Origin of the sequence: Saccharothrix sp. S26 (assembly GCF_021390395.1) — a bacterium.
In the GTDB taxonomy this organism is placed as follows: domain Bacteria; phylum Actinomycetota; class Actinomycetes; order Mycobacteriales; family Pseudonocardiaceae; genus Actinosynnema.
On the sequence record NZ_JAJUWT010000017.1, the window covers coordinates 55,964 to 113,634 of the forward strand.

45 protein-coding genes and 1 pseudogene are annotated in these 57,671 nt (G+C 72.9%); 27 read left to right on the forward strand and 19 right to left on the reverse strand.

The window, feature by feature from the left end:
• Positions 1-285: 285 nt before the first annotated feature.
• The 3 genes and pseudogenes from LZG04_RS26310 to LZG04_RS26320 form a co-directional block, all read right to left on the reverse strand.
• Positions 286-1,143 carry a geranyl diphosphate 2-C-methyltransferase gene (locus LZG04_RS26310; RefSeq protein WP_233821818.1) on the reverse strand — a complete coding sequence of 286 codons (858 nt, stop codon included), beginning with the start codon at positions 1,141-1,143 and terminating at the stop codon, positions 286-288.
• A 69-nt stretch (positions 1,144-1,212) separates the two neighbouring features.
• Positions 1,213-2,056: pseudogene (locus tag LZG04_RS26315) on the reverse strand (hypothetical protein); the annotation flags it as partial.
• Positions 2,057-2,373: 317 nt separating this feature from the next.
• Entirely contained in the window at positions 2,374-2,877 is a 504-nt protein-coding gene (locus tag LZG04_RS26320) for a carboxymuconolactone decarboxylase family protein (protein ID WP_233821547.1), read from the reverse strand.
• A gap of 73 nt (positions 2,878-2,950) precedes the next feature.
• Here LZG04_RS26320 and LZG04_RS26325 point away from each other — a divergent pair, with 73 nt between their 5' ends.
• Together LZG04_RS26325 and LZG04_RS26330 are read left to right on the forward strand one after the other, a co-directional pair.
• Positions 2,951-3,436: a MarR family winged helix-turn-helix transcriptional regulator gene (locus tag LZG04_RS26325; protein ID WP_233821549.1), complete on the forward strand. Its 486-nt coding sequence runs from the start codon at positions 2,951-2,953 to the stop codon at positions 3,434-3,436.
• A 545-nt stretch (positions 3,437-3,981) separates the two neighbouring features.
• A complete protein-coding gene (locus LZG04_RS26330; protein ID WP_233821551.1) occupies positions 3,982-7,707 on the forward strand; it encodes a putative Ig domain-containing protein in 3,726 nt (1,241 codons plus the stop codon).
• Between the two features lie 73 nt (positions 7,708-7,780).
• Here the strand turns inward: LZG04_RS26330 and LZG04_RS26335 are convergent, their stop codons facing one another.
• Positions 7,781-9,343 carry an RICIN domain-containing protein gene (locus LZG04_RS26335; protein WP_233821553.1) on the reverse strand — a complete coding sequence of 521 codons (1,563 nt, stop codon included), beginning with the start codon at positions 9,341-9,343 and terminating at the stop codon, positions 7,781-7,783.
• Positions 9,344-9,567: 224 nt separating this feature from the next.
• Positions 9,568-11,136, reverse strand: a complete 1,569-nt coding sequence (locus tag LZG04_RS26340) for an MFS transporter (protein ID WP_233821555.1) — start codon at positions 11,134-11,136, stop codon at positions 9,568-9,570.
• Between the two features lie 87 nt (positions 11,137-11,223).
• Between LZG04_RS26340 and LZG04_RS26345 the strand changes: the two genes are divergently transcribed.
• Positions 11,224-11,862 carry a TetR/AcrR family transcriptional regulator gene (locus LZG04_RS26345; RefSeq protein ID WP_233821557.1) on the forward strand — a complete coding sequence of 213 codons (639 nt, stop codon included), beginning with the start codon at positions 11,224-11,226 and terminating at the stop codon, positions 11,860-11,862.
• Between the two features lie 515 nt (positions 11,863-12,377).
• On the opposite strand, the gene uppS is transcribed toward LZG04_RS26345, so the two are convergent.
• Complete coding sequence (uppS, locus tag LZG04_RS26350) at positions 12,378-14,072, reverse strand: polyprenyl diphosphate synthase (RefSeq protein ID WP_233821558.1); 1,695 nt, start codon at positions 14,070-14,072, stop codon at positions 12,378-12,380.
• A gap of 268 nt (positions 14,073-14,340) precedes the next feature.
• Here uppS and LZG04_RS26355 point away from each other — a divergent pair, with 268 nt between their 5' ends.
• Both LZG04_RS26355 and LZG04_RS26360 read left to right on the forward strand, forming a co-directional pair.
• Positions 14,341-16,464: an MMPL family transporter gene (locus LZG04_RS26355; protein ID WP_233821560.1), complete on the forward strand. Its 2,124-nt coding sequence runs from the start codon at positions 14,341-14,343 to the stop codon at positions 16,462-16,464.
• Positions 16,461-17,075, forward strand: a complete 615-nt coding sequence (locus LZG04_RS26360; RefSeq protein WP_233821562.1) for a hypothetical protein — start codon at positions 16,461-16,463, stop codon at positions 17,073-17,075. Before LZG04_RS26355 ends, LZG04_RS26360 begins: the two co-directional genes overlap by 4 nt.
• A gap of 26 nt (positions 17,076-17,101) precedes the next feature.
• Here LZG04_RS26360 and LZG04_RS26365 read toward each other — a convergent pair whose 3' ends face one another.
• Positions 17,102-20,005: a tetratricopeptide repeat protein gene (locus tag LZG04_RS26365; protein ID WP_233821564.1), complete on the reverse strand. Its 2,904-nt coding sequence runs from the start codon at positions 20,003-20,005 to the stop codon at positions 17,102-17,104.
• A 202-nt stretch (positions 20,006-20,207) separates the two neighbouring features.
• Here LZG04_RS26365 and LZG04_RS26370 point away from each other — a divergent pair, with 202 nt between their 5' ends.
• Positions 20,208-20,672, forward strand: a complete 465-nt coding sequence (locus LZG04_RS26370; RefSeq protein ID WP_233821566.1) for a DUF6875 domain-containing protein — start codon at positions 20,208-20,210, stop codon at positions 20,670-20,672.
• A 77-nt stretch (positions 20,673-20,749) separates the two neighbouring features.
• On the opposite strand, the gene LZG04_RS26375 is transcribed toward LZG04_RS26370, so the two are convergent.
• The 3 genes from LZG04_RS26375 to LZG04_RS26385 form a co-directional block, all read right to left on the reverse strand.
• Entirely contained in the window at positions 20,750-22,039 is a 1,290-nt protein-coding gene (locus tag LZG04_RS26375; protein WP_233821568.1) for an RICIN domain-containing protein, read from the reverse strand.
• 37 nt (positions 22,040-22,076) lie between these two features.
• Complete coding sequence (locus LZG04_RS26380) at positions 22,077-23,552, reverse strand: RICIN domain-containing protein (protein WP_233821570.1); 1,476 nt, start codon at positions 23,550-23,552, stop codon at positions 22,077-22,079.
• Positions 23,553-23,817: 265 nt separating this feature from the next.
• A complete protein-coding gene (locus LZG04_RS26385; RefSeq protein ID WP_308199329.1) occupies positions 23,818-26,061 on the reverse strand; it encodes a cellulose binding domain-containing protein in 2,244 nt (747 codons plus the stop codon).
• Between the two features lie 462 nt (positions 26,062-26,523).
• Here LZG04_RS26385 and LZG04_RS26395 point away from each other — a divergent pair, with 462 nt between their 5' ends.
• The 4 genes from LZG04_RS26395 to LZG04_RS26410 all read left to right on the forward strand — a co-directional run bounded on the left by LZG04_RS26395 (position 26,524) and on the right by LZG04_RS26410 (position 32,352).
• Positions 26,524-26,676 carry a hypothetical protein gene (locus tag LZG04_RS26395; protein WP_233821572.1) on the forward strand — a complete coding sequence of 51 codons (153 nt, stop codon included), beginning with the start codon at positions 26,524-26,526 and terminating at the stop codon, positions 26,674-26,676.
• A gap of 352 nt (positions 26,677-27,028) precedes the next feature.
• Entirely contained in the window at positions 27,029-27,529 is a 501-nt protein-coding gene (locus LZG04_RS26400; RefSeq protein ID WP_233821573.1) for a SigE family RNA polymerase sigma factor, read from the forward strand.
• Complete coding sequence (locus LZG04_RS26405; RefSeq protein WP_233821575.1) at positions 27,529-28,602, forward strand: hypothetical protein; 1,074 nt, start codon at positions 27,529-27,531, stop codon at positions 28,600-28,602. Before LZG04_RS26400 ends, LZG04_RS26405 begins: the two co-directional genes overlap by 1 nt.
• A 78-nt stretch (positions 28,603-28,680) precedes the next feature.
• Positions 28,681-32,352 carry a S8 family serine peptidase gene (locus LZG04_RS26410; protein ID WP_233821577.1) on the forward strand — a complete coding sequence of 1,224 codons (3,672 nt, stop codon included), beginning with the start codon at positions 28,681-28,683 and terminating at the stop codon, positions 32,350-32,352.
• Between the two features lie 211 nt (positions 32,353-32,563).
• Here the strand turns inward: LZG04_RS26410 and LZG04_RS26415 are convergent, their stop codons facing one another.
• The 5 genes from LZG04_RS26415 to LZG04_RS26435 all read right to left on the reverse strand — a co-directional run bounded on the left by LZG04_RS26415 (position 32,564) and on the right by LZG04_RS26435 (position 37,172).
• The gene (locus tag LZG04_RS26415; protein WP_233821579.1) at positions 32,564-33,043 is read right to left on the reverse strand and encodes a hypothetical protein; all 480 of its coding nucleotides are present in this window, start codon (positions 33,041-33,043) and stop codon (positions 32,564-32,566) included.
• 134 nt (positions 33,044-33,177) lie between these two features.
• The gene (locus LZG04_RS26420; protein ID WP_233821581.1) at positions 33,178-33,447 is read right to left on the reverse strand and encodes a hypothetical protein; all 270 of its coding nucleotides are present in this window, start codon (positions 33,445-33,447) and stop codon (positions 33,178-33,180) included.
• 472 nt (positions 33,448-33,919) lie between these two features.
• Entirely contained in the window at positions 33,920-35,356 is a 1,437-nt protein-coding gene (locus LZG04_RS26425) for an aminotransferase class V-fold PLP-dependent enzyme (protein WP_233821583.1), read from the reverse strand.
• The gene (locus LZG04_RS26430; protein WP_233821585.1) at positions 35,353-36,681 is read right to left on the reverse strand and encodes an ATP-grasp domain-containing protein; all 1,329 of its coding nucleotides are present in this window, start codon (positions 36,679-36,681) and stop codon (positions 35,353-35,355) included. Before LZG04_RS26430 ends, LZG04_RS26425 begins: the two co-directional genes overlap by 4 nt.
• Complete coding sequence (locus LZG04_RS26435; RefSeq protein ID WP_233821588.1) at positions 36,678-37,172, reverse strand: hypothetical protein; 495 nt, start codon at positions 37,170-37,172, stop codon at positions 36,678-36,680. Before LZG04_RS26435 ends, LZG04_RS26430 begins: the two co-directional genes overlap by 4 nt.
• Before the next feature lie 620 nt (positions 37,173-37,792).
• On the opposite strand from LZG04_RS26435, the gene LZG04_RS26440 reads away from it, so the two are divergent.
• The 6 genes from LZG04_RS26440 (at position 37,793) to LZG04_RS26465 (ending at position 41,858) form a co-directional block, all read left to right on the forward strand.
• Complete coding sequence (locus LZG04_RS26440; RefSeq protein ID WP_233821590.1) at positions 37,793-37,930, forward strand: hypothetical protein; 138 nt, start codon at positions 37,793-37,795, stop codon at positions 37,928-37,930.
• Positions 37,931-38,171: 241 nt separating this feature from the next.
• Positions 38,172-38,996 (forward strand): serine hydrolase, encoded by an 825-nt coding sequence (locus LZG04_RS26445; protein ID WP_233821592.1) that lies wholly within the window; start codon positions 38,172-38,174, stop codon positions 38,994-38,996.
• Positions 38,997-39,044: 48 nt separating this feature from the next.
• On the forward strand, positions 39,045-39,452 hold the full coding sequence (locus LZG04_RS26450; protein WP_233821594.1) for an MmcQ/YjbR family DNA-binding protein: 408 nt from the start codon (positions 39,045-39,047) through the stop codon (positions 39,450-39,452).
• A 223-nt stretch (positions 39,453-39,675) separates the two neighbouring features.
• Positions 39,676-40,119, forward strand: coding sequence for an SgcJ/EcaC family oxidoreductase (locus tag LZG04_RS26455; protein WP_308199330.1), 444 nt, complete (start codon positions 39,676-39,678; stop codon positions 40,117-40,119).
• An 84-nt stretch (positions 40,120-40,203) separates the two neighbouring features.
• On the forward strand, positions 40,204-41,586 hold the full coding sequence (locus LZG04_RS26460; RefSeq protein ID WP_233821598.1) for a hypothetical protein: 1,383 nt from the start codon (positions 40,204-40,206) through the stop codon (positions 41,584-41,586).
• The gene (locus tag LZG04_RS26465) at positions 41,583-41,858 is read left to right on the forward strand and encodes a 2Fe-2S iron-sulfur cluster-binding protein (protein ID WP_233821600.1); all 276 of its coding nucleotides are present in this window, start codon (positions 41,583-41,585) and stop codon (positions 41,856-41,858) included. The genes LZG04_RS26460 and LZG04_RS26465 overlap by 4 nt, the downstream gene beginning before the upstream one ends.
• A 4-nt stretch (positions 41,859-41,862) precedes the next feature.
• On the opposite strand, the gene LZG04_RS26470 is transcribed toward LZG04_RS26465, so the two are convergent.
• From LZG04_RS26470 to LZG04_RS26480, 3 genes are all read right to left on the reverse strand, one after another.
• Positions 41,863-43,953 carry an MMPL family transporter gene (locus LZG04_RS26470; protein WP_233821602.1) on the reverse strand — a complete coding sequence of 697 codons (2,091 nt, stop codon included), beginning with the start codon at positions 43,951-43,953 and terminating at the stop codon, positions 41,863-41,865.
• 146 nt (positions 43,954-44,099) lie between these two features.
• Positions 44,100-45,137, reverse strand: coding sequence for a LacI family DNA-binding transcriptional regulator (locus LZG04_RS26475; protein WP_233821604.1), 1,038 nt, complete (start codon positions 45,135-45,137; stop codon positions 44,100-44,102).
• A 154-nt stretch (positions 45,138-45,291) separates the two neighbouring features.
• Positions 45,292-45,459: a hypothetical protein gene (locus tag LZG04_RS26480; protein ID WP_233821606.1), complete on the reverse strand. Its 168-nt coding sequence runs from the start codon at positions 45,457-45,459 to the stop codon at positions 45,292-45,294.
• On the opposite strand from LZG04_RS26480, the gene LZG04_RS26485 reads away from it, so the two are divergent.
• On the forward strand, positions 45,458-46,858 hold the full coding sequence (locus LZG04_RS26485) for an endo-1,4-beta-xylanase (RefSeq protein ID WP_233821608.1): 1,401 nt from the start codon (positions 45,458-45,460) through the stop codon (positions 46,856-46,858). The two genes, LZG04_RS26480 and LZG04_RS26485, sit on opposite strands and share 2 nt — an antisense overlap.
• A 48-nt stretch (positions 46,859-46,906) precedes the next feature.
• Here the strand turns inward: LZG04_RS26485 and LZG04_RS26490 are convergent, their stop codons facing one another.
• On the reverse strand, positions 46,907-47,932 hold the full coding sequence (locus tag LZG04_RS26490; protein WP_233821609.1) for a hypothetical protein: 1,026 nt from the start codon (positions 47,930-47,932) through the stop codon (positions 46,907-46,909).
• 646 nt (positions 47,933-48,578) lie between these two features.
• Here LZG04_RS26490 and LZG04_RS26495 point away from each other — a divergent pair.
• The 10 genes from LZG04_RS26495 (at position 48,579) to LZG04_RS26540 (ending at position 57,639) form a co-directional block, all read left to right on the forward strand.
• Positions 48,579-50,165, forward strand: coding sequence for an ABC transporter substrate-binding protein (locus LZG04_RS26495; RefSeq protein WP_233821610.1), 1,587 nt, complete (start codon positions 48,579-48,581; stop codon positions 50,163-50,165).
• On the forward strand, positions 50,159-51,175 hold the full coding sequence (locus tag LZG04_RS26500) for an ABC transporter permease (protein WP_233821611.1): 1,017 nt from the start codon (positions 50,159-50,161) through the stop codon (positions 51,173-51,175). Before LZG04_RS26495 ends, LZG04_RS26500 begins: the two co-directional genes overlap by 7 nt.
• Positions 51,172-52,020, forward strand: a complete 849-nt coding sequence (locus LZG04_RS26505; protein WP_233821612.1) for an ABC transporter permease — start codon at positions 51,172-51,174, stop codon at positions 52,018-52,020. Before LZG04_RS26500 ends, LZG04_RS26505 begins: the two co-directional genes overlap by 4 nt.
• Positions 52,017-52,817: an ATP-binding cassette domain-containing protein gene (locus LZG04_RS26510; protein WP_233821614.1), complete on the forward strand. Its 801-nt coding sequence runs from the start codon at positions 52,017-52,019 to the stop codon at positions 52,815-52,817. Before LZG04_RS26505 ends, LZG04_RS26510 begins: the two co-directional genes overlap by 4 nt.
• A complete protein-coding gene (locus tag LZG04_RS26515; protein ID WP_233821616.1) occupies positions 52,814-53,446 on the forward strand; it encodes an ABC transporter ATP-binding protein in 633 nt (210 codons plus the stop codon). The genes LZG04_RS26510 and LZG04_RS26515 overlap by 4 nt, the downstream gene beginning before the upstream one ends.
• Positions 53,447-53,573: 127 nt before the next feature.
• Entirely contained in the window at positions 53,574-54,170 is a 597-nt protein-coding gene (locus LZG04_RS26520; RefSeq protein WP_233821618.1) for a hypothetical protein, read from the forward strand.
• A gap of 31 nt (positions 54,171-54,201) precedes the next feature.
• Positions 54,202-55,017, forward strand: a complete 816-nt coding sequence (locus LZG04_RS26525; protein WP_233821620.1) for an alpha/beta fold hydrolase — start codon at positions 54,202-54,204, stop codon at positions 55,015-55,017.
• Positions 55,017-56,300: a PP2C family protein-serine/threonine phosphatase gene (locus LZG04_RS26530; RefSeq protein ID WP_233821622.1), complete on the forward strand. Its 1,284-nt coding sequence runs from the start codon at positions 55,017-55,019 to the stop codon at positions 56,298-56,300. Before LZG04_RS26525 ends, LZG04_RS26530 begins: the two co-directional genes overlap by 1 nt.
• The gene (locus LZG04_RS26535) at positions 56,288-56,638 is read left to right on the forward strand and encodes an STAS domain-containing protein (protein WP_233821624.1); all 351 of its coding nucleotides are present in this window, start codon (positions 56,288-56,290) and stop codon (positions 56,636-56,638) included. The genes LZG04_RS26530 and LZG04_RS26535 overlap by 13 nt, the downstream gene beginning before the upstream one ends.
• 239 nt (positions 56,639-56,877) lie before the next feature.
• Positions 56,878-57,639: a cellulose binding domain-containing protein gene (locus LZG04_RS26540; protein ID WP_233821626.1), complete on the forward strand. Its 762-nt coding sequence runs from the start codon at positions 56,878-56,880 to the stop codon at positions 57,637-57,639.
• Positions 57,640-57,671 lie beyond the last annotated feature (32 nt).

Genomic DNA, 57,671 nt, shown 5'->3' on the forward strand with positions numbered 1-57,671 from the left:
CCGGGCCAGAGGTGCCCGATCCGATCGTGTCCGGCGCGGTTGTGCCGAGCCCGGCGGTGCCGTGCGGCGATGTGCGGAGCGCGGACGTGCCCGGGCCAGAGGTGCCCGACCCGGTCGTGCCCGGCGCGGAGGTCGTTGTTCCGGACGGGCCCGGTTCGTGCGGGGTTGGTGCCGGTGGGGTTGGTGCCGGCGGGGTGCCCGGTGCCCGGTCGGTCGAGAGCAGGCCCGCCGCCACGCCCGGACCGCGCGGGATCCGGCCGAGCGGGCCCGGGGTCGTCCCGGCGGTCATCGCACCCGGTCCGCGACGATCAGCAGGTAGTGGAAGCTGCCCTCCCGGTAGGCGGTCAGGAACGACTTCTCCACCCCCGTCGCCACCGACGACCGCTCCCGCAGCTCCCAGTACGGGATCGTCCGCGACGTCAGGTCGACCACCTCGATCGGCACGAGGTTGTTGGCGGTGAGCGCCTTGAAGTACTCGCTGCGCGCGTGGACGCTGCACGTGTAGCGCTCGTCGATCTGGCTCACGGCCTTGGACCGCCCGCCCGTCACGTCGTTGTAGCACCCGGTGATGCACACGTACCGACCGCCGTGGCGCAGGAGGCGGGAGAACTCGCCGAACAGCTCGAACAGGTCGACGTACATCGTCGTCTCGTTGGTCCACACGGCCGCGAAGTCGCCGGCCTCGAAGCCGGTGTCGAGCATGTTCTTGAAGTGGAACCGCACCTTGTCCGCCACGCCCCACCGCTCGGCCTGGGCGTTGGCGAACTCGACCTGCTTGTGCGAGATCGTCACGCCGTCCACCCGGCAACCGAACCGCTGGTGCGCCATCAGGCTGGTGCCGCCGCGGCCGGAACCGCCGTCCAGCAGCCGGTCCTGCGGCCGGATCGGGCCGAGGTGGTCCAGCAGCACGTCGGCCTGCGCGCTCTCCAACCGGTGCAGCTCGGCGATCACGCGCTCGTCGCGGGTCTCCTCGGGACCGGACAGCACCGACTCGTCGTACGGCCCCAGCCCGTAGTGGTGGTGGTAGATGCCGTCGACCTCACCCAGCTTGATGTTCACCGGGTCCTGCTCGTTGTTCCAGTACTCCGCGATGGACCGCTGGTAGTCGGTGCGCAGGACGGGGGACGCCGTGGTGGTGCTCATGCGTGCGGTTCTCCTTCGGGGTGTTCGCCCGGGCGGCGGTGCGTCGCGCCGTGCCGGAGCCGTTGTCCAGCGGGTGATCTCGACGTCGTCGAGCACGCCCAGCGCGTCGGGGACGAGCACCGCGACCGAGTGGTACGCGGTGACGCGGTAGGAGGTGATCGCCTTCGCGTCGGTGCCCATGTGCTGCACGGTCAGGCCCGGTTCGCGCTCGTGCGGCAGCCCGGTCCGGCGCAGGCCGATCACGCCTTCGTCGGCCTCGCCGGTGCGCGGCGCTGACGCCGCGCGGGCTGATCGGGATCTTGTCGCACGGCAGGACCGGGACACCGCGCCACGCCACCTGCCGGACCCCGTCGCCGACCTCGACCGTGCCGGGGTCGAGCCCGAGCCGGGTGCACTCGCGGCCGAACGCCGCGATGGTGCGCGGGTGGGCCAGGAACAGGTGCGTCTTGCGCCGGCGGCACAGCAGGTCGCCGTGCTCGCCCGCGCCGAGCCGGTGCGGCCTGCCGCGCACGACCAGGAACACCTGCTCCGCCGGGTTGCCGTACGTGACCAGCACGGCACCCGGCTCGTACTCGTGCCGCTCGGACCGCTCCGCCGGCGCGGCCGGCACGTCCGGCCGGTCGAACCCGCGCAGCGACGGCAGCTCCGCCGGGACCACCGCCGGCGCCGAAGCGGTGTCGGTGAACGCCACCCGGCCGGCACCGACGTCGTGGTCGAGCCTGTGGTTGACCCGGAATCTGCCGCCCACGGCCTCGACCCAGGGCAGCACCCTCAGCAGCCACCGCGAGGAGATGGCACGCACCTGCGGCGCGGACTTGGTCGTCGTGGCGAGGTTGCGGGCGACGGCCGGGTCGAGGCCCAGCCGGGTGGCGGGCCCGTCGGGAACCGACTCGACCGGTTGCGCGAGGGTCACGAGCACCACCCAATCCCGGTCCTGGAGCGATTTCACCGGCACGCGGTCACGGCAGGTCGGGCGCGGCGACATTCATCGCGCGGCGCCTGTTCCGGAATGCGACGGGACCGACGCTAGCAGCGCGGTCCAGGCCGGGGAAGTCACTCGAAAGAGGATTGTAGATAGGGGTAGGGCGATTTGCCGTGCGCGTGAATCACGTACCCGATGAGGTGATGATTGGAGTTCGGATTCACGGTGCGTCGTAATCGATTCTCCACTCGTGTGATCGCTCGCCCTGGGCATTTCGCCGGCGCGATCGGTGATCGCGCAACGGGTCCTCAGGCGCGCACGAGGCGGTTCGCCAGCGTGGACATCGTGTAGGTGCCGATGCCCAGCACCACCTCCAGCGCGTTGCGCGTGGTGAAGCCGGCGTCCAGGAACTCCGCCAGCTCGCCCTCCGGCACCTCGCCCGCCGTGGCGAGCACTCGGAGGGTGAAGCGGCGCAACGCTTCCAGTCGAGGGTCGACCAGTGGTTCGCCGGACCGCAGGGCGGCGATCAGCGCCGGCTCGGCGTCGAGCTGCCGCAGCCGGCCGGTGTGCATGGCGACGCACACCCGGCAGCCGTTGCGGGTGGCGATCGTCATGACCACGACCTCGCGGGCCAGCGGGTCGAGCGTGCTCGCCTCGAACAGGCCGTTCGCGTGCAGGAAGCCGCCGAGCATCTCGGGCGACTCGGCGAGCAGCGCCACGGCGGTCGGCAGGTGGCCGAGGTGCGCGACGGTGGACTCCATGAGCGGGCGCGACGCGGCGGGTGCGGTGTCGAGCGTGTGCTGAGCGAACATGCGAGCTCCGGTAAAGTAGTCAACGTGGTTGTCGAAACCGTAAACCAGGTTGTCGAGTTTGTCGAGCGCCGCCATGGGTGAGCCGCGCGACCGGGGCCCGGCCGACCCGCCCGGCTTCGAGCTGCCGCTGCTGCTGTTCGCCGGCTTCCGGTCGCTGATCGACCAGTTGCACGCCGAGCTGGCCCGGCGCGGGCACCCCGACCTGCGGCCCGCCTACGGGTTCGCGATGCAGGCCATCGGCGTGCGCGGTGCGACCGCCAGCGAGGTCGGACGCCGCCTCGGCGTGTCCAAGCAGGCCGCCGGCAAGACCGTCGACCGGCTCGCGGCGCTGGGCTACGTCGAGCGCGTCGACGACCCCGGTGACGGCCGGCGCAAGCTGATCCGGCTCACCCCCCACGGGATCGACTCGCTGGTCAAGGCGGCGGAGGTGTTCGACCGGCTGCGCGCCCGGTGGGTCGAGCAGCTCGGCGCGGACCGGGTCGCGCAACTGGAATCGTCGCTGCGCGTGGTCGTGCCCGACGCCGGGTTCCCGGTCGACGTGCCCGGCTGGTTCGGTTGATCGGACGCCCTGCCGGGTGACCGGTCGGGATGGCAGCCTCGGGCACGGATCTTCCCGCACCCCGGCCCGCGCGACGCGCGCTCCGGGGCCCATGGGGCCCCCTGGAGGGGACACGGGGGAGCGACCGGCAACGCCGGCTCGGAAGTGGTGACCGCGTTGGCGGCGGCAGGGAAGCCGGTGCGCGCTGGTCCGCAAGCCCGACGCGCCGTGCCGCTGTCGGACGAGGAGACGCGCGCGGACCTCGAAGCCGCCACACCACTGCCGTACGTGGACGCCTTCTTCCGGTTCTCCGTAAACGGAATCCCGGACGTGACCACCGTGACCTCCCGCCCCGCCCGCAGCTTCGAACAGCGGGTCGCGGACGCCTTCCGCGGCCGACCCGCGGCACGGTTCCCGCCGGGACGCGGGTTCACGGGTCGGCTCGCCGATTCCGAACGCCAACGCCGACGTCGAGGTCGCGCCCAGCGAACCACGAGCACGCCGTTCGGCCTGTTGCGGAACGCTTGGGCGTCGTAACGATCAGGCGAGTTGATCGATGCACGGACATGGGCGAGCGCGGGTGGCGGGGGATCGTGTGGGGCGTCGTGGCCTCGGTGGTCGCGGCCGGAGTGGTGGTGGTCGGGTCAGGACCGGTGCAGGCGCGGGCGACGACGTCGGTCTCCTTCGGGGACCGGATGTACACCGCGCTCAGCCCTTCCCGGCTGTTGGACACCCGGTCGGGGCCGGGTGCGCTCGGGGCGCGGTCGTCGTTGGACGTCACCGCGGTCGGGCGTGGCGGGGTGCCGGCGGAGGGGGTCGGCGCGGTCGTGCTCAACCTGACCGGAACGGAGGCGACGGCGGACACGTACGTCACCGCGTTCCCGGCGGGGGAGGCGGTGCCGTTGGCCAGCAACCTGAACCTGACGGCGGGGCGGACCGCGCCGAACCTGGCGATCGTGAAGGTCGGCGCGGGCGGTCGGGTCTCGCTGTACAACCACAACGGCTCGGTGCACCTGGTCGTGGACGTGGCAGGGTGGTTCCCGGTCGGCTCCGACTACCACGGCCTGACACCCGCCCGCGCGCTCGACACCCGGGCCGCCGGCGGCGCGGTGGGTCCCCGGCGGTCGGTGGACGTGCCGGTGACCGGGTTCGCGGGCGTCCCGGCGACCGGGGTGGGCGCGGTCGTGGTGAACCTGACCGGCACGGAGCCGACGGCCGACACCTACGTCAGCGCGTACCCGGCGGGGGAGGCGGTGCCGTTGGCCAGCAACCTGAACCTGACGGCGGGGCAGACCGCGCCGAACCTGGCGATCGTCAAGGTCGGCGCGGGCGGGCGGATCTCGCTCTACAACAACAACGGCGCGACGCACCTCGTGGTGGACGTGCTGGGGTGGATCGCGGCCGGGGCCGATCTCGCGCCGCTGTCACCCTCACGGCTGCTCGACACGCGGTCCGACCGGCCGGTCGGACCGCGCTCGTCGATCGAGGTGCCCGTGCTCGGACGCGGCGGCGTGCCGGCCGAGGGCGTGGCGGCGGTCGTGGTCAACCTGACCGGGACCGAGCCGACGGCCGACACCTACGTCACCGCCCACCCCGGCGGCGAGCCGCTGCCGGTCGCGAGCAACCTGAACCTGACCGCCGGGCAGACCGCGCCCAACCTGGTGATCGTGAAGGTCGGGCCCAACGGCACGGTGTCGCTCTACAACAACAACGGGTCCACGCACCTGGTCGTGGACGTGTTCGGCTGGATCTCCACCGGCGTCACGGCCACCGTGGCCAAGCCCGACACCACGGACGTCGTGCCGCCGCAGCAGGTCGTGTCCGTGACGCCGGACGGCCTGACCATGACCGGTCCCGCGCCGGCGGTCGGCGAGGTCGTCTTCGCCCAGCCCGACGACCGCAACCCCGGCGGGCACCTGGGTCGCGTCACGGCGGTGACCACCTCCGGCGGCAGCACGACCGTGCGCACCACCCCGGTCCGCATCGACGAGGCGTTCCCCTCCGGCTCGGTGCAGGGCAGCGCGGACACCCGCGCGCTGGCGGGCACCGCCGCCGGCGCGCTGGCGGGCAAGGCGGCGCAGGACGGCGCGATCCCGCCGGCCTCGGCCAACGCCGGCGTCGACTGCGGTGGACGGCCGCTGACCGTGTCGGTCGACCTCGCCGTGCAGTCCCGGGTCGTGCTGGACCTCGCGTGGGGCGCGGGAGGGCTGGAGCGGTTCTCGATCACGGCCGAAGCCGAGCTGCGCGGGTCCGTGGGCTTCACCGCGGGCTTCGCCGCCGAGTGCGACTTCCCGGTGGGGCCGACCATCGCGCTGCCGCCGGTGTGGGGGTTCGTGCCGAAGCTGACGCCGGTCGTGCAGGCGAAGTTCGAAGCGGGGATCGGGCTCAGCGCGCAGCTCTCGGCGACGGTGCGGTTCGGCGCGGTGCTCGACGCCGGCCGGCAGGGCGTGCGGTGGATCCGCGAGGCGGACGTGACCGGGTCGATGACCCCGCCCTCCGACGCCGCCTCGGCCACCCTGCGCGTCACCTTCGGGCCACGGGTGCAGCTCGCGTTCGGCGGGGTCGCCGGACCGTCGTTGCTGGCGGGCGCGTTCGTGGAGACGAAGATCAGCCCCACCGCCGACCCGTGGTGGACCGTCGACGCCGGGGCGAGCGCGCAGGCGAGCCTGGACGTGGACTTCTGGTTCCTGCGCGCGAGCTACACCCTGGCCCAGGCCGACTTCCTGCGCTACCGGCTCGCCACGGCCGGTGGCACCTGGCCCGGACCGCGGCTCGCCGGCGGCCGGCTGCCGTCCGGGCAGCGCTCACTGCCGTACTCGACCACCGTCACCGCCCAGAGCGGCACCGCGCCCGTCGTGCTGACCGTGGTCGGCGGGGCGTTGCCGCCGGGCCTGGTGTTCACCGGCGGCACGATCAGCGGCACGCCGACCCAGGCCGGCCAGTCCCAGTTCACCGTGCGGGCTCGTGACGCCCAAGGGCGCACGGCCACCGGCACGTTCACCCTCACCGTGCTGACCCCGGGCGGCGCGGGCACGATCCCGCTGCCCGGCGCGCCCGCCCCGCGCGAGTTCACCCTCACCGACGGCCACGTCGACGACCTGGGACCCAGCGGCGAGACGCTGTACTGCGCCTGGAACCCCACGACGAGGAGCACCGACGCGAGCTACCTGCACCGCGACGGCAGCCGGACGCCCGCCGTGCCGACGCTGTGCCAGGTGACCTCCGCGCCGGGCGCCGCACCGCGCGGCGACCAGCAACGCCGGCTCACCTGGGGCGCGGACGGCTGGTCCTACGCGACCGTGTACGACCCGATCCAGGGCTGGGACGGCACGCAGATCCGGGGCTACGGCCCGGACGGCGCGCAGCGGTGGTCCGCCGCCTACCCGCGCATCCTGTTCGTCCACCTGACCCCCGACGGGTCGCAGCTCGTCGTCCGGTCCGGCAGCTACTTCCACGTCCTCGACCCGGCCACCGGCAACCAGCGGTACGCGATCGACTACCCGGGCATCATCCACGGCGAGTTCCGCTCGGCGACGCCGGACCACTTCGTCCTCGGCCAGCTCGACTTCTTCAACCGCGCCGACGGCAGCTACGCCGACGGGTACCCGTTGTCCGACCACGGCACCGACAGCCAGACCGTCGCGGGCCCGGCGGACTCCGTGCTCAACGCGTACTCGTTCAACCGCATGTCCTCCACACCCGTCGCCTGCGGCACCGAGGTGCGCCGCGGGCAGCGCAGCGGGTTGGTGTGGTCGGTCCGCGTGCCCGCGGCGTACCCGGCGTGCTCGGCGCAGGCGCTCTCGGCGGACGGCGTCGGCGGCGGGTACGTGGTGCAGTACGCCGACCACCAGGCGCGGTTCACCCGCGTCACGCCCACCGGCGCGCTGGCGTGGACCCGGGACGTGAGCGGGGCCCTGGGGCGTTACCACGTGTCCTACAGCGGCGACCGGACGATCGACGCCACTGTGGACCACGTCGTGGACGCCCGCGGCAGGCTCGCCTACTGGGTCGCCCGCGACCAGCCGTGCACCGGCGAGGACGGCGCGCAGGCCACCTGCTCCTCGGTGCAGGTGGTGGTCGTGGACGAGAAGGGCACCGTCCTGCTGGACCGCACCTACTCCCGCTACGGCTGGACGGCACGAGTGCTGCGGGTGGTGGGCGGCTTCGGCCAGCTCTACGTCGGGCTGGAGTGGGAACGCCCCGGTGGCGAGCTGCGCTCCGAGGTCCGCTCGCTGCCGGTCCCGTTCGACGGGGACTGGTCGACGGCCCGTCAACGCCGGGTGCAACCGTGACCGGTGGGGCGGGGTAGCACCCCACCGGTGCACGTCGTCGGCGTGAACGGGCCGTCGTCCGGCCAGGTCGTCATCAGACGGTCGTGCGCGACCACTGCTGGTTCGTGCCGGTGTTGCAGGTGTACTGCTTGAGGACCACGCCGTCCGCGGTCGAGGCGGCCGGCACGTCCACGCACTTGCCGCTGTGCCGCGCCCGCAGCTGGAAGTAGCTGCCGTTGGCGACCATCTGGAACTGCTGGTTGGTCCCGCTGCCGCAGGTGTACTGGACGAGCTCGGCCCCGTCGGCGGTCGAGGCGCTCACCACGTCGAGGCACTTGCCGCTGTGGCGGCTGACGATGCGCCAGTAGCCGCTGCCCGCGTCCTGGAACTGCCACTGCTGCCACGCGTTGCCGCCGTAGGTGTACTGAGCGACACGCGCGCCGTTCTCGGTGTTGGGCTGCTGCACGTCCATGGCCTTGCCGCTGTGCCGCACGGTGAGCCGGTAGAACGTGCCGGTCGGGGGATTGCCGACGGTGTCGCCCCAGGCGTACTTGATCCGGTCCGCGCCGGAGGTGTTGCGGATGGTCAGGTTGAGGTCGGTGCCGCTGCCGCTGAGGGAGTACATCGAGTACCAGTCGTAGCCGATGGTGCCCGGCTTGCCCCCGAGTGCGGGCCAGTACGTGCCGCCCATGTTGTTGTCCCGCATGACCTGCGCGATGGCGCGGATGTAGCGCACGAAGTTGTCGGTGCTGTTCGGGTCGGCGTAGTTCAGGCCGGTGGACATCGGCGCGCCGAACTCCGTCGCGACCGCGCGGGAGGCGCAGTTGCCCAGCCGCGTCTGGATGTGGCTGCGGAACTGGTCGTAGGTCATGTTGCCGTAGAAGAAGGCGTAGTAGTGGAAGGACAGCAGCGTCGAGTTGAACCGGCTGTCGTTGCAGATGTCGCGCAGGTCCTGGCTGAAACCGGTGCCGCCGATCAGCACCCGGCCCGGCACGGCCGAGGTGTGGTAGCTCAGCCAGCTCGCCGCGACGTTGCGCCACTCCGTGGAGGAGTAGCCGTGGGGCTCGTTCATCGGCTCGAAGTAGACGTTGGGGTTCGAGCCGTAGGTGTTGGTGACGCTGGACCACATCGTGTTCCACGCGGCGGTGTTGGTGATCCGGCCGCCCGAGGCCGCGCCGTCCTCCCAGTAGGCCAGGATGACCTTGAACCCGCGCTCGGTGGCGGCGTCGATGGCGCCGCGGTAGGCGTTCCACCAGGTCGTGTTGGCCACGGTGTGGGTGTTGATGGGCAGCCGGACCGTGTTGATGCCCAGGGTGGCAACCATGTCGTCGTACAGGGCGTTGGCCTTGGCCCGCACGGTCGCGTTGCTGTCGGACTGGTTCAGGCCCTGCACGACGAGCGTGCCGGTGCTGAAGTTGTCACCCAGCACGGCCCAGTTCATGCCGCGGAACTGGCTGGTCGCCGCCTGGGCCGGCGCCACCGTGACCACGAGGCCGGCCGCCGCGGTGAACGCGGTCACCGCCAGCGCGACCAGCGACCGGCGCAGGGTTCTCCACGACGGTCCGGACGAGCGACCGGCGGCCGCCGCGGTCGGGGTGGGGTGGTGTCCACTCGCCGGCCGCGGTGGCCGGTTTCGCCGGGTGAGCGAAGAGTTCATCGTCGATCTCCTCATGAGGTGGTACCGGTGTCGCGTGATCTGCGGTACGTCAGGTCCGGCCGTGGGCGGCACCACGTTCGCCAGCCCTCATCGCCCGTGCCCGGCGGCGGGACGAGCGGCTGTCGCCGGCCGATGTTCGCGCAAACATCGCCGCGGCCCCGCCAGTCTGTGAGCTGGGCCGCACGGCTGTCAAGGAGCTGTCCGGTGCCCGCCACCGAGTGTCCTCAATGGACATCCTGTCTCGTTTGGGTGCCTGACGGCGGCTCGGCGGCGGCCGGTGCGGCTCCCGGACCAGCGGTGATTTTCCGGCCGTCCAGCCAGCTCAGCGCGGCGAGCGCCCCGAGGAGGGCGACGACGGCGCACACGGTGGTGCCGACGTTCATCGCGTTCGTGAAGGCCGCGTCGGAGGCGCGGACGAGCGCACCGGCCTGATCGGACGGGAGGGCATCGGCCGTGAGGTGAGCGGAGGTCAGGTCGTCGGGCGCGGTCGGCAGCGAACCGCGCGACTCGGCGCGGTAGGCGGCGGAGACGACGGTGCCGATCACCGCGATGCCGAGCACGCCGCCGAGCTCGCGCGTGACGCTGTTCATGGCGGAGGCCATCGACGCCTTCTCGCGCGGCAGTGCCGCCATGCTCGCGGTGCTCGACGGGGCCATGACCAGGCCCATCCCCGCGCCGATGACGGCCATGACGAGGGCGAGCGGGACGAAGGCCGTGGTGGTGGTCGCGAAAGACATGCACCCCAGGCCGAAAGCCATGACGGCCAGTCCACCGGTGATCGTGCGCCGGACGCCCAAGCGGACGACGACGCGATCACTCGTGCCCGCGGCCAACGCCATCGCCACGGCGAACGGCAGAGCTCCCGACCCGGCCTTGAGCGGGCTGTAGCCGCGCACCAGTTGCAGGTACTGCGTGTAGACGAACAACAGACCGAACAACGCGAAGAACGTGACCGCGAGCAGCACCCCGGCGACGGTGAAGGTGCGTCGCGTGAACATGCGCAAGTCGACCATCGGTTGCGCGATGCGCAACTCCCACCACGCGAACACGGTCAGGAGCACGGCCGCCGCACCGGCCTCGGCCAGCGACCACCCCGTCAGCCACCCACGTTCGGGGCCCCGCACGACCACGTCGACCAGCGCCGCGAGACCCGTGGTGCACAACAGCAGGCCGAGCGCGTCGAAGCGGCCGGCGGGGCGTCCGGGCAGGGCGGGGACGAGAGCCAGGGCGGCGGCGAGCACGGCGGCGATCAGCGGGACGTTGAGCGAGAAGACGCTGCCCCAGGCGAAGTGCTCGAGCAGCAGGCCGCCGGTCACGGGGCCCAGGACGATGCCGATGGCCGCGGACGCGGACCACACGGCGATGGCCCGGCCCCGCTCTCGGGTGCCGAAGATCGTGACGATGATCGAGAGGGTCGCGGGCATCACGAACGCCGCGCCCAGGCCCATCACCGCGCGCCAGGCGATGAGCTGACCGGCGGACGCGGCCGTGGCGGCGGCTGCCGACCCGGCGGCCAGCACGACCAGGCCGCCCACCAGGGCCCGGCGTTGGCCGAAGCGCGCTCCCAGGCCGCCCGCCGCGATCAGCAGCGCGGCGAAGACGAGCGTGTAGGCGTTGTTGATCCACTGGAGGTCGGCGGTCGAGGCGCGCAGGTCGTCGGCGATCGCGGGCAGGGCGGTGTTGAGCACCGTGTTGTCGAGGGTGGTGACCACCAGCGCCGCGCACAGCACGGCGAGCGCGGGGCGGCGGCGCGGGTGGCCCGCGTCCGGGTCGATCGGGTCGTCGGTGCGCACGGGCGTCCTAACGTTCGTAAGCTTACAGGTGTAAGTCGGTCGCGGCGGGACGCTACGGCAGTCGGCTAACACCTGTAAAGTCAGGTCATGGCTGAGGCACCCGCGGACGGCTCCCCCTCCCGCCCGCGCAACCGCCGGGGCGAAGGGCCTCGGCTGCGCGAGGACATCGTCCGGGCCGCGACCGCTTTGATCGTGCGCACCGGCACCGACCAGACCGTGACACTGCGGTCGGTGGCGCGGGAGGTCGGCATCTCGGCGCCCTCGATCTACGCCCACTTCACCGACCGGGACGCCATCGTGGAAGCGGTGGTGCTCGAAGCGATCGCCCAACTCCACGGCGACGTCGAGGCGGCCGTCACCGCGCACGAAGACCCGGTCGAAGGGTTGCTCGCGGGCTGCGCCGCCTACATCGACTTCGGCACCCGTGAACCGGCACGGTACCGGGTGCTGTTCGACTGGCCCCGCCTCAAGCCCGCAGCCGCGCGCACCGACGACTCCGACAGCCGCGGGCTCGACGCCTTCCACGTCCTCGTGCGCAACCTCGAAGCGTGCGTGCGCGCCGGGCGTTCGGCCAGCACCGATCCGTTCGGCGACGCGGTCGCGCTGTGGACCGCCCTGCACGGGCGGGTCCTGCTGCGCGCGAGCCTGCCCGACTTCCCCTGGCCGTCGGCGGACACGGTCGAGCGGGTGGTCCTGTCCCTGGCACGGATCACCCCAGTGCCCTGACACGCCTGCGGCGCAAGGACGACGTGGGCGACGACGTCCGGGGGCCGGTCCGAGGGGGCCCGGCCGCCAGGGCACAGGGCGACCGACACGAACGTCCCTGCTCGCACTCGGCGCGTCGAAGCCGGACGGTCGGCCGCACGTGTCCCGCGTCTGCTTCACCGGCACCGGCGCGTGCGTCGGCTCGCCCTTCTTCGACCTGGCGGCGGTCGTGCGCGACGCTGGACCGGGGCAAGCACGAGATCACGTGACGTTGAGGTGCACGCCGCACGTGGACGCCGCCCGCGCCCGGCTGGTACAGCCCGGGCGTCTACCCGGTCCCCCACGGGGAGGGACCGGTCGCGGCACGCGCAGCCGGTCAGGACCGCGCCGGCGGCACCGACTCGGTCTCGAACTGCCGTTCGGCTTCACGCAGGTGGCACCACGCGGGCGGGAGCGGCCCGTCGCAGTCGATTCGCGGGAAAGCGTGCGCGTGTTCCTCGGGTTTCCGGCCGACCGCCACCGCCGGGGAGCCGGGTTCAGGTGGTCATCGCGCCGCTCGGTTGGTCCGCGCCGAAGCGGCGCCGGCGGCGGGAGTACTCGGTGATGGCGTCCAGCAGGTGCCGGTGGTCGAAGTCCGGCCAAGCTACGTCGGTGAAGACCAGTTCGGCGTAGGCGGTGTGCCAGGGCAGGAAGTTGCTGGTCCGCTGCTCCCCGGAAGTCCGCACCAGCAGGTCCACGTCGGCCAGGTCCGGCAGGTAGAACCGCCGCACCAGGTCGCCCTCGCGGATCTGGTCGGGCCGCACCAGGCCGGCGGCCACGTCGGCGGCCAGCGCGGTCGCCGCGTCGAGCATCTCGGTCCGCCCGCCGTAGTCCGCGCAGAACCCGAACGTCAGCCTGCGGTTGCTCGCGGTCAGCTCCTCGGCTTGTTCGAGCTCCGCCCGCACGGTCGGTGGCACGCGGTCTCGGCGACCGCACCAGCGCAACCGGACGCCGAGCTGGTCGTAGTGCTCGAGGTACCGCCGGACGTGCGCGACGAACTCCTCCATGAGTTCCTCCACCTCCGCCGCGGAACGCCCCCAGTTCTCCGTCGAGAACGCGAACACGCTCACGTTCGGCACACCGAGCCGCAACGCCGAGTCGATCAACCGCCGCATCGCCCGCTCGCCGGCGCGGTGCCCCTCCAGCGGAGCCTCGCCGCGAGCCGCGGCCCACCGCCGGTTCCCGTCCATGATCACCGCGAGGTGGTTCGGCACCACCATCGGCACGGGCTGGGCGGAGCGCGCCCGGCGGAAGTAACGCCGCAGCCGTCCCGGGAGCGGTCGCCGGGGCGATGGGAGAACGGCGGCGGACGCCAGGGCCTCGGTCAGGGCGAGCGGCGACAGCCGGTTCGGCAGCGGGATGCTCTCGCGCAGCACGGCCGCCTTGCGCCGCTGGACCTCGTCGAGGTAGGTGAGAGCACCGCGGATGCACGCTTGCAGGAACGGCCGGCTCGACGGGTGCACCAAGGGCACCACCGCCGTGCCGCGGTCCAACAGCTCACGTGTCCGCCGCACCTGGAGCTCGACCAGCTCGTCCAGCGCGCCGCGGTACCCGCGGGAGGCCAGGTCGCCGTGCCGCAGCCCCTGCCGGCGCAGGTCGTCCGCCGGCAGGTAGCAGCGGCCCCGGGGCAGGTCGACGGTGAAGTCCTGGAGGACGTCGAGCAACTGGAACACCTCGCCCAGCACCGACATCAGCCGCCGCGGCCGCACCGGGTCGTCCCCCTGCGGGTCCAGCAGCGGGGTGAGCAGCTCGGCCACCGTCCCGCCGACACCGCGCAGGTACCGGCGCAGGTCGGTGAACGTGGTGAACGCCGGCGGCGCGGCGCTGTCCGCCACGAACGCGTCCAACAATTCCTCGACCAGTCCCACGTCGAGGTCCCACAACCGCACGGTGTGCACGAACGCCCGCCGCAAGGGGTGTTCGCTGCGCCCCTCCCGCAATTCCGCCAACGAGTCCGCGCACCACCGGGCGAGCTCGTCCGCGCGGCCGGCCGGGTCGCCCTCGTCGGCGATGTGATCGGTCCGCGCCGCGAACGCGCACACCGCGTGCACGTGCGGCCGGGTCTGCGCGGGCAACAACGACACCGCGACCGCCAAAGGCGCCAGGTCGTCGCGCAACTCGCGCTCGCAGCGCAGGTACGACTCGCGCAGCAGCGGCGTGTCGACACCCGCCCGCGCCCATCGGTGGTCCACCAGAGCCGCCTTCCCTGCCGAGGTCGGCGGATGGTAGCCGAGCCACCGCATCACCCTTTTCAGTGACCGTATTCGGGTCGGTTCGCGGAAAAAGAGGGTCGGCGCTCACCACAGCGTTCACCCTTTCGTATGGCATTTATCGTCCTTTTGGGAGCGAATAGTGGTGGTAGCGTGCCGATTCGGTGCCTTTGGCCGCGACGGTGCGCCGTTTCGCCGCGGCGGCAATTCCTCGGGCGTGGGGAGCGCGGTGAATCGACTGGGACGGCTCATGGCTCGCCGTGGCCGGACCGTGATCGCCCTGTGGATCGCCCTCGCCGCGGGGTCCGCCGCCCTGCTGCCCTCCCTGGTCGACGCCGTGGCCCCGGTGTCGATCAGCGCGGCGGGCACCGAGTCCGACCACGCCGGGGAGCTGATCACCGAGAAGTTCCCGCGCCTGGGCGACGAGCAGTTCATGCTCGCCTTCGACTCGCCCGAGTGGCCCGCCGCCGACCCGCGCTACCAGCGGGTCGTCCAGGAGGCGGCCCGTGCCGTCACGGCCAGGCCGGAGGTCGGCTCGGTGGTGGGCCTCCCGGTCACCGACCGGCAGGACCCGCGCCACAGCTACCTCGCGATCGGGGTCGCCGGGGACGACCGCGAGCGGCAACGGCTGTCCCGGGAGCTGAGCGCCGTCGCACGGCAGGCCGTCGACCGGGCCGGCGGTGGTCACGTGACCGTCGGCGTGGTGGGCGTGACGCCGGTGCTGGACGAGATGGTCCGCGGCGAGACCTCCGCGCTGTGGCGCATCGAGGTCGTCGCGGTGCCGCTGGCGGCGGCCGTCCTCGTGGTCGGGCTGGGCACGGTCGGCGCGGCCGCGGTGCCGTTGCTGGTCGCCGGCGCGGGCGTGCTGGTCGGGCTGGGCGCGCTGGCCCTGCTCGGCCTGGTGACCGCGGTCGACGTCACGATGCTGGTCGCGATGACGACCGTGGGGTTCGGCCTCGGGCTGGACTACTCGGTGCTGATCCTGCTGCGCTACCGCCGCGCCCGCGCCCGGGGCGCGACCCCGCACGACGCGGCGGTGGAGTCGGTCGCCACCGCCGGCGTCACGGTCGCGTGGTGCGCCCTGGCCATCGCGGTCGCCGCGAGCGTCCTGTTCTCCATCGAGGTCACCGCCGTGCGGACCTGCGCGGCGGGCGCGCTGCTGGCGACCGCGGCGGCGCTGGCCGCGGCGCTGACCCTGCCGCCGGCCGTGCTGCCCCGGCTGGACCGGCTGCTGGGCCGGGGCCGGGTGCGGCCGCAGCGCGCCGCGGGCCTGGGCTGGGAGCGTTGGGCCCGCCACCTCATGCGCCACCCGTGGCGTTACGCCGTCGGCAGCGGGCTGGTGCTGGTCGTGATGGCCGTGCCGCTGCTGGGCATCCAGTTCGGCCTGCGCCTGGACCGCGACCTGCTGGCGCACTCCAGCACGGGCCAGGGCGCGGCCCGGATGGAGGGCGACGAGCTGGCCAACACGGTCGCGCTCGCGCTGCCGCACGACCCGCAGGCCGGACCCGCCGACGTCTACGCGCTCATGAGCGCGTTGCGCGACGACCCGCGCGTCTCCGCCGTCGTCCCCCTCGACAACGGCCGCGACCTGACCGTGCTGATGGTGGGGCAGCGCGACCCCATCGACAGCCCGGCCGCCGCGCGGCTGGTCCGCGACATCCGCGAGAACCTCGGGCCGCGGCTGCTGCCCGAGGGGCAGAAGCTGTACGCGACCGGGCCGAGCGCGATCATCACCGACCTCACCGCGGCGATCGCCGGCCGGTTCGGGCACGTCGTGGCCCTGGTCCTGGCCTGCTCGTTCGTGTTGTTGCTGCTGGTGTTCCGCAGCCTGCTCATCCCGCTCAAGGCCATCGCGATGAACCTGCTCGCGCTCGGCGCGGCCTTCGGGCTGCTGGCGCTGGTCACCGACCACGTCGGGGGCGGCCTGGTCAACGCGCTGCTACCGGTGGCGATCTTCACGGTCGTGTTCGGCCTGTCGATGGACTACGAGGTCTTCCTGGTGCACCGCATGGCCGAGCACTACCGCGCCACCGGTGACAACGAGGCCGCCGTCGCCCACGGGCTGCGGCACACCGCGCAACCGATCACGCTGGCCGCCGCCGTCATGGTGGTCGCGCTGCTGGGCCTGTGCTTCACGCCCCGGCCGGACCTGCGGCAGGTCGGCTTCACCGCGATCGCCGCCATCGTCCTCGACGCCACCGTGATCCGGCTCGTGCTCGTCCCCGCCCTGATGCGGCTGTTCGGCCACCGCAACTGGTGGCTGCCCGCCCCGCTCGCCCGGCTGCTGCCACCCGCGCCGGCCGCGCCCGCCCTCCCACCGCCCGCACCGTCGCCCGAAGCGCACCGCTCGGAACAACAGGAGGTCACATCATGACGAATCCCGCCACGGTGAGGTGGATCCGCCACACCGCGCTGGCCGCGGGCGCCGCCGCGGTCGTGTTCGGCGTCGTGCCCGCGCCGGCCGCGACCGGTCGGGAACCGCAGGGGACGACCGGGCAGGCGCGGACCACGGCCGGACCGGCGTGCATGGTGGAGGTGCCCGAGGCGCAGCCGATCGTCTTCGAGCCGGCCGTGCGCAGCACGCCCGCCAAGGTCACCACCCAGGGGACCTACAAGCTGACCGACTGCATCAAGGACGACGGCTCGCCCGCCACCCACCGCTCCGGCGTGCTGTCGTTCTCGGGCTCCTCCACGGCCAGTTGCACGCGGGCCGAGGCGATCGAGGGCACCGCCACGATCACCTGGCGCGGGATCGACGGAGCCCTGCTCGGCACGTCCACCATCGCCCCGATCGTCGACGCCGTCGACGGTGACAGCCCTCCGTCGAGCGCCATCGCCGGCCGCATCGTGAAGGGACGCATGCTCGGCCTGTACGTCGGCGGCGTGCTGTTCGCGCACAACGACACCGACCGCTGCGCGACCGAGGGCCTGGAGGAGGTCTGGGGCACCGGCAAGGTCTTCTTCCCCGACCAGCCGCAGCGCTGACCGGCGACGACACCACCGCGCGTGGCTCACGCGTGCTGGTGGGTGACTCCCAGGCCGGCCCGCGCGCGGTCCTGCTCGTCCTGGTCACCGGTCTCGGCGGCGATGCGCAGGGCGGCGGCGTGCGCGGCGCGGGCCTCGTCGGGTCGACCGGCGGTCCGCAGGGCTTCGCCGAGGCCGTTGAGGGCGCTCGCCTCCCCGTATCGGTGACCGAGGTCGCGGAACGTCTCCAAGGCGGACGTGTAGCAGTCGTGCGCCCGGGACCAGTCGCCGAGCCGCAGGTGCACGTTGCCCAGGTTGCTCAAGGTGACCGCCACGCCGTAGCTGTGGTCCAGGCGCTGGAACAGCTCCAGGGCCCGGGTGAGGTGCCCGACCGCGTCCGGGTGGCGACCCAGGCTCGCGCACACGTCGCCGAGGTTGGCCAGCGCGATGGCCTGGCCCGCCGCGTCGTCGAGTCGCCCGAACAGCTCCAGCGCGCGTTCCAGGTACTCGACCGCGCCGGCGTGGTGACCGGGACGGCTGTGCGCGTTGCCGAGGTTGAGCAGCGCCGCCGCCTCCCCGTAGCGGTTGCCCAGCCGCTGCTGGAGGGACAGCGCCTCCAGGTGGAGTGACGCGGCGTCCTCGTGCGCGCCGAGCCGTTCCTGGACGATGCCGAGGTTGGACAGCGCCCGTGCGGCGCCGTAGTGGTCACCGGTCCGCCGGTGCAGCTCGATCGCCTCGCGCAGGTGTTCGGCCGCCTGCTCGTAGTCGCCGAGGATCCGGCGCAACGCGCCGAGGTTGGTCGACGCCGAGGCCAGCATGGCGTCGTCACCGGCCCGCCGGGCGGCCCGGGACGCGCACTCGTGGATGGCCGACGCGTCCGCGTAGTGGCCGCCCTCCAGGTACCGGTACAGCGTGTTCGCCAGGTCGACCGCGCGGCCGGGCCGGTCCTCGCGCTCGGCGAAGCGGCACAGGGCGACGAGCGTGGGCCGTTCGGCGTCGAGCCAGGCCCGCGCGGCGTCGGCGGCGAACGGCGGCGGCAGCGTCACGGGCACGGCGGGCCGGTAGGGGCGGTCGGCCGGGTAGAGCAGGTCCATCGCGGACGACGCGGCGGCCAGGTGGTGGGCGAGCAACCGCTCGACGGCGGCGCGCCGCTCCGGCTCCGGGTCGTGCTCGCGGGCGAGCTCCTCGGCGTAGGCGCGCAGCAGGTCGTGCACGGCGAACCGGCCACCGGGCGTCGGCCGCACGAGGTGGTTGCGCGACAACGCCTCCAGCGTCGCGCGCGCGGAGTCCGGGTCGCCGTCGGTGAGGGCGGCGAGCGCGAACGGCGTCACGTCGGGCCCGGGGTGCAGCCCCAACCGCCGGAACGCCGTCGCGACCTCCGGCCGCAACTGCAAGTAGGACCACGAGAACACGGTCCGCACGGCGGCGCGCACGTCGTCGCCGACGTCGAGCACGCGCAGCCGGCGGCGGCGGTCGGCCAGCTCGCCGGTCAGCTCGGCCAGCGGGCTGGTCGGCCGGGACACCGCCAACTCGGCGGCGACGCGCAGCGCCAACGGCAACCGGCCGCACCGCGCGGCCAGCTCCACCGCGGCCGCGGGTTCCCGGCGCACCCGCTCGCCGATCAACGCGCGCAGCAGCGCCACCGCGTCCGGCTCCGGCAGCAGGTCCACGTCCAGCCGGTGCGCGCCGTGCAGCGCGACCAGGCCCGCGAGGCTGTTGCGGCTGGTCACCAGCACCAGGCAGCCCGGCGTGCCGGGCAGCAGCGGCCGCACCTGCTCGACGGTGGCGGCGTTGTCGAGCACGACCAGCACCCGCCGGTCGGCCAGCTCGGCGCGGTACCGCGCGGCGCGTTGGTCGGCGTCGACCGGGACGTCCGCGCCGGTCACGCCCAGGCCGTCCAGCAGGCGGCTCAACGCGTCCTGCGCCGCCACCGGCGACCGGGCGTCGTAACCACGCAGGTCCACGTGCAGCTGACCGTCGGGGAAGTCCGACCGGATCCGGTGCGCCCAGTGCAGCGCGAGCGCCGTCTTGCCCACGCCGGCCGTGCCGGACACCACGACGATCCGCACGCCGCTGCGCTCGGCCGCCGCCACCCGGTCGAGCTCGGCCAGCTCCGCTCGGCGGCCGGTGAAACCGACCACGTCCCCGGGCAGCTGGTTGACGCCCGGTGGTGATGGCGGGGGTCCGGCGGGGCTCTCGACGGGTGCTTCTTCGAGCGCGTCGAGGTAGGCGGCGGTCAGCTCGGGGCCGGGGCCGACGCCCAGCTCCTCCGTCAGGTGCCGCCGCACGGTGTTGTAGGTGCCGAACGCCCGATCCCGCTGACCCGACGCGGTGTACGCGCGGATGAGCAACGCGTGCATCGCCTCGTCCAGCCCGTGCGCGGCGACGTACTCGACGAGCGCGGGCAGCACGTCGCGCGCCGCGCCGGCCTCGATCATCACCTCGGCGTGCCGGGCCAGCGCGGCCCGGTGCTCCCCGGCCAGCGTCACGACGCCGGGGTGGTCGGCCAGCACCGGCACGTCGGCCAGCGGACGTCCGCGCCACAACGCCAGCGCCTGGCCCAGCAGGTCGGCGGCGCGCGTGGGGTCCGTCGCGCGGCACGAGTCGGCGCGGGCGACCAGCGAGCGGAACCGGACCAGGTCGACCGCGTCCGCGGGCAGGCTCAACGCGTACCCGTCGTCCACGGCGGGCAGGGTCGTGCTCGGCGCGCGGGGGCCGCGGCCGGGTTCCAGCAGTTGCCGCAGGTGCTTGACGTGGGTGTGCAGGACGTTGGTCGCGCTGGGCGGCGGGCGTTCACCCCACAGCGCGTCGACCAGTTCGGCCCGCGTCACCGGCTTGCCGTGGGCCAGGGCCAGCAGGCCGAGCACGGCTCGACGACCGGCCGGGCCGAGCGCCAGCGCGGCGCCGTCACGCCAGGCCCGCAGAGGACCGAGCACCTGGACGACCAGCACGCACGACCCCCATCGTGCCGCTCGACGCGGCGGGACTGCGAAGGCTCCATGCTGGCACGCCGTCCAGAGCCGCTCCAGCCGCCATCCAGACGATTTCCCTGGCGGCTCAAGGAACTCCGCGACCTCGGCTGATCTTGCCGGCCGGGGTCCGCGGCAGGCGGCGCGGAGTCGAGCACCGCGGCCCCGCCAACCGCCCGGGGCGGTGCGGTTCATCCTCGCCGAGCCCGGCACGGTCACCGGCGTGACCCTGCCGGAGGCGCTGGACCCGGCCGTGTCGCTCACCACCACCGCCGAGCCCGGCACCGAGGTCCCGCCGCCCTGGCCCGCTACCGGGCGTGGTACCTGGACCTGCGCGCCCCGTTCCTGGCTGTTCCCGGACCTGTCGCAGGAGGAGGCGTCCCGACTCGTCGACGAGGCCCAGCTGAGCCTCAAAGCCGACTGCGCGGCCCAGGGCGTGATGATCGGCGAGTTCCACGACGGCCCACCACCCAAGCCCGGCCTGTGGAACCCGCACTCCCGCCCGCCGCGCAGCCCGGTGCCGATGCCGGCGATCCGGTCGTTGGTGTCCACGGACTTCCCGTTCCTGCGCGACGACCCGGCCTTCGTCGCCGCCGGTTTCGGCCTGACGCCCGCTCCGCAACCCGTGGGGCACGCGACGCGCCGCTGAGCACCCGGCAACGAACTCACGGGGTGCCGCCCACCCGATCGAACGGCGAGGGGCGGCACCCCGTGAGGTGCGGTGCGTCAGGTGCGCTGGCGGGTGAACCGCTGGTTGGGGCTGCCGTTGTAGGTCCACTGGGAGATCCGCGCCCCGTCCGCGGTCGAGCGCTCCCACACGTCCATGGCCAGCCCGGACTGCCGGTTGACCAGGCTGATCACGTCGCCCCCGTGCTCGACCACGCGCCACTGCTGGCTCGTGGCGCCGGTGTCGGGCTGCTGGGTGATGTCCGCGCCGTTGGCGTTGCCCGAGACCTGGAGGACCAGGCCGCTGTGCCGCGCCTTGATGCGGACGTAGCCGTCACCGGAGTCGAGGAACTCGAACTGCTGGTTGGTCCGGCCGTTCGGCGCCCACTGGACGAGCCGGGCCCCGGCCGCGGTGGACGCCTCGTTGATGTCGGCGGCCTTGCCGCTGTGCTGCGCGACCAGGCTGTAGGAGCTCGAGACCTGGCGCAACGAAGAGGCCAGGCCGATGCCCTGCTCCCGCAGCGCCGCGGCGACGACCTCGGCGATGCGGGCCGCACCGGCGGCTTCGAAGTGGGTGTGGTCGTTGCAGAAGAACGCGCCGACCGCACCCTGGCTGTAGTCGCCGTTGTTGGGGCACAGGCGCAGCGAGTTGTACAGCGCGACGCTGCGCTGGTGCAGGTCGATGACCGGCACCTGGTCGGCCTGGGCCTGCGCGATCGTCTCGGACACGAACCCGCGGTTGCCCACGGCGGTCGAGCCCGAGCAGCGGATCGCCGCCACCGGCGTGACGTAGATCGGCTTCACACCGCGGGCCTTGGCCTCGCGGCCCATGGTGGACAGCAGTTCCCGGTACCGGGCGGTGCCGACGTGGCGCGGGCAGTTCGAGTCGCCGTCGTTGATGCCGAACTGGATGATCAGCCAGTCGCCCGCCTGCATCCCGCCGCTCGCCAGCATGTCCGCCCAACGCGAGGCGTACGTGCGGGGGCTGACCACGCACTCGCCGGCGGAGTCCTTGGTGCTCTTGACGTTCGACTCGTACAGCCAGGTCTGGATGCTGCGCCCGCCCACGGCGTTGTTGACGACGGTGACGTCGTCGTTGAACAGCCGGTCGAACTCGCGACCCCAGCCCACCGGGCACGTGCTGTTGCCGTTCGCCATGGTGGAGTCACCGGCCAACCACACCTTGAACGGGGCGAGGGCGGCGGCCGCCCCCGAGTCGGCCTGCGGTGCGGCGCACGGCGCGGGCGCGGGCACGGCCTGCGCCGGTCCGACCGGCAGCACGACCGCCGTCACCGCGGCGAACAACGCCGCCGCGACCGCCAGGTACCGGTTCCGTGAAGATGTCCTCATTGACGCTCCCTGTCGTTTTCGGCGGAGTTCGCGTGTGTCAGCGGACCTGGGCGGACCCGATGACGCCCAGCCGGACGGCCTCGGTCAGCACCAGGCCCGCCATCTGCGCCGCGCCGTACTCGGAGAAGTGGGTGTTGTCGCCCGCTTCCCTGGTCAGGAAGAGCTGCTGGGACCCGGTGGTGCCCAGTTGCTGGACCATGTTGGCCGACAGCGTGGTCAGGTCGATCAACGACGTGCCCTGCGCCCGTGCGACGGCCTTCATCTCGTTGGGCAGGTTCGTGCCGACCTCGTTGACGTGCCAGGCGGTCCCGGTGAGGCGCCCGGACGAGTCGAACAGCCGGCGGACCGGCGGCGTCACCAGCACCGGCGTGCCGCCCGCGGCGCGGACGTCGCGGACCATGCGGGTGAGGTTGTCGCGGAACGCGGTGGCGCTGGTCTGCTTGTCGTTGTGGCCGACCTGGATCATGACCGTGTCGCCGGCCCGGGTCTGCGACCGCACGGCGGGGAACAGCGCCGAGTTGGACAGCACCGAGCCGGAGCTCTCGCCGGAGTCGGCGTAGTTGGCCACCGACAGGCCCTCACGCAGCCGCGAGGGCAGCAACTGGCCCCAGCCGGTGTAGGGGGCGGTGGGCTGGTCGCACACCGTGGAGTCGCCGACCAGGAACAACGCCGGCGGCCTGACCTGCTTGACGGTGATCGCCGAGACGGCGGGGGAGCGGCCGTCGAACACGAGCGTCAACCCCGGCGTGCCGGTGCCGCCCTGGCCGGTCGGCTGCCCTTCGGGCACGCGCACGTTGACGGTGACGACCCGGTCGGCGAACTGGCCCGCGCCGGTGTCGACGGCGTCGAGCACCCGGCGACGGGCCTCGGCGGTGATGCCGGTGTTGGCCGCGCGGGACGAGCTGCCCAGCCGCACGGTCACGTCGTAGTGGCCCGGCGTCACGTCGTAGCGGCACGTGATCGGCGCGGTGCCGGTGCAACCGCCGGGCACCGGGTCGGTCGGCGTGGTGCCGAGCCGGACGAGCTGCCACTGCTGGTTCGTTCCGCCGTTGACGTCGTACTGGGACACGCGCGCTCCGTCGGCGGTCGAGCGCTCCCATACGTCCAACGCCTTGCCGCTGTTGCGGTTGACGATCCGCACGTACCCGCTGTCGGTGTCCACCAAACTGAACTGCTGGTTGGCCGCGTTCTTGTCGGTCCACTGCACCACGTCCGCGCCGTTGGCCGTGGACGAACCCGACACGTCCACCACCTTGCCGCTGTAACGCGACTTGAGCCGGTAGTAACCGCCGCCGGAGTCGACGAACTGGAACTGCTGCGCCGGCGAATCGACCCGCGCCGACTGCACCACCGCGCCACCGTCCGCAGTGGACTGGACCTGCATCGCCTTGCCGCTGTGCCGGGCCACGAACACGTAGCTCGCCGCGGTGTCCACGGTGGCGGCCTGAGCCGACGGCGCGACGGGCGCGAGCGCCGCGACCGCGCCGACCACGAGCACCAGTGCCGATCGCACGACCGCACCGCATGACGACAATGTCATGTGCGTGCCTTTCAGCTGAGTGGGCACGGCGGCCGGGCCGCCGGGGCCGAGAGGATTTCTTCAGCCGAAGTGTCACGGCGCCTATCGTGACCGTCAACGGTCGCATCTCGTATGGGGTGACCGTTGTCCGCGTTGGAGGAATGCGGAAAACCGCCCCCGTCCAGGCACGACGAAAACTCGCGCGTGCCCGGGCCTTGCGCGAGGCCCGGGCACACGCGAGCGCTTGGTGGAGCCGGGGTCAGCCGGCGTAGTGCACGTCCGGCCACGGCGGGGTGGCCATGCCGCTGCCGATGTGGAAGCTCGGGTGCGGCGGCTGGTTGTAGGCGGTGTTCTGCCACGCGATGGCGACCCGGTACATGGTGTCGTGCATCAGCGTGGGGATGCGCCGGTCGGTCTGGTGCGGGGTGGAGTAGATGCGCAACCCCGAGTTGTCCGACTTGCGCCAGACGACCTCTTCGCGCCAGTCGCCGAACAGGTCGGCGCTCAGGGCCGGGGTGGCCTTGGTGCCGTTGTTGGAAGCCACACCGGAACCGGTGAGCAGGCGGGTGTCGCCGCTCGTGCCGTACTTGTCGATCCGGGTCTGGTCCAGCAGCTCGCGCGTCGGGTCGCCGTCCCACCAGATCAGGAAGTTCATCGACGACGGCTTGCGGCCGACGTTCTGGCCCGCGCCGTTGCGCAGGCTGCCGTCCGCCGCCGACCACATCTCCGCGCCGGGGTTGCCCGCGTAGATGTCGTCGGCCACGCCGCGGCCGTTGTCACTGCCCGACGCGGTCGTCCACAGCCGCTGGCCGGTGCGGGCGTCGGCCAACCACGAACCAGGCTTGGACGAGTCCTCGGAGACCTTGAAGTACTCCAGGCCCGGCCGGGAGGGGATGAAGTCACCCGCGTGCGCCGCGTCGCCGTGCCCGAGGCCCGTGGTCCACAGACCGCGGCCGTTGTCGTCGATCGCGGCCGCGCCGTAGAGGATCTCGTCACGGCCGTCGGCGTCCACGTCGGCGATGCTGAGCGAGTGGTTGCCCTGGCCCGCGTAACCGGACTGGTTGTTGGAGTCGAACGTCCACCGCTTGGTCAGCGTGCCGTTGCGGAAGTCCCAGGCCGCGATGACGGCACGGGTGTAGTAGCCGCGCGCCATGATCAGGCTGGGCCGTTCGCCGTCGAGGTAGGCCGTGCCGGCGAGGAACCGGTCGACGCGGTTGCCGTAGCTGTCGCCCCACGAGGAGACGTTGCCGCGCGGCGGGTCGTAGTTCACCGTGGACATCGCCGCGCCGGTCTGGCCGTTGAACATGGTCAGGAACTCCGGGCCGGACAGGATGTAGCCGGAGGAGTTGCGGTAGTCGGCGCTCGCGTTGCCGATCACCGTGCCCCGACCGTCACGCGTGCCGTCCGCGGTCTTCATCGCGACCTCGGCCTTGCCGTCACCGTCGTAGTCGTAGACCTGGAACTGCGTGTAGTGGGCGCCGGCCCGGATGTTGCGCCCGAGGTCGATCCGCCACAACCGCGTGCCGTCGAGCCGGTAGGCGTCGATGAAGACGTTGCCCGTGACACCGGACTGCGAGTTGTCCTTGGCGTTGTCGGGATCCCACTTCAGCACGAACTCGTAGTCGCCGTCACCGTCGAGGTCGCCCACGCTCGCGTCATTGGCGACGTACCCGGAGCCCGGGGACTGGATCGGCACGTCCCGGTAGCCGGCGCCGAAGGCCAGCGACGCGGGGGACGCCGGCTGCTCGGCACCGTTCACCACGGCGCGCACGGTGTAGGAGGCGTCCGCCGCCGCGCCGTTGTCGAGGTAGTTCGTGGACGACGTGATCGGCGAGGAGTTCAGCTTCGTGCCGCCGCGGTACACGTTGAACCCGACGTTCTGCGGGTCGCCCGCCAGCAGCCGCCAGCTGACCAGGTTGCCACTGCCGGACCGCACGCTGACCACACCGCGGTCCAGCCGCTCGACCTGCTTGCGGCCGGTCGGGTCCGAGGGGCCGGGGCCGGGAGTCGTGGTGGTGGTGGTGGTCGTTGTGGTCGTCGTCGTGGTGGTGCTGGTGGGCGTGGTGGTCGTCGTCGTGGGGTCGACGTCGCCCGTGCACGTGGTGCCGTTCAGCGTGAACGACGATGGCACGCCGACGGTGTTGCCGGTCATCGTGCCGTTGAAGCCGAACGACGCCGTGCCGCCGGTCGGGATCGACCGGTTGTAGTCCACGTTGGCCGCCGTCACGCTCGCGCCCGACGCGGTGAAGGTCGCGTTCCACCCCTGGTCGAAGCGCTCCGAGCCGGGGAAGGACCACGCCAGCTTCCACCCGTCGACCGGGTCGCCGAGGTTCTTGATCGTGACGCTGGCGGTGAACCCGCCCTGCCACTGGGTCTGCACCACGTAGTCGACCCCGCAGCCCGGGGCCGCCGAGGCCACACCGGCGACCAACAGGCCTCCGGTCACCGCGCTGATCGCCGTGGTGGCGGCCAGTGCGCGCACTCTGAACGAGTTGGTGAGCACCGTTGCTCCTCCGTCGCAGGTTCTGGGAGCGCTCCCAGTCCGGGTCGAGGGCCAGAGCCCTCGTTTTGAAACGATTCATCTTTCCGAATGAGTTCCGGAAAGCGTTATCCAGCTATGGCCACTGTGTCGGTCAGGTCGCTTGCGCGGACCCTGGGTGATGTCCGGTTTTCGTTGGCGTCCACGGTGTTCCGGCCCCAACGACGATGGGGAGACCGTACGAACGGCGTGATCCCGGTGTCAACAGGCGTGGGCGAAAAACTTTCGACTGCCCGGCGCGCATCGCCCGAACGGTCCTGTGGCCGGCAGCCGTGCCGACCCGTCGACGCCCGCTGTCGAACGTTCGACGCGAACCCGCCGCCACCACGTCGAAAGCGCGTCGAACGGACGACGTCTCGATTGGACCGGCCGGGTGCTGCTCCGTCGCGGCGGCGAGGCGGGCGGCGAGACCCTGGGGTGATGTGGATGGCCAGTCCGTCGAGCGAGTTCGACCCGGCCCGCAGGGTGCAGCTGTGCTCGTCGACCCGCTCCGGGGTCGCGGTCGTGGGCGCGATGCGTTCGGCGGCCGTTGACACCGCCCGTGACGAGCACCCGCCGACGGTGACCGCGGCGCGGTGATCTCGCCGGGGCCGGGCCGGCTCAACCCGGGCCGGGTCGTCGGCGTGCACGCGAACGGGCTCGCCGCGTTCACCGGGGTCGGCCCTGGCGAGGTTGGGTGAGCTGACCGAGGCTGAGCGGGCTCGGCTGCGCCACCTCGACCACCTCGAGACCGAGCGGTCCGGTTAGGCGATGATCCAGATCAGCCGGCCCCGGACCCTGGCGCACGGGCCGCCGCCGTGGAAGCACCCGACCTGCTCGTCGGCGACATCCGCGAGTTCTTCCGCACGCTGCGTTGACACCGTTCCCCGCTGCCGGGAATTTTCCGCCGTGTCGGTAAACAGCTCGCCCCCGGGCGGAGTCCTTAGTGGTGATGGCTGACTACGAGAACTTCGTCCGGGCGCGGCTGCCGCGGTTGCTGCGCTACGCGACGATGCTCACCGGCGAGCGGGAGCTGGCCGGTGACCTGGTGCAGGAAGTGCTGGTCAAGGCATACCGCCGCTGGCCCAGGATCCGCGACGCGGACAACCCGGACCGCTACGTCATGCGGATGGTCACCAACGGCTACTTGTCGTGGCGGCGCAGCAGGTCCGCGCGGCTGGTGGCCGTGGGCGAGGTTCCCGACGAGGCGCGTCCGGACGACTTCGCCTCCGACCACGCGTTGCGCGAGGACATGTGGCAACGGCTGGCGCGGTTACCGCGACGCCAGCGGGCCGTGCTGGTCCTGCGCTACTACGAGCAGTGGGACGACGCCGAGATCGCCGACCTGCTCGACTGCGCCCGCGCCACCGTGCGCGCCCACGCCCACCGGGCACTGACGACATTGCGGAGCGGCATGGCCGTGGACCACATGGCCGAGGCTAGGGAGAGTTGATGAACGCAGACCAGACCGAGGTCGAGCGACTGGTCAGGGACGCTTTCGCCGCGCACGAGCACATCGCGCCGGACGGCGACGCGGTGTTCGCCGCCGCACGGGCGCGCATCCACCGCAGGCGTGCCGTGCTGAACCGACCGCTCGTGGTCGCCGCCGGGGTGGTCGCGCTGACCCTCGCCGCGGCCACCGCCGTGGTGCTGAACCGGCCCGACCCCACCCCCGCGGACGGTCTCGCCGGCCCCGCCGAGCAGCTTCGGACCGCAGGCCCGACGAGCGGCGCGTCGGCCGAGCCCGCCGTCGCCGACCTGCCGATGCCCTTCGCCCTCGGGTGGTTGCCGGAGGGCTCGGTCGAGTACGTGGCACGGCGGATCAACATCGGAGGCTCGGCGGAGGACCCGGGCACACCCCTGTACGGCGGCGAGTACATGCTCACCGTGACGGCCGACGACCAGGTCCTCCGCATCGACGTCCAGCAGTTCCGGATGGTCTCGGTGGACCAGGCGGCGTTCAAGTCCGGTCCCGGACGGTCCGTCACCGTCAACGGGCAGCCCGGTGTCGAGAGCGCGAACCCAGACGGCCTGGGCGCCTACGAGCTGTACGTGGCGCACCCCGACGGCGGCTCGATGTACGTCAACGTGTCCAACCCGCCCGGCGGCACGGTGCCCGCGGCACGGCTGGGCGAGGTCGGCCGGCGGATCGCGCAGGACCTCCGCTTCCCGGGCACGGCGACCGTCACCCCGGCGTTCGGGTTGCGCGACCTGCCGGGGGACCTGCGGGTGTGCGCCTTCGAGGTCGCGAAGCGGTCCGACGCGGGACCGGGTGTGAACACCCGCTACTCGGTGGGCACCTGCGAGGTCTTGCCGCCGATCATGGTCGGCACCGGGGGCCAGGACGTGCCGACCGGCACGCCCGGCGAGCCCGTGCAGGGCCGGGAGACGCGGTACGTCAGCGAGAACGGTCACCAGAGGCTGTGGGTGCTCGACGCCGTGGACGGCTCGGCGGTCCAGCTCGGCGGCCCCGTGCCGGTGGCGCAGCTGTACGACATCGCCGGTCGTCTCGTCCTGCCCGACTGAGCGAGCCCGGAACCAGCGAAACTGATCGGAGGACATGTGGTCGGCCGGAGAAGATGGTGGCGGCGTGGGGGCGGGGCCGTGTCGGTGGCCGCACTGGCCGCGAGCGCGGTCGCGGCGGTGGGCACGACGGCGCTCGCCCAACCGGACGCGGCTGCCGGCGGGGGTGAGCCGGTCTCGGTCACGCTGGTCAGCGGGGACCGGGTGCAGCTGTGGGGCAGCGGTCCGTCGGCCCCGCTGCGGGTCGAGCCCGCGCCGCGCGCCCACCCCGTGCCGTTCCAGGACTACTGGCACGACGGCGACCGGTACGTGGTGCCCGGTGACGCGGCACCGCTGGTGAGCGAGGGAGTGCTGGACCGGGAGCTGTTCAACGTCACCGGGCTGGTCCGCCAGCGCTACGACGACGCGCACACCGCGGCGGTGCCGCTGCTGGTCGAGCACGACGACACCCGGAGCCTGGCGTCCACGTCGGCCGGCGTCGCGGTGCGCCGTGAGCTGCCCGACCTCGACCTCACCGCGCTGGACCACGACAAGGACCGCGTGGCGGACTTCTACGGCGCGCTGACCGCCCGGACGCCGTCCGCCCGCGCCGCCGCGGGGGTGCGCAAGGTCTGGCTGAACAAGCGGGTCCGCGCCACCCTGGACGAGAGCGCGTCCCAGGTCGGCGCGCCGACAGCCTGGCAGCGCGGGCTGACCGGGGCCGGGGTGCGGGTGGCCGTGCTGGACACCGGGATCGACACCGACCACCCCGACCTGGCCGGCAAGACCGCCGTCAGCCAGGACTTCACCGGGACCGGCGGCGTCGAGGACGGCCACGGCCACGGCACGCACGTCGCGTCGACCATCACCGGGACCGGTGCCGCTTCGGGTGGCCGGTACCGCGGCGTCGCCCCGGACGTCACCCTCGCGGTCGGCAAGGTGCTCGACGACACCGGTTGGGGCACCGACGACAGCGTGCTCGCCGGGATGCGGTGGGCCGCCGCCGAGTCCGGCGCGAAGGTCGTCAACATGAGCCTGGGCGGTCAGCCCACCGACGGCCGGGATCCGTTGTCCGTCGCGGTGAACACGCTCAGCCGCCAGTACGGGACGCTGTTCGTGATCGCCGCCGGCAACTACGGGTCGGCGCGGACGGTGGGCTCACCGGGCGCGGCGGACGACGCGCTCACCGTCGGCAGCGTGTCCAAGCGCGACGAGCCGAGCCCGTTCTCCAGCCGCGGCCCGCGGCTCGGCGACGGCGCGGCCAAGCCGGAGATCAGCGCACCCGGCGGCGGCATCGTGGCGGCCCGGCCGGCCGGCGTGCCCCCGTTGGGCGAGCCGGTCGGCGACGGCTACCAGCGGCTCGACGGCACCTCCATGGCCGCGCCGCACGTGGCCGCCGCGGCGGCGATCCTGGCCCAGCAGCACCCGGACTGGTCCGGACCCGCGTTGAAGTCGGCCCTGGTCGGCAGCGCGCGGGAAGTGCCGGACGCCGGCGTGTTCGGGGTCGGCACGGGTCGGCTCGACCTGGTCCGGGCGACCGCGACGCCGGTCATCGCCACGGCGGCCGTCTCGGTGCACCTGGCCTGGCCCAACACCGGGTCGCAGGAGCGCCGCACGGCCACGTGGACCAACACCGGTCCGTCGCCGGTCACGCTGGCCGTCCGCGCGGACCTGGTCGACGAGCAGGGCCGTTCCGCCCCGGCGGGTCTGGTCGCGCTCGGCGCGGACCGCGTGACCGTGCCGGCCGGTGGCAGCGCGTCGGTCGAGGTGGTCGTCACCGGGCAGGAGGGCCGGTCCGGGACCTACTCCGGCGTGCTCGTCGCCGACGAGCCCACCGGCGCGGTCCGCACCCGCACCGCGATCTCGGTGTACCAGCAGGAGCAGCGGCACTCGTTCACGCCGACCCTGCTGGACCGCAACGGCGTCGAACCCGCGCTGAACGGCCGGTCGTCGGCCTACGTCTTCGACCTGGAGTCCGGCGAGGCCTACCTGGCGTTCTCGGGCACGACCATCAGCCTGCCGCGCGGCCGCTACGCCGTGCACGCCTCGATCAGCACCGCCGAACCGGGCCGCCCGTCGTCGTACACGGTGGTCAGCCACCCCGAGCTGACGCTGGACCGCGACGTCACGCAGGTGTTCGACGCCCGGATCGGCCGGCCGGTCACGGCCGAGCCGGACAACCCGGCCGCCCGGGGCGGGACGCACGCGCTGGCCGCCCTGTCCCGGTTCGAGGACTGCGACTGCCGGTTCGCGCTGGTCTACGAGGGCGACGCCCGGTTCGAGGCGATGTACGCCGCGACCGTCCCGGGCACGGCGTCGGACGCCTACGCGCTCGGCCACTCCCGCCGTGCCACCGAGCCGACCTTGGAGATGGTGGCCGACGACGGGCAGCGGTTCGACGTCGACCTCCGGCTGCTGTACGGCACGCCGCCGACCGAGCAGACCGAGCTCACCGCGGTCTACGGCGGTTCGGGCACGCCGGAGGACCTCGCCCGGATCGACGCCGCGGGCAAGCTCGTGGTGATCGAGTTCGACCCGCTGATCGGCCGCGACGAGTGGCTGCGCCGGGGCGTGAACATCGCCCGCGCGGGCGGCAAGCTGGCCCTGATCCGGTTCCTGGAAGAGGGTTCCGGAGCGCCCGCGCCGCCGGGCGACCCGGTGGAGGGCGAGCCGGTGCCCGCGTTCTACGGCCACGACAACGGCACCGTGGACCGGCTGGTCGAGCTGGTCAAGCGCGGGGAGACCGCGGTCGACTACGCCGGCCGGGAGAGCACCGACCTGCGTTACGAGCTGATCCACGGCGTCGAGCGGGAGGTCACCGGGCCGGTGACGTACCGGCCGGCGACCCGCGACCTGGCCGCCGTGCGCGCGACCTACCACGACAACGCGCCCAACGTGGCGGGCTTCGCCGCCTTCGGCGAGCTGTACGGCCGCTACCTCGGCACCGGGTGGTTCGCGCGCACGGCGTCCCAGCGGGAACGGGTCGAGTACTTCACCCCCACCAAGTGGGAGCTGCTGTGGAGCACCGGCCCGAACACCCTGACCGACACCGCGACCCTGGCCGCGCACCGACCACCCGCCCGGGTCGCGTGGAACAAGGCGGTGATCGGGCCGTCGTTGCGCGGCACCACGGTGAACACCCGGGACGAGCAGCCGCACCCGTGGTCCTGGCGCGACCGCGGGCGGATCAGCGTCAAGCTGCCGATGTACGGCGACGCGGCGGGCCGGCCGCGCCAGGTGCACCCGTTCAGCGACGCCACCGGGAAGATCACCGCGTACCGGGAGGACCAGGTGCTCGGCCAGGTGCCGGTGACCGAGTTCGCCGAGTACGCGGTGCCGGACCAGGACTCGTCCTATCGCGTGGAGGCCGAGGCGCGGCAGGCCGGCTCCGCCTGGACGCTGTCCACAGTGGTCAGTGCGAAGTGGACGTTCCGGTCGTCGTCGGCGGGCGAGGGCAAGGCGCTGCCGATGCTGACGGCCAGGTTCGACCCGGCGGTGGACCCGCACAACCGGGCACCGGGCGACCGCCCGTTCTCCTTCCCCGTCCACGTCGAGCGGCAGGACGGCCCGGCGCGGATCACCTCGCTGTCGGTGGACGTGTCCTACGACGACGGCGTGACCTGGCGACCGGCGTCCACCCGCCGTGACCACGACCGCTGGACGGTGACCGTGCGCCATCCGCGCGACGGTTACGTCTCGCTGCGCGCCCGCGCCGCCGACGCGGACGGCAACCGGGTGGAGCAGACGATCGTCCGGGCGTACCAGCTCCGCTGACCGCGGCGAGCCCGGTGGCGCTTCCCGCGCCACCGGGCCTCGAGCGGTGGGCTGTCAAGGGAGGTCGAAGGCGTCCGGTTCGGCGAGTGCGGGGGGCGTTCACGTCGTCCCGGGTGGTGGAGGGCATGACGTAGACGTGGGTGAGGGTGTCGGGCCCGTGCTCGTGGCGGGGCAGGGGCCACTTGGCGGTGACGTGGACGGCGGCTGCGCGCTATTCCGTCACCACGGTCAACACGTACCGGTAGCTCACCTGGGCGGCGGTGTTCCTGGTGACCTGGCCCTGTCCGCGGGCGTTGGCGTACTTGCCGGTGCCACCGGTGATGGCCATGGTCGTGTTCTCGAAGCCGGCGTCGAGGGACTTGTAGGTGCGGAGGCTGGACAGGTGCAGCTCGTCGTTCCCGAGCCGGAAGACGGAGGTGCAGTGGGTCCTCACCTCGGGCGGCACCGCCGTGGACACCGCCAGCACGCCGCAGTGGGAGTGGCCTTCGCCCACCTTGGCCCGTCCCGTTCCGTCGAGCAGATCACCACCGCTGACGAATCCGCCCCCCACCGCGATGTTCGGGAGAGCCGACATCAACGTCCGCTGGGCCGTCACCTCCACCGTGGTCTGCCGGTCGCCCGCGAGCGCGGGCGCGACCGCGCCCACGAGCGCACCGACGAGCGCCGCCACCGCCCAAGGTCGACCCTTCATCCCCGCACCTCCACCTGGCGAATCGGACACCGCTGCCGACGCTAGTTCCCCGACGTGGTAACGGCATTCGCTGGATCAGGCGGACCCGAACGGTTGATGGGCAAAGAATTCAGTGACGGCCGCGCACGTCACCTTCAGTCGAACGGGTGGGGGTGGTCCCAGTTGTCGAGGGGGTCCGGGTGGGGGTGGTCCCAGTCGTCGAGGGGGTCCGGATGGGGGTGGTCCCAGTCGTCCAGCGGGTCGGGGTGCGGGTGGTCCCAGTCGTCCAGCGGGTTCCCCCTGGCGTCCGCGCCGGCCGCGCGGTGGTCCTGGTGCCAGGGTTCGGACTGGGCGACGTCGAGTCCGGCGACCAGCGCCAGGGCGGTCATGCCGGTGGCGGCTGCGGTGGCGAGTACCCGTCGCATGAGTCTTCCTTCCTTCGGGATGCGTGCTGCCGGCGGAATAGCCGGCGATGCGGGACACGTAACCGGTGCGGCCACGCTTCACCCGAAGTCGTCGCCGGTCCGGTGGAAGGGATCCGTGAAGAGGTCGCACATGATCGCCCACCGCAGTGCCGACGTTGCCCTTGTGCTCCCGATCGAGTGGCCGTGTCCCGCTCAGGTGACGTGACGGTGACCGAGGAGCACCGAAGGGCGGCGTTCGGGGCAGGGAACCCGTCCCCGATCTCCGGCCGGGAGGCCCTGCGGAGCGGGTGCGCCACCGCCGTGCCCCGGACCCCGCGGTCAGGCCGCTGTCGTCGGACCTCGCCGCCTTGCAGGGGGGTCGCGGGAAACCAGGCGGTCGGGCGCTTGGTGGAGGAGCACGCGGACGTGGACCACGACCCGGTCGGGTGACGACCACCGCATCACCATTGCGTTCGGCGTGGCCCCGTGACGGTCACCCCAGTGCCCGCCCCGCGGCCAGGACGTCGGTGACGAGCCTGTCGACGTCGGCCGCGGTGGTGCGGGGGTTGATGGTGCACAGCCGCAACGCGCGGCGGCCGTGCACGGTGGTCGTGGCGATCAGGAACCGGCCGCCGCCGTTGACGGCCTCGGCGATGTGGTGCTGCCTGGCGTCGAGGTCCGGACCGTCAGCCGCCGACCGCGGGCGGTGCCTGAAGCAGACGATGCCCAGGCTCGGCCCGGCGAGCAGGTCGAGCTCGTCGCTGTGCTCGACCAGCGCGGCGGCGTGCTCGGCCAGGTCGAGCCCGTGGTCGATGGCGGCGCGGAAGGCGGTGACGCCGAATCCCTTGAACGACAACCACAGCTTGAGCGCCCGGGCGGAGGTCGTGAGCTGCACGCCGTGGTCGGAGAGGTTGACCTCGTCAGGGGAGGGTCTGGTGAGGTCGAGGTACCCGGCCCGCGCGCGGAACCGGCCCAGCGCGAACGCCCGGCGCAGCGTGGCCGGGTCGCGCACGAGCAGGCAGCCGATCTCGTAGGGCTGGAACAGCCACTTGTGCGGGTCGACGACCACCGAGTCGGCCTGCGCCAACCCGGCCAGGGCGGCGCGTCCCCTGGTGGTCATCGCGGCCGCGGCTCCGTGCGCGCCGTCGACGTGCAACCAGAGGCCGTGCTCGTGGCACAGCCGGGCGAGTTCGGGCAGCGGGTCGACGCTGCCGGTGTTGGTGGTCCCCGCGTTGGCCAGCACGAGGAACGGGCGGCGGCCGGCCCGCCGGTCGGACTCGACCTCCCGCCGCACCCGGGCGGGGTCGAGGCGGTGGTCGGCGCCGCGCAGCAGCCGCACCGAGTCGCCGAGGCCGAGCACGTGACAGGCGCGCAGGACGGCCGGGTGGGTCTGGTCGGAGCAGTACAGGACGGCGTCGGTGGCGTCGTCGCCGAGCCGGTCGTGCCTGGCCGCGGCGACGGCCGTCAGGTTGGCCACCGTCCCGCCGGGGGTGAACACCCCGCCGCTGCCCGCCGGCAGCCCGAGCAGCTCGGCGAGCCACCGCGCGGTGACCTGCTCGATCGCCGCCGGGCCCGCGCCGACGAACCACGCGCCGGGTGAGACGTTGAACCCGGAGGCGAGGAGGTCGCCGAGGACGCCCAGGAAGTTGTTGGCGCTGGGGATGAACGCGAAGCAGCCGGGGTGGCCCAGGCGCAGCGACCGGGGCAGCACCTCGGCCGCGAGGAAGTCGACCAGCCCGCCCGGGTCCGACGGATCCTCCGGAACGGTCTCGGTCAGGAGGTGGTCGACCTCTTCGGGTTCCACCCGCCGGTGCACGGGCCGGTACCGTTGCCCGGTCAGGTGGTCCACCACCAGGTCCACGACCTGGTGGCCGAGCTGGCGCATCCGCTCGGCGGTGAGCTGGAGCTCGTGCGGGGCGGGCTCGGTCACCGCGGTGGTCCTGCCGTGACGGTGACGGCCCGGCGGATCGCGTCGACCCAGGCCCGGGCCTCGGGGTCCAGCGCGGGCCGGTCGCCGACCGGTGCCACGCGGTGGGGCAGTTGCAGGAGCACGAGTTCCTCGCCGGGGCGCACCGGGTCGCCGGGCAGGGCGTGCCGCCACAGCAGCGCCTCGCCGGGACGCAGGTCGGTGAGCCGCGCGGAGCCGGACGGCCGCAGCACGCCCGCGTCGAGCCGGTAGCACCCGGACTCGGGGATCGCGTCGAGCACGCCGTGACCGGTGGCGGGCACCACGAGCTGGCTCAGCGCCAGGCACCTGGTGCGAACTCGCCGCACCGGCACCGACGGGAGCAGGCAGGCCAGGGCGTGCGTGCCGAGCATCGGCAGCAGCCCGGCGGCGATCTCCTGCGCCTGCACGAGCGACACCACGGTCTGGAACCGGGGGTTGATCTCGACGGCGAAGACCGCGCCGTCGACGGTCGCGACGAGGTCGAGGCCGAACGCGCCGCGGAAGCCCAGCTCGCGGAGCTGGTCGCCGACCCGTTCGCACACCTGCGCGCACCGCACCCCGACACCCGGTGGCAGCTCGTCGTCGGCCACGAGCTGGTTGCCGCAATGCGCGCCCCAGAACCCGGTGAGCTCCGCGAGGCCGACCAGCTGGTGGGACACCGCGGACGCCACGGTCACGTCACCGGTGACGCACCCGCTCACCGTCAGCGGGGTGCCCGGCACGTGCGCGGACACCCGCAGCAGCTCGCCCCGCCAGTCGCCGAGCACCGCGCGCAGCTCCGCCACGTTGGTCACCAGCCGGGTACCCTTGCCGGTGAGGTTGTTGACCCGGCGCTGCACCACGACCGCACGGCCACCGCCCGCCGCCCAACAGGACTCGGCGTCGGCCGGCTCGGCCAGGACCACCCGGGCTCGCGGCACGGCCACGCCCGCGCGCTCGAACAACCGCAACGAGTCGATCTTGTCGGCGGCGACCGCCACCGCGGCCCGCGCCGGCGCGAGCAACCGCAGACCGCGCGCCACCGCCCAGGCACGCGCACCCGTGCCGTCCTCGGGGGCGAAGGTGATCCCGGCTCGTCCGGCGGGCACCCGACGGGCCACGACGGGCGGTGCGGGTGGTCGGTGTGCTTCCGCGCGGTGGTCGCGGTGCTCGTACCGCAGCCACGGCAACGCGGACCGGGCGGAGGCGCTCAGGAACGGCGAGCGGTCGTACCACCACAGATCGGGGGCGAGGTCGCGGAGCAGGGACACCGAGCCCGCCGCCGTGCCGGCGATCTCGACGACCCCCGCGGTGGCTCGCGCGGTCACCCGATCACGAAGGTGCCGTGCGCGGTCTGCCGCTGGACACCCTGCCCGAGGCAGGCCACGAGATCCGGCGTCGGCGCGGTCTGGGTCGCCTGCGCGGGCCGCCCCGCGAACTCGCCCGCCGTGATGGTCCCGGTCTTGGTGACCACGTCCAGCCCGGGCAGCGAGCTGACCGTGACGGTGTAGCCGAACGTGCTGCTGCGGCCGTCGCCCCAGGTGATCACCCGCGTCTCGGGGACGGCGGCGACCGGTTCGAGGCAGCCCGCGTCGCGCTCGACGGTGAAGCTGCTCGAACCCCCGGTGACGACGGCGCCCGTCGGTGACGCGCACGAGGCGTACTGGTCGTGCACGTGCGTGGTGACGGGCCTGGGCAGCAGCACGACGCCCGGTGAGTACGTCCACGTCGACGTCGTCTCGCACAAGACGACGCCCGCGGCCGACTCGGGCTCCGCCCGCGCGACGCCCGGCACGACCGCCGACAACGCGACCAGCACGGCAGCGCCGCGAACGACGGCGGCGAGACGACCGGGACGAGCACGGAACGCGCCTGGCTGCATGGGTGACGACCGCTTCCGGATCGGGGTGACGGCTCGGAATCGCGGGGTCGAGCCTAGGGGCTCGCCTGGCGGGAACAGGGAAACGTCACTCGACACGGTGATCTCTCGACCGTTCGGCGTGTCCTGCGCGGTGTCCGCCGGAACGTCGAGCCCGTGTGACGTCCCGGCCGGCCCGCGCAAGCCCGCCTAGGACCGCTTCACCGCCAGGGTGGTGACCCTGGTCGGGCACGGTGCTCCGCACGTGGGTGTCGAGCTCCCACGCGGGCGCTGTCCCGGAACCGACCGCAGTCCGAACCGGCATGCGATTCTCCCCGTCCGGGATTGATCTCCCTTCGCCAGTATTGTTCGGCTGGCGCGGACCGCGGGAATTGCCGATCGGACGGCCGCCATTCGACGTGCCTTCCGCGACCCGACAAATGCGGATTCGGCCGATCGGCATCGAAACCGAAAGCGCGGTCGCGGCTCTCGCCGAAGTCTCTATTTCCGGGTCGGCCCTTGTCGGGTGATTCCGGTGGTCCCGACCATGGCCGCGTCATCTTGTCATCACCACGGGCGTCGTGGGCCGGACGTGCATCAGCCAGACCCGCATCACCGACATGGCCCTGCCCATCTCCGCCACCGTCCGGCTGGACGACGGCACCGGCCGGACCGCATCACCCGTCGGGCTCGTCGCGCTCAGCGGCGAAGCTCCGTGATCCACCGGACCCGAAGCGGAGCCGGGAGCCGCGTTGCCGAGGGGGTGACGTGCGCTCGACCGGCTCCGCGGCGGTCGGGCGACCCGCGACTCCGCCGAAATCGGTGGCGCGGGTGAGGTGATCCCTCCATGATCCCCCGGGAACCGGAGACCGCGAGGAGGCCGCCATCCCCGTCGAACGTGCCGTCGCCGTCGAACGCGCCATCGCCGAGGCGGACGCCCGGATCACCGCCGATCCCGCGTTGGGGCACACCGGGCACCTGGTCGTCGCCCTCGCGGAACGGGTGGTGTTCGCCAAGTCCTACCGCGGCCGCCCGTTGGACGAGCCCAACGACTTGTTCTCGGTGACCAAGAGCGTGCTGTCGGCCGTGGTCGGGTCGGCCGTGGCGGACGGCAGGCTGGACCCGGCCACGCCGGTGGCGGACCTGGTGCCCGGCGCGTGGCCGGGCGTGGCCGTGCACCACCTGTTGACCATGACCGCCGGGGTCGAGGTGCGTGACGTCGACGAGGTGATGGCGCTGTCGGCGGGGTGGCTGGACGCGGTGCTCGACGCGCCCCTGGTGCGTGCGCCCGGGTCCGCGTTCGCCTACGACAACTGCCTCGCGCACGTGCTGGCCGCGTGCCTGACGGCGGCGTTGGACGAGGATCTGGAGCAGTACGCCGCACGGCGGCTGTTCGCACCGCTGGGCATCACGCGGTGGCGGTGGCCGCGCGACCCCGAGGGGTTGCCGTACGGGTTCGGCCACCTCGAGCTGTCCGCGTCGGACCTGGTGCGGTTCGGGTGGCACCAGGCGCGCGACCGGTCGGCGTACGGCCGTGACGCGGTGACCGCCCACACGCCGGGCGGGCCGCCGGAGGGCGTCGGCTACGGCTACCTGTGGTGGGTCACCGAGCTGGCCGGGCACCCGGCGTTTCTCGCGGGCGGGTACGCGGGCCAGCACCTGGTGGTGGTGCCGTCGCTGGAGCTGGTCGCGGTCACCACGGGGGAGGAGGCCGCGCTGCGTGACGGCTGGCGGCCCGCGCTCGACGTGGTGCGGGGGATCGTGGCGGCGGTCGCCGGGCGGTGACGAGCCCGGTCGTCTCCCGATGTCGGTGCCCGAACGCATAATCCGGGGATGGGTGAACTGGCGGAGGTGCCTGACGAGGTCGTGGACCGGCTGCGGGCGGTGTGCGCGGCGTTCCCGGAGGTGGTGGAGGAACGCGCGTGGCGGGGCACGCGGTGGCGGATCCGGCAGCGGGCGTTCGCGCACGTCCTGGAGGTCGAGGACGGCAACCCGCCGTCGTACGCGCGGGCGGCCGGGACCGACGGGCCGGCCACCGTGCTGACGTTCCGGTCGGCGGGTCCGGAGCTGGCCGCGTTGAGCCACGCCCCCCACCCGTTCTTCAAGCCCGCGTGGGCCGCGAACGTCGTGGGCCTCGTGCTGGACGACGACACGGACTGGGACGAGGTGGCCGAGCTGCTGACCGAGAGCTACCGGTCCTCCGCGCCGCGGAAGCTGGTCGAGCGGATGTCTCCCGCCTGAAACCGCGCCCGGCCGGCGAGCGGGCCGGGGTCGGGTGTTCCGCACGGCGTGGACTGGGTCGACGCGATCGGGAATTGTTTTTCGATTCCGATTCGGTCTGCCACGGGTCGGAGTTCGCGTCAACCGCCGTTCGCCGAGCGCATTCCTGTTGTTCGGCGGAGCGTCGCACACCTCGCCCGGAATAATTTGGCAGTCAGACGTAGGACGTGTATATCTCGAAGCTGTGCTTCGATCAGGAGACGGTGTTAGCGCGCTGACGTGGAATGGGGATCCATTGGATACCGCCGGAGTAGCGGAGGCGATCGAGGTGTTCACCTCCGCGTGGAACGAGCACGATTTGGTCCGGCATTTCTCCGTCTTCGCCGAGGACGCGGACTTCGTCGACGTCGTCGGACGGCGCCTGCGCGGTCGGGCGGAGATGTTCGGCGACCAGTCGGCACGGCACGCGCAGCGGTTCGCCGAAAGCTCGGTCCGCACCCTGGAGCTGGACATAAAAATGCTGCGTGACGACGTCGCGCTGGCGCACTACCACTGGGAGATGATCGGCGACCGCGGTCCCGGCGGCACGGGTCACGGCGTGCGCCGCGGGATTTTCACCTTCACCCTGTGCCGCGAAGCGGGCACCTGGCTCGTGGTGGCGGCGCACAACACCGAGTCGGTCGGCTGACGCCGGCTCCCCGATCTGGAGGAAACAGTGCGCGAGTTGCACGTCATAAGCCACCCGATGTCCCCCGACCGCACTACGGTGCCGTTGTCGCGATTAACGCCCGAAGTGCCCCAGTCGTCGAGACGGATCCTCGGCGCGCGCCCGCTGGAAGTTCCGCTGTTCGTGCTGGAAGAACAGCGGCGGTCGGAATCGGTGCTCGCGTTGACGCTCCCGGGCGTCCCGCAGGACTTCGACGCGATGGGCCCGTTGGCCGCGGTCTCGTCGTTGGCCTCGACCGAGACGGGCTTCCTGCAGACCCGCGTGCCGGTGTTCCGCTTCCCCGGGCCGCTGGGCCGGGTCGCGGACCTGTGCCGCGCGGCCGGGGCCGAGATCGTGCGGCACGACAAGGTCGAGTTCCGGTTCTGGATGCGGACCAACGCCGAGAAGCTCCCGCCGATCGCCGAACTGCGGCGGCATGCCCGGGAGCTGCCGCACGAGCGGCTGGAGGCGTTGCTGGTCCCGTTGATCTACCTCAACCACCTGTGGCGGCAGGGTAACCCCGAAGAGGACCCGGCACTGGGGCCCAGCGCGATGCCCGACCCGCTGCACGAGCTGCTGACGTTCATCGCCGCCGAGGTCGGGACGATCCCGCGGTTCAGCCAGATCGTCATGACGATGATGGCCTGGCAGCTCGACGGCTCGACCGAGGGCGAGCCGATCACCCACGCGGACCTGGTGTCGCTGGACCGGATGCGCCACCCGTTCTGGCTCGACGACGGCAACCAGAGCGAGCTGGACCTGTACCGGTCGTTCTTCGCCGTGGAGGCGTTCGGCGTCCCGCTCTACGGCTGGGGCGCGCACGCGCTGGAATGCGCGGCGACCGACGACCGGGCCGGCGGCACGCTCGCGTTGACCATGATCCGCGCGGCCCTGCGCAACGTCTGCACGTACACGAAGATGCTCGTCCCGCGGATCGACGCGCGCCAGTTCCGCCGGTTGCAGGTCACCTACGGCTGGGTCGGCGACGAGGTGAACGGCGTCGCGTCGGACTACCAGCTGCCGTTCATGCTGATGCTCGACGCGCTGTTCCACGTCAACTACCGGCACGACGGCGTGGTGGCCGCGCGGGCGAACAACCTGCGGTTCGTCCCGGAGCGCTGGAAGCGCTTCTTCCACCTGGTCTACAACCGGCAGCCGGCCTTGAAGAGCTGGGTCGCGGACGCCGGGGACGCGCGCCTGGAAGCCGCCTACCTGGGTTGCGTCCAGCTCTTCAGCCTGTTCCGCCAGATGCACCGGCACCTGGGCGGTCAGGTCATCAAGGGCGGCACGACCACGGGCCGCGTCTTCGCCGACGAGCACGACAACTACGCCAACTTCATGGACGAGATGGCCGCCCTGGTCGCGGACACCGCGGCGACGGGTGACCTCGCCGCGCCCGTGACACCGGACAGCCCCACCGCGGCGGCCAGCCGCGGCGAGCGGCGATGATCACGGTGACCATCGCCGGCGAGCCGTTCGACGTCCCGGCGGGCACCACCCTGCAACAACTGGACGACCGGCACCGCACCGCCCTGGTGTTCGGCTGCCGGGCCGCGCAGTGCGGCGCGTGCGTCGTCCGGATCCTGTCGGGCGCGGCCCACCTGAGCCCGCCCGAGGAGGACGAGCTGGTCGTGCTGGACGTGCTCGGCGTCGGCGGCGACCACCGCCTGGCCTGCCAGTGCACGGTGTTCGGCGACATCTCCCTCGAAGTCGCCGAGTGACGCGTCAGCCCTGGGCGGCCGGAGCGCGGTGGTCGAACGCGCGGGGGAGCAGCCGGTCGAGCGGGCGCGGGAGCCACCAGTTCCAGCGGCCCAGCAGGACCATGGTCGCGGGCACGAGCAGGCAGCGCACGACGGTGGCGTCCACGACGACCGCGGTGGCCAGGCCGAGCCCGAAGATCTTCACCGTCGGGTTGTCCACCAGCACGAAGCTCGCGAAGACGCACACCATGATCAGGGCCGCGGAGGTGATCACGCCACCGGTCTCGGCGAGGCCGCGGCGCACGGCGACGTGGTTGTCGCCCGTGCGGGTCCAGTGCTCCTGGATCGCCGACAGCAGGAACACCTCGTAGTCCATGGACAGTCCGAACAGGACGGCGAACAGCACCATGGGCACGTAGCTGTCGATCGGCACCGGCCCGTCGAGGCCGAGCAGGCCCGCTCCCCAGCCCCACTGGAACACCGCGGTGACCACGCCGTACGCCGCGCACACCGACACGATGTTCATCAACGCCGCCTTGATCGGCAGCAACACCGACCGGAACGCCAACAGCAGGAGCACGCAGGCCACGCCGATGACCGCCAGGACCAGCCACGGCAACCGGTCCGTGATGCGGTGCGCCAGGTCGATGCGGGTCGCCGTGCCGCCACCGACGTGGGCTTCGCCGAACCGCGGCAACACCTCCTCGCGCAACCGTCGCACGAGGTCGTCGGTCGCGGGGTCGGAGGGCGCGGTGGTGGGGACGACCCGCAGCGCCACCGCCCCGGAGGGCAGGGGACGCGGTGGTGACACCGATGCGACACCACCGGTCGCGCGCAACGCGGCCGTGGCGGCGTCGGCCCCGCCGGGGTCGGTCAGCACCACGCTGAGCGGGCCGTTCTCGCCGGGGCCCCACGCCGCCGCGGTGGCCGTGTAGTGCCGCACGGTCTGCTGGTCCGTGCCGCGGTCGCCGGCGTCGGACTGCCCGAGCCGCAACGCCAGCGTCGGCGCGCCGAGCCCCAGCAGCAGGACGGTGCTCGCGACGGCGACCGCCACGGGGCGGCGGGCGGACCACGACGCGAACCGGCCCCACGCGCTGCGGTCCAGGTCCTCGTCGGCGGCCGGCGCCGGACGGCCGCGACGCAGCCGCTCACCCGCCAGCGCGAGCACCGCGGGGGTCAGCGTGACGGCGGACAGCACCGCGCCGGCCACCAGCAACGCGCTGCTCCAGCCCAGCCACGACACGAAGTCGACGCCGGTCAGCATCAACCCGCTGATCGACACGACCACGGTGGCACCGGCGAACACCACCGCCGCGCCGGCCGACCGCGCGGTGCCCGCCACCGCCCCGGGCACGCCCAGCCCGGTGGCGAGCAGCCTGCGCTGCCTGCTGACCAGGAACAACGCGTAGTCCACCCCGACCCCGAGCCCGATCATCGCGGCCAGCGTCGGCGCGACGTCGGGGATGCTCACCGCGCTCTTGAGCACGTCCAGCCCGGCCAGCCCGCCGACGACCACGAGCAGCGCCGTGACGACCGGCAGCAGTGCCGCGACCGCCGAGCCGAACGCGAGCAACAGCACGACCAGCGCCGTGACGAGGCCGATGACCTCGCTGGGTCGGGAGTTCAGCGCGGACAGCTGCCGCCCGAGCGCGCCACCGAGCGCGACGTCCATCCCCGCCGCACGCGCCGGTCGCGTCGCGTCGAGCACCCGCTGCGCCAGCGCCTTGTCCGCCGTGGTGCCCGCGTCGAGCGGCACGCTGAACCGCACGGCGGTCCGGTCCGGGCTCGGCTCGACCCGCTCGGCCACCGTGCCGACACCGGCCACCGCCGAGACCGCGTCGACGGAATCCCGCACGGCGGCTTGGAGCTCCGGCGCGTCCACGTGCCGGTTCGGCGGCGCGGTGAGCACCAACTGGGAACTCTGCCGGCCGAACATGTCCGCCTCGGCCAACAGCGCGTTGGCCGCCTCGCTGTCGCTGCCCGGCACCACCACGTCGTCGGCCGTGCTGCCGTCGACCAGGCGTGCCCCGGCCAGCAAGCCCGAGGCCAGCAACACCCATAACAGCACCACCAGTCCGCGGTGGCGCGCGCACCACCTCGCCAGTGCTGAGAGCACGGCACCCCCTCCTGCTCGGTCCCGCGACCCGATCACCGCACCCGAGGCCGCGGGACAGATCATCCGACACGCGCCGGCGGAGCGGTGGGGAGGGCTGCCGCGTGAACTTTCGCTTGGCGGGCCGAACGTCGAGCCTGCCAATGGCGTCAGGGCCGAGGTGCGGCCGTGCTCGCGCGCGTGACGAGTTCGGTGGAGAGCATGAGGCGGTGCTGGGCCGGCGCGTCGCCCTGCGAGAGGGCGATGATCATGTCCGTGGCGGCGGCGGCCATGTCGCTGAGGGGTTGGCGGACCGTGGTGAGGGCGGGGATGGCCCACTGCGCGGGTGGGAGGTCGTCGAAGCCGACCACGCTGAGGTCGTGGGGGATGCGCACGCCGGCTTCGTGGGCGGCCTGGTAGACGCCGAGGGCCTGGGCGTCGTTGAAGGCGAAGATCGCGGTGGGCGGTCGGTCCAGGCGCAGCAGGTCGCGGCCGTGGGCGAGGCCGTCGATGACGTTGAAGTCGCCGGTGCGGATGAGCTCGGGGTCGACGGGTACCTCGGCGGCGTCCAGCGCCGCGCGGTAGCCGTCGAGGCGGGCGCGGCTGGACAGCGCGTGGGCCGGGCCGGTGATGGCGGCGATGCGCCGGTGCCCGAGGTCGAGCAGGTGGCGGGTGGCCGAGAGGCCCCCGCTCCAGTTGCTGGTGCCCACGGAGGGGAACTCGTGGCCCGGGTCGCTGGTGGGGTCGACCAGCACGAACGGGATCTCGCGGCTGGCCAGTTGCCCGCGTTGCGCGGGGGTGGGCGCGGAGAAGACCGTGATCACCCCGGCGGGCTTGCGGGCGAGCACGCCGTCGATCCACGTGCGCCCGGGGGTGTGGCGGCCGTGCAGCTCGGTGAGCACCACGGCGAGCTCGTGCTCGCTCGCCACGCGCTCCACGCCCTTGATGATCTCCATGGCGTACGCGCCTTCGAGCTCGTGGAGCACCACCTCCACCAGCGTCGCCCGGGTGGCCTTCTTCTGCCGGCGGTAGCCGTGCTCCCGGATCACCGACTCCACCAGCGCGCGGGTGTCCGGGGCGACCTCCGCGCGCCCGTTGACGACCTTGGACACCGTGGCGGTGGACACGCCCGCCAGCTCGGCGATGCGGGCGATGGTCGCGCCCCCGCGGTCGGCGGTGTCGCCCGACGAACGTCCGGTGGAGGTCATGTCGGGAGTCTAGTGCGGCACGGCAGCCGAACCTTTCGGCGGCGAAGCTTCGGCGCCTTGACGCTCGACGGGACGGAGCTTACTGTCTCCCGCGTTAATATTCTGTACTGGGACCGAAAGTTTCACCGCCCCGGTCGGACCCGCGCGACTCGACCTACCCGGCATCCGACGCCGGCGACCTGGACGCCCGACAAGGGTCGCCGTCGTCGTCCCACGCGAGGTCGGTCGCGCACGGCACCTCCTCCCGCACCCGCACGGCCACGCCGACCGCCCGGCCTGCCCGCGCGGCCCGTCCCGACACCGATGTCAGGAGAACACGCATGTCAGCACCAACAGGTCGCGCCCGCCGCGTCCTCGCCGCGACCGCGGCGGCCGTCGTCGGCACGCTCGCCGTCGGCATGGCGGTCGCCGCACCGTCCTCGGCGGCCGCCGAGCCGACCCTGGGGCAGTTGGCCGCCGCCAAGGGCCGCTACTTCGGCTCGGCCACCGACAACCCGACCCTGACCAACTCCGCCTACACCGCCGTGCTGGGCAGCGAGTTCGGCCAGATCACCGTCGGCAACACGCAGAAGTGGCAGTACACCGAGCCCCGGCGCGGGCAGTTCGACTACACCCAGGGCGACCAGATCGTCGCGTTCGCCCAGGCGCACAACCAGATCGTGCGCGGCCACACCCTGGTCTGGCACAACCAGCTCCCCGACTGGGTCACCAGCGTGCCGGCCGGCGAGCTGCTCGGCGTGATGCGCAACCACATCGCCAACGTCGCCGGCCACTACAAGGGCACGGTCGTGCACTGGGACGTGGTCAACGAGGCGTTCGAGGAGAACGGCACCCGCCGCCAGTCCGTGTTCCAGCAGAAGCTCGGCGACAGCTACATCGCCGAGGCGTTCAAGGCCGCCCGCGCCGCCGACCCGAACGCCAAGCTCTACTACAACGACTACAACATCGAGGGCATCGGCGCGAAGAGCGACGCCGTGTACAACATGGTGAGGTCGTTCAAGCAGCAGGGCATCCCGATCGACGGCGTCGGCCTCCAGGCCCACCTCGTCCTGGGGCAGGTGCCCAGCTCGCTGCGGCAGAACATCCAGCGCTTCGCCGACCTGGGCGTCGACGTCGCGATCACCGAGCTGGACATCCGCATGCGCACGCCCCGCGACGCGGCCAAGGACGCCCAGCAGGCCGCCGACTACCGCACCGTGGTCAACGCCTGCCTGGCCGTGACCCGTTGCGTCGGCATCACGGTGTGGGACTTCTCCGACGGCTACTCCTGGATCCCGTCGGTCTTCCCCGGTGAGGGCGCGGCCCTGATCTACGACGAGAACTTCGGCAAGAAGCCGTCCTACTGGGCCGTGTTCGAGGCGCTCGGCGGCACCACCACCACGACCACGACGACCACCACGACGACCGGCGGCAACGGCGCCGGCTGCACCGCCACCTACCGCGTGGTCGGCCAGTGGAACGGCGGCTACCAGGGCGAGGTCACCGTCCGCAACACCGGCGCCACCGCCACCACCGGCTGGACCGTCAGGTGGACCCTCGCCCAGGGCCAGACCGTGGGCAGCCTGTGGAACGGCGTGGTCAGCACCAACGGCCAGGAAGTGACCGTGCGCAACGCCAACTACAACGGCACGGTCGCGCCCAACGGCACCACCACGTTCGGCTTCACCGGCTCGTCGACCGGCACCAACCCGGTCCCGACCGCCACCTGCACCACCTCCTGACGACCCGGTGACCGTGGAGCGGCCGCCACCGCTCCACGAGACGTCGGCTCACTCGCCGATGATCGGTTTCGCCGCCTTGAGCGGCTCCACCAGCGGCTCGCCCTCCAACCGCACCTTGCGCTGGTGCTCGGCGTAAGGCGCTTGCCAGTCGGTGCCCGCCGGCCTCCCGATCCGGTCGAGCTGGTTGCGCAGGCCGACGATTTCCAGGCGGGCGGAACCCAGTGCGTTCTCGTCGTGCGCGTGCCGTTTGATGGAAATCGACAACTGCTCGCGCAATGACGCGATCTGCGCGTAGAGGGTGTCGACTTCGGTCGCCAACCGGCTCGCCCGCGTGATGGCGTTGTCGCGTTCCTGCTCGGCCGCGCGAATGCGCTCCATGCTGCTCTGGTGCAGTTGGTTCAACTCCAGCGCGAGATCCCGGGCGCGGATGAGCGCGGTATCGCGTTCGTCATCGGCCGCGCGGATCCGTTCCATGCTCGTTTCGTGCAGCGCGTTCAGCTCGTCGGCCAGCGCGTGGGCGCGGGAGAACGCCCCGTCGCGTTCCTCCTCGACCAGCCGGATGCGCTCCTGGTCCCGCGCTTCGGCCCGGTCGAGGTCGGCGCGGGTCCGGTCGAGGAGGTCCGCCGCCTGGGCGTGGGCGATCCGGCGGATCTCGGTGGCTTGCGCCTCGGCGCGTTCGAGCACGGTTTCGGCGCGTTCCGCGGTGCCGGTGTCCGGCGCGGCGGTCGCGACGCCGGTGAGCGGACCGGTGGTCAGCCGGGCCCAGACCTCCTGCCAAACCGGCCACAGCGCCTCCGCGACACCGCAGACCCGCAGGTAAACCAGCAGGAACTCCCGGTTGGGCAGCTCGCCGCCGAGCACCTGGCCGATCTTGGTGCGGCGCAGCCGCCCGCCGCTGCGGCTCTCCACGGCGCGGTGCGACAGCGGGCCCGCGAGCACCCGCACCTGGTCCAGGCACCGGGCGAAGTCGGCGGTCGTGGTGGCGGCCGTGATCGGCACGCTGTGGCTGTCGATGACCGGAACCGGCCGGATCTGCCGCGGTTCGGCCGGGACCGGCGACTCGGCTCTGCTCATCGACGTGCTCCTCGCTGTCCGCCGATGACCGGCTCCGACCGGGTTCGCCCGTTTCCGCCCGCTGGTGCCCGGCGGTGACCGCGATCGGCGTGACCTTACACCCGCATTCGCCGCGCCGGCGCGATTGTGGCCGGTTCCGTTGCGAGCTTGACCGGATTGTTGGTAGCGCACATCCCGATCGGCTTGCCTGGTGGATGTCGCCGGTAGCGAGATTGCCGGGGCACTCATCCGAGGAGGCATCCGATGAACGACCAGAGCAACGACAAGCGTCCGTCCGGACCGCCGTGGTGGGCCTGGCTCGCCGAGTTCCTGATCGTGTTCTACTACGTCATCGAACCGGCGGCCACCCACTTCGTCCGGTGAGCCCGAGTAGCCGAGCGCCGATTGACCGCATTATTGCGGAGAATCGGCGCTCGGCGGAAAGGAGAAAGCATCCCGACCGTTCGGGTGGCGAGCCCGGACCCCGCGGCCCCGTCGGCCCGCTGCGGTCCCCCGCCGGGCCGGCGCGGCACGGGGCGGCAGCGGTCCGCGCGTCCGACGAGCCCATGACGTGGAGATCACATTCGGTTGTGACCGCCGTCATCGCTGTGCCCTAATGCCGTCGAGTGGCTGTTACACATCAATGGCAATAGCGAGGGGGAGTGCTGTGCCCGGGTCTGCCTGGTGGCGCGCGGTGGCGGTGGCCGCGGTCGGGGTCGCTGTGGCGTCGTGTTCGGGCGAAGGACGCCGTGCGTCGGCCGGCACGCCCACCGAGCTGCGGCTGGCCATCGGCGGCGAGTCCGAGGAGGGCTACGACCCGACGTTGGGCTGGGGCCGGTACGGCTCGCCGTTGTTCCAGTCGACGCTGCTGACCCGGGACGCGGACCTCCAGGTCGTCAACGACCTGGCCACCCGGCACGAGGTGAGCCCGGACGGGCTGGTCTGGACCGTCGACATCCGGACCGACGCGAAGTTCACCGACGGCGAGCCGGTGACCGCGCGGGACGTGGCGTACACGTTCACCGCCGCGGCCAAGAGCGGCGGGTCGACCGACGTGACCGTGCTGCGCGAGGCGGTCGCGGTGGACGACGACACCGTGGAGCTGCGCCTGACCAAGCCGCAGAGCACCTTCGTGAACCGGTTGGTGTCGCTGGGGATCGTGCCGGAGCACGCGCACGGGCCGGACTACGCGCGCAAGCCCGTGGGCTCCGGGCCGTTCGTCTTCGAGCAGTGGGACGAGGGCCAGCAGCTGATCGTGCGGCGCAACGACGCGTACTACGGCGCGAAGCCCGCGTTCGAGCGGGTGGTGTTCGTCTTCACGGGCGAGGACGCGAGCCTGGCCGCGGCCCGGTCGGGGCAGGTGGACGTGGCTGCCCTGCCGCCGTCGCTGGCCACCGGCGAGCTGCCCGGCCTGCGGCTGACCAGGGTGGAGTCCGTCGACAACCGGGGCATCGCGTTCCCGTTCGAGCCCGACGAGGGACGCCGGACCGCCGAGGGCCGGCCGATCGGCAACGACGTCACGTCGGACCGGGCCGTGCGGCGGGCGGTCAACGTGGCGCTGGACCGGCAGGCGCTGGTGGACGGCGTGCTCAACGGTTACGGCCGCCCCGCCACCGGCCCGGTCGACGGGCTGCCCTGGAACGAGCCCGCCGCCGCGATCACCGACAAGGACCCCGAAGGGGCGAAGAGGGCGCTGGAGGCCGCCGGCTGGGTCGACGCCGACGGTGACGGCGTCCGCGAACGCGGCGGCACCGAAGCGGAGTTCCCGCTGCTGTACCCCGCCGGGGACTCGGTGCGGCAGGGCCTGGCCCTGGCCGTGGCGGACATGCTGAAGCCGATCGGGATCGCGGTGACCCCCAAGGGCGAGAGCTGGGACGTGATCCGCACCCGCATGCACGCCGACCCGGTGCTGTTCGGCTGGGGCAGCCACGACGCGACGGAGATGTTCAACCTCTACTCGTCCGCGCAGGCCGGCGTCGAGCTGTGGAACCCCGCCCTGTACCGCAACGCCGTGGTGGACGGGGAGTTGGACGCGGCGATGGCGGCGGTCGACCCCGGGCGGGCGGGCGAGCACTGGAAGGCGGCGCAACGGCAGTTCGGGCCGGGTGCCGACGCGGCGTGGGCGTGGCTGGTCAACCTCGACCACGTCTACTACGCCGACGCGTGCCTGGACCTCGGCCGGCTCCAGGTCGAGCCGCACGGGCACGGCTGGCCGATCACGCAGGGCATCGCGGGCTGGAAGTGGACGTGCTGACCGCCGGGTCCGCGGCACGTCCGGTGGTGGCCGCGGTCGTGGCCCGGACCGCCCGCCTGGTGCTGCTGCTGACGGCCGTCGCGGTGGCGTCCTTCGTGCTGATGGTCAACTCGCCGGTGGACCCGGTGGCGGCCTACGTGGGCGCGGACGTCGCGTCGCTGGGCCCGGCGCAGCGGGCGCTGATCGCGCAGCGGTGGGGGCTGGACGACCCGGCGCACGAGCGGTTCCTGAGCTGGTTCGGCAACCTGCTCGGCGGCGACTTCGGCTTCTCGCTGACGTTCAACCGGCCGGTGCTGGAGGTGATCGGCGACAAGTTCCTGGCCAGCCTGGCGTTGATGGCCCTGGCGTGGCTGCTGTCGGGCGTGCTCGGCTTCGGGCTGGGCCTCGTCGCCGGGGTCCGCCGGGGGTGGTTCGCCGACCGGGCGATCACCTGGTTGTCGTACGCGCTGGCGTCTGCGCCGACCTTCTGGGTCGGGCTGCTGCTGCTCTACGTGTTCGCGGTGTCGTTGAACTGGGCGCCGGTGTGCTGCGCGGTGCCGATCGGCGTGCCGGCCGACGAGGTCGGGCTGGGTGACCGGCTGGCGCACCTGGCGCTGCCCGCGATCACGTTGAGCGTCGTGGGCATCGCGCCCGTGGTCCTGCACACGCGGCAGGCGGTGGTGGACGCGTTGGCCTCGGACCACGTGGCGTTCGCGCGGGCGCAGGGCGAACGCGGCGTGGGGCTGGTGCTGCACCGGGTGGTGCGCAACGCGGCCGCACCCGCGTTGCTGCTCCAGTTCGGCTCGCTGGGCGAGCTGTTCGGCGGCTCCGTGCTGGCCGAGCAGGTGTTCTCCTACCCGGGGTTGGGTGCGGCGACCACGACGGCGGCCCTGGGGCAGGACGTGCCGCTGCTGCTGGGCATCGCGCTGTTCACCACGGTGCTGGTGTTCGCGGGCAACCTCGTCGGCGACCGCGTGCACGCCCTCCTCGACCCGAGGTCACGGTTGGTCGACCTGCGGGGGACGCGATGACGGCCTTGGTGCCGCCCGCGGTGGGGCGGATCGATCGCCGCACGCGCACGCTGGTCCTGCTGGGTGTGTCGGCGGCAGTGGTGCTCGGCGTGCTCGTGGCCGGCTCGTGGGCCCAGGACGCCGCGCAGACCACCTCGTTGGGGGAGCGCAACAGCGCTCCATCGGCCGGGCACTGGTTCGGCACTGACTGGCTGGGCCGCGACGTGCTCGCCCGCGTGCTGTCGGGCCTGCGCATGAGCCTGGTCGTCGGCACGACCGCCGCCGCGATCTCCGCCGTGGTGGCGCTCGTGCTGGCCTGCGCCGCCACCGTCGGCGGGCCGAAGGTCGACGCGGTCGTGGGCTGGCTGGTGGACCTGTTCATGGCGTTGCCGCACCTGGTGCTGCTGCTCATGCTGGCCTTCGCGCTGGGCGGCGGCACGGACGCGGTGATCGTCGCGGTGGCCGTGACGCACTGGCCGCACCTGACCCGCGTGCTGCGCGGGCAGGCCAAGCAGGTGGTCAACTCCGACTACGCGACCGTCGCGGTGCAGTTGGGCCGCAGCCGGTGGTGGGTCGCCCGCGAGCACGTCGCCGGGCACCTGGCCGGGCACTTCCTGGTCGGCCTAATCCTGCTGTTCCCGCACGCGATCCTGCACGAGGCCGCGCTGTCGTTCCTCGGGCTGGGCGTCGACCCCGCCGAGCCGTCGACCGGCATCCTGCTGGCCGAGTCAATGCGGTTCCTGTCGGCGGGGGCGTGGTGGCTCGCCGTGCTGCCGGGCCTGTGCCTGCTGCTGCTGGTCAAGGTGGTCGACGGCATCGGCGAGAACCTGCGGTCGCTGCTCAACCCGAGGAGCCACCACCTGTGAGCACCGCACCACTGCTGGAGATCCGCTCCCTGGCCGTCTCGTTCACCCAGTACGACCGGGGTCTGCGCCGCCGCACCGTCACCGCGCTGGCGGGCATGGACCTCACGGCCGACCGGGGCGAGCTGGTCGCCCTGGTCGGCGCCAGCGGCGCGGGCAAGAGCCTGCTCGCCCACGCCGTGCTCGGCATGCTGCCGCCCAACGCCGTCGAGAGCGGCACGGTCCGGTTCGACGGCGTCGTCCTCGACCCGGCGGCGCGCCGTGACCGTGCCGGTCGCGACCTGGCGCTGCTGCCCCAGTCGGTGACCTTCCTCGACCCGGTCACGCCCGTGTTCCGCCAGGTCCGCCGTGCCGCGGTGCTGGCCGGGCGGTCGGCACCGGACGCCGTGGCCGGCGCGGCGCTGGAGCACCGGGGGCTGGGACCGGAGGTCCACCGGCGGTACCCGCACCAGTTGTCCGGCGGCCAGGTCAGGCGCGTCCTGACGGCCATGGCGCTGATGGGCGACCCGGCGCTGGTCGTCGCCGACGAACCGACGCCCGGCCTGCCCGCCGAGGCCGTCCGCGCGGCCCTGGCGGACCTGCGGCGCATCGCCGACCGGCACCGCGCCGTCGTGCTCATCACCCACGACCTCGCCGCCGCCTTGGAGGTCGCCGACCGGGTCGTCATCTGCCGTCACGGCCGTACCGTCGACGAGGCGCGTCCCGCCGACTTCCACACCGACGAGCTGACCCACCCCTACACCCGCGCCCTGTGGCACGCCCTGCCCGGCAACGGGTTCCGCCTCACGGAGGACGCATGACCCTGCGAGCCGACGACGTGTGGTTCCGCTACTCCCGCAAGTCGCCGTGGGTGGTGGCAGGGGTGTCGCTCTCGGTCGAACCTGGCGAGGTCGTCGGCCTGCACGGCCCCAGCGGCGCGGGCAAGAGCACCCTCGGCAGGGTGCTGTCCGGTTCGCTGCACCCGCACCGGGGCGAGGTCTCCGTCGACGGACGCCCACCGCGTCCCGGGCGGGGCACGGCCAACCCCGTGCAACTCGTCGCGCAGCACGCCCACCTGGCGCTCGACCCGCTCTGGAAGGTCCGCCGGAGCCTGGCCGAAACCGGCGCCGCCGACAGCGCCCTCGACGCGCTGGACCCGGCGTTGGCGCCGCCCGCCCTCCTGGACCGCTTCCCCCACGAGATCAGCGGCGGCGAGGCCCAACGTGTGAACCTCGGGCGCGCGCTCCTGGCGAACCCGCGCTTCCTGGTGGCCGACGAGGTCACCGCCAGCCTCGACCCGATCAGCCAGGTCGAGCTGTGGGGCCTGATCAGCGCCGCCGTCGACGCCCGGGGGATCGGGGTGCTGACCATCTCGCACGACCGCCCGCTCCTGGACGTGGTGGCGCACCGCGTGCTCGACTTCCGGGAACTCGTGCGGACGCCGGCCTAGTGCTGCGGTCCGAACACCCGCCGACACGGACCGTGTCGTGTACCGGTGGGTAGCGGGTATACCGGCGGAGGCGCCGCCGTGCCGCGGCGCCACCGCGGCGGTGTGGCGGCGACCGACAGGAGGCAGCGTGGTGGAGCAGTTCCCGCGTCCCCGACGAGCTGTGCCCGACCCCGACGTGTACGGGGAGGCGGCGGTGCGGGAGTTCCTCGATCCGTGGCACCCGCGGGCCAGCGTGGAGACCGGGAGCCCGGTGCGGGTGTACGTCGACCCGGAACGGGTGTTGGACAACATCACGCTGGCCCTGCACCGGCTCGACGTCGACCTCGACGCGCCGCCCGCGTTCGAGCCCGACACGGTGACGGTGAACGAGTTGGCCGTCATGCTCGACGACCTCGACCGGGCCGCGTCGCTGGTGGCGCGCCTGGTCAACGTCGCCGTGCAGCTCATGGCCACCCGCTACCCCGAACCGCTCGTCCGGTTCCCGCTGCCCGACACCTACGACCTGCGTGACGCCGACCGGCTGGCCATCGGCGACCGCGAGCACGCCCTCGCCCGCGAGATCCTCAACGAGCGCCTGGCGACCGACGTCGACCTGCACCCCGACGACCTCGTCGAGCGGCTGCGCCCGTTGAGCCCCGGTGAGCAGGTCCACCTGCTGGTGGCCCTGTGCCGCATGTACCGGCACAAGCTGGTGGCCCTCAAGCACCACACCGGCACCAGCTGACCTCGCGGGACACGAATGCGATACTTCCGAGATGGATGTCCGGAGCAGGAACAACGTGACCGTCTCAGGCCCGGCCGACGGTCGCCCCCTCGTGTTCGCGCACGGTTTCGGCTGTGACCAGAACATGTGGCGGATGGTGGCTCCGGCGTTCGCCGAGGACCACCGGGTGGTGTTGTTCGACCACGTCGGCGCGGGGAACGCCGACCCGTCGGCGTGGCGGCCGGAGCGCTACTCGTCCCTGGCCGGCTACGCCGCCGACGTGCTGGAGATCCTCGACGAGCTCGACCTGCGCGACGTGGTGTTCGTCGGCCACTCGGTCAGCGCGATGATCGGTGTGCTGGCCGCCAACTCCGACCCGGCGCGGTTCGGCGCGCTGGTCCTGGTCGGCCCCTCGCCCCGCTACGTGGACGACGGCGACTACCGCGGCGGGTTCAGCGACGTCGACATCGAGGACCTGCTCGACTCGCTGGACAGCAACTACCTCGGCTGGTCGGCGACGATGGCCCCGGCCATCATGGGCAACCCCGACCGGCCGGAGCTGGGGCAGGAGCTGACCGAGAGCTTCTGCCGCACCGACCCCGACATCGCGCGGCACTTCGCGCGCGTGACGTTCCTGTCGGACAACCGCGACGACCTGCCCCGGGTGAGCGTGCCGACCCTGGTGCTGCAGTGCCGGGAGGACGTGATCGCCGCACGGGCGGTGGGCGAGTACGTGCACCGCAACATCCCCGGCAGCGAGCTGGTGGTGCTCGACGCGACCGGGCACTGCCCGAACCTCAGCGCACCGGAGGAGACGACCGCGGCCATCCGGGCGTTCCTGCCCGGACCGGGGAGCTCCCTGCCGTGATGTGCGCGGCCGGGACCGGCCTGGGCGACTCGGAGGAGTCCAACGAGGACGGTGACCCGACGGTCCGCGACTCGCGGACGGTGTTCTCCTCGTTGTTGGAGGACGACACCGAGGAGCTGTACGACAACGCGCCGTGCGGCTACCTGTCCACCCTCATGGACGGTGAGATCGCCAAGGTCAACGACACGTTGCTGGGCTGGCTCGGGATCCGGCGCGAGGAGCTGGTGGGGGTCAGGAGGTTCGCCGACCTGCTGACCGGGGGCGGCAAGCTCTACCACGAGACGCACTACGCGCCGATGCTGCGCATGCACGGCCAGGTCCGCGAACTCGCGCTCGACCTGGTCGCCGCCGACGGCCGCCGGCTTCCCGTGCTGGTCACCGCGAAGGTCAAGACCGGACAGGAGGGCCAGCCGCTGCTGGTGCGCATCACCGTGTTCGACGCCCGTGAACGGCGCGCGTACGAGCGGGAGCTGCTGGCGGCCAAGCGGAAGGCCGAGGAGGAGCGCGCGCGTCTGGAGCGCCTGACCGGCACGTTGCAGCGAACCCTGCTGCCCGACGCCCTGCCCGTCATCGACGGCGTCGACCTCGCCGCGCACTACCACGTCGCGTCCAGCGACCAGGTGGGCGGCGACTTCTACGACGTGTTCCCGCTGGGCGGTGACCGGTGGGGGTTCTTCCTGGGCGACGTGTGCGGCAAGGGGCCCGAGGCCGCCGTCCTGACCTCGCTGACCCGGTACGCCCTGCGCGCCGCCGCGGTGAACGACGCCGACCCGGTGGCCGTGCTGACCACCCTGAACACGGTCATGCTGCACCAACGCCGGCCCGGTGCGCCGCGGTTCTGCACGGTGATCTTCGGCGTGCTCGAACCCGACCGCGACGGCCTCACCGTCACCCTCGCCGGTGGCGGGCACCCGCCGCCGCTGGTGCTGCGCCGTGACGGCGAGGTGAGCCCCCTGCCCACGCCGGGTGGGCAGCTGGTCGGCGTCCTGCCCGGCGCCCGGTTCACCGCCGCCACCACCCGCCTGCGGCCGGGTGACGTCCTCGTCCTCTACACCGACGGCCTCACCGAGGCCCGCCGCGCCGACGGCACCATGCTGGAGGAGGAAGGTCTCGCCGAAGCCGCCGTCGCGATGACCGGCGAGAACGCCGACGGCGTGGTGGGATCGCTGGTGCGGCTGCTGACCGACTGGTCCCGCTCGCCGTCCGACGACACCGCGATCCTCGCGATCGGCAACCCCGTCACCGCCGCCGCGGCCTTGCAGGAGGCAGGGTGCTCGACCTGACCAAGGCCACCGACGGCCACGTCCACACCATCGCGCTCACCGGGGAACTCGACCACGCGAGCACCCCGCGGCTGCACGAGGAACTCGCCCGGCTGCGCCTGTCGGCGGGCGACCGCCTCGTGCTGGACCTGGCGGAGCTGAGCTTCTGCGACTCCAGCGGGCTCACCGCCCTGCTCGCCGCGCACGAGATCAGCCTCGGCGCGGGCGCCGCGCTCGAACTGGCCACCCCGCCCGCGCTGCTGGTGAGGATCCTGAGGACGACGGGCCTGACGGAGGTCTTCACCGTCCGCGACGCCGACCGGGACCGCGCCCGCGCCGAGGTCCGGTCGCGCCGCTGAACGGTGGGCGGGCCAACGCCCGATCGGTGGAGCGCGCCGTCACGTCACCGCATTCCCGCTCCATTCCCGCGTGCACCCTCGATTGACACCGAGGAAACGGGCGGGCCATTCTGCACCTGCGCCGGGGATCCGCCCGCCTGTCAGGCGCTATCGCGTGCAGGCGAATGGAGAGGGTTGTCATGGTTTTATCGGCTCGACGTCACCGCGGCACCGGCGGTGCGCTCCGACGTGGTGCGGCCGTGGTCGTCCTGGCCGGCCTGTCGGCGCTGCTGTCCGGGTTCGCGCCCGGTTCGGCCCAGGCCGCCGCCCCCGCCGTCGTGGTGGACCACGGCGCGGGCGCGTCCCGGGCGATCATGCCGGGCGCGGCCAGTGCGGTGGTCACCGTGTCGCTGTCCAGCCCGCCGGAGGGCGCCACGACGCTCACGGTGGCGTTGGGGGAGCGCACGCCGGGCGTGGTGTTCGTCAGCTCCCGCCACACGCTGACCTTCACCCCGACCACCTGGAACGTGCCCCAACCGGTCCGGATCGTCTCGGTGCGGAACTTCGGTTCGGCCGACTTCACCGTGTCCGGCCCCGGTGTCACCACGGGCGTCATCCACGTCTACGCCAGCACCGCGCCGACACCGCCGAACCTGAACCGCTCCTGCGGGATCACCTACACCACGCACGCGTGGAACGGTGGCTTCGTCACCGCCGCGACGGTCACCAACACCGGTCCGACCACGCTCACGGACTGGACCGTGACGGCCCTGTTCGGCGGCGACGAGCGCGTGACGGCGTCGTGGAACAGCGAGTGGGGCCAGTACGCCGACGCCGCCGCGTTGAGCGCGCCGCCGTGGGCACGCACCCTCGCGCCGGGCCAGTCGGTGTCCCTCGGCTTGCAGGGCACCGTCACCCGGACCGCCGGCGGCCCGTGGCTGAACTGCGTGCCGGAGCCGTACCTGCTGCCGGGGCCGACCACGACCACTTCCCTCACCACCACGGCCGTGCCGAACTCCTGACCGCGTGGGCGGGCGATGACAAAACGCCCGCC

What these genes read in the sequence shown, in the direction of transcription:
- LZG04_RS26405 (WP_233821575.1), top strand. Translation starts at nt 27,529, where the DNA reads ATGAACGCAGACCAGACCGAGGTCGAGCGACTGGTCAGGGACGCTTTC.
- LZG04_RS26325 (WP_233821549.1), top strand. Translation starts at nt 2,951, where the DNA reads ATGGGTGAGCCGCGCGACCGGGGCCCGGCCGACCCGCCCGGCTTCGAG.
- LZG04_RS26400 (WP_233821573.1), top strand. Translation starts at nt 27,029, where the DNA reads ATGGCTGACTACGAGAACTTCGTCCGGGCGCGGCTGCCGCGGTTGCTG.
- LZG04_RS26485 (WP_233821608.1), top strand. Translation starts at nt 45,458, where the DNA reads ATGTCAGCACCAACAGGTCGCGCCCGCCGCGTCCTCGCCGCGACCGCG.
- LZG04_RS26490 (WP_233821609.1), bottom strand. Translation starts at nt 47,932, where the DNA reads ATGAGCAGAGCCGAGTCGCCGGTCCCGGCCGAACCGCGGCAGATCCGG.
- LZG04_RS26345 (WP_233821557.1), top strand. Translation starts at nt 11,224, where the DNA reads ATGGCTGAGGCACCCGCGGACGGCTCCCCCTCCCGCCCGCGCAACCGC.
- LZG04_RS26420 (WP_233821581.1), bottom strand. Translation starts at nt 33,447, where the DNA reads ATGCGACGGGTACTCGCCACCGCAGCCGCCACCGGCATGACCGCCCTG.
- LZG04_RS26475 (WP_233821604.1), bottom strand. Translation starts at nt 45,137, where the DNA reads ATGACCTCCACCGGACGTTCGTCGGGCGACACCGCCGACCGCGGGGGC.
- LZG04_RS26450 (WP_233821594.1), top strand. Translation starts at nt 39,045, where the DNA reads ATGGGTGAACTGGCGGAGGTGCCTGACGAGGTCGTGGACCGGCTGCGG.
- LZG04_RS26515 (WP_233821616.1), top strand. Translation starts at nt 52,814, where the DNA reads ATGACCCTGCGAGCCGACGACGTGTGGTTCCGCTACTCCCGCAAGTCG.
- LZG04_RS26320 (WP_233821547.1), bottom strand. Translation starts at nt 2,877, where the DNA reads ATGTTCGCTCAGCACACGCTCGACACCGCACCCGCCGCGTCGCGCCCG.
- LZG04_RS26415 (WP_233821579.1), bottom strand. Translation starts at nt 33,043, where the DNA reads ATGAAGGGTCGACCTTGGGCGGTGGCGGCGCTCGTCGGTGCGCTCGTG.
- LZG04_RS26480 (WP_233821606.1), bottom strand. Translation starts at nt 45,459, where the DNA reads ATGCGTGTTCTCCTGACATCGGTGTCGGGACGGGCCGCGCGGGCAGGC.
- LZG04_RS26375 (WP_233821568.1), bottom strand. Translation starts at nt 22,039, where the DNA reads ATGAGGACATCTTCACGGAACCGGTACCTGGCGGTCGCGGCGGCGTTG.
- LZG04_RS26530 (WP_233821622.1), top strand. Translation starts at nt 55,017, where the DNA reads ATGTGCGCGGCCGGGACCGGCCTGGGCGACTCGGAGGAGTCCAACGAG.
- LZG04_RS26505 (WP_233821612.1), top strand. Translation starts at nt 51,172, where the DNA reads ATGACGGCCTTGGTGCCGCCCGCGGTGGGGCGGATCGATCGCCGCACG.
- LZG04_RS26395 (WP_233821572.1), top strand. Translation starts at nt 26,524, where the DNA reads ATGGCCAGTCCGTCGAGCGAGTTCGACCCGGCCCGCAGGGTGCAGCTG.
- LZG04_RS26330 (WP_233821551.1), top strand. Translation starts at nt 3,982, where the DNA reads ATGGGCGAGCGCGGGTGGCGGGGGATCGTGTGGGGCGTCGTGGCCTCG.
- LZG04_RS26465 (WP_233821600.1), top strand. Translation starts at nt 41,583, where the DNA reads ATGATCACGGTGACCATCGCCGGCGAGCCGTTCGACGTCCCGGCGGGC.
- LZG04_RS26335 (WP_233821553.1), bottom strand. Translation starts at nt 9,343, where the DNA reads ATGAACTCTTCGCTCACCCGGCGAAACCGGCCACCGCGGCCGGCGAGT.
- LZG04_RS26310 (WP_233821818.1), bottom strand. Translation starts at nt 1,143, where the DNA reads ATGAGCACCACCACGGCGTCCCCCGTCCTGCGCACCGACTACCAGCGG.
- LZG04_RS26355 (WP_233821560.1), top strand. Translation starts at nt 14,341, where the DNA reads ATGGCTCGCCGTGGCCGGACCGTGATCGCCCTGTGGATCGCCCTCGCC.
- LZG04_RS26360 (WP_233821562.1), top strand. Translation starts at nt 16,461, where the DNA reads ATGACGAATCCCGCCACGGTGAGGTGGATCCGCCACACCGCGCTGGCC.
- LZG04_RS26525 (WP_233821620.1), top strand. Translation starts at nt 54,202, where the DNA reads ATGGATGTCCGGAGCAGGAACAACGTGACCGTCTCAGGCCCGGCCGAC.